The 57,671-nt window shown below is 29.3% G+C and carries 25 protein-coding genes (1 of these 25 running past the window's edge); 13 read left to right on the top strand and 12 right to left on the bottom strand.

All coding sequences use genetic code 4. The features are described from left to right. The 4 genes in view from ACNQ13_RS00125 to ACNQ13_RS00110 are tightly spaced (at most 11 nt apart) and all read left to right on the top strand, a layout consistent with a single transcriptional unit that may run on beyond the window. On the top strand, positions 1-1,968 hold the 3' end of the coding sequence (locus tag ACNQ13_RS00125) for an AAA domain-containing protein (protein WP_418035368.1). It extends 2,247 nt beyond the left edge of the window; the window shows 1,968 of its 4,215 coding nt (coding positions 2,248-4,215); the start codon falls outside the window, past its left edge; its stop codon occupies positions 1,966-1,968. 11 nt (positions 1,969-1,979) lie between these two features. Further along, the gene (locus ACNQ13_RS00120; RefSeq protein WP_418018917.1) at positions 1,980-2,363 is read left to right on the top strand and encodes an ArsR/SmtB family transcription factor; all 384 of its coding nucleotides are present in this window, start codon (positions 1,980-1,982) and stop codon (positions 2,361-2,363) included. After that, the gene (locus ACNQ13_RS00115; RefSeq protein WP_416741459.1) at positions 2,350-4,131 is read left to right on the top strand and encodes an ABC transporter ATP-binding protein; all 1,782 of its coding nucleotides are present in this window, start codon (positions 2,350-2,352) and stop codon (positions 4,129-4,131) included. Before ACNQ13_RS00120 ends, ACNQ13_RS00115 begins: the two co-directional genes overlap by 14 nt. Next, entirely contained in the window at positions 4,115-6,070 is a 1,956-nt protein-coding gene (locus ACNQ13_RS00110; protein ID WP_418018916.1) for an ABC transporter ATP-binding protein, read from the top strand. The genes ACNQ13_RS00115 and ACNQ13_RS00110 overlap by 17 nt, the downstream gene beginning before the upstream one ends. 235 nt (positions 6,071-6,305) lie before the next feature. On the opposite strand, the gene ACNQ13_RS00105 is transcribed toward ACNQ13_RS00110, so the two are convergent. Both ACNQ13_RS00105 and dcm read right to left on the bottom strand, forming a co-directional pair. Continuing rightward, complete coding sequence (locus ACNQ13_RS00105) at positions 6,306-7,514, bottom strand: MAG4270 family putative restriction endonuclease (protein ID WP_418018779.1); 1,209 nt, start codon at positions 7,512-7,514, stop codon at positions 6,306-6,308. Beyond that, positions 7,502-8,581 (bottom strand): DNA (cytosine-5-)-methyltransferase, encoded by a 1,080-nt coding sequence (gene dcm, locus ACNQ13_RS00100; RefSeq protein WP_418035436.1) that lies wholly within the window; start codon positions 8,579-8,581, stop codon positions 7,502-7,504. The genes ACNQ13_RS00105 and dcm overlap by 13 nt, the downstream gene beginning before the upstream one ends. Before the next feature lie 355 nt (positions 8,582-8,936). Between dcm and rpsT the strand changes: the two genes are divergently transcribed. Beyond that, the gene (gene rpsT / locus ACNQ13_RS00095) at positions 8,937-9,197 is read left to right on the top strand and encodes a 30S ribosomal protein S20 (protein ID WP_416741452.1); all 261 of its coding nucleotides are present in this window, start codon (positions 8,937-8,939) and stop codon (positions 9,195-9,197) included. Between the two features lie 93 nt (positions 9,198-9,290). On the opposite strand, the gene ACNQ13_RS00090 is transcribed toward rpsT, so the two are convergent. From ACNQ13_RS00090 to dnaE, 9 genes are all read right to left on the bottom strand, one after another. Continuing rightward, on the bottom strand, positions 9,291-11,846 hold the full coding sequence (locus tag ACNQ13_RS00090) for an IdeS/Mac family cysteine endopeptidase (protein ID WP_418018778.1): 2,556 nt from the start codon (positions 11,844-11,846) through the stop codon (positions 9,291-9,293). A 137-nt stretch (positions 11,847-11,983) separates the two neighbouring features. Continuing rightward, positions 11,984-13,342, bottom strand: a complete 1,359-nt coding sequence (gene asnS / locus ACNQ13_RS00085) for an asparagine--tRNA ligase (protein WP_418018777.1) — start codon at positions 13,340-13,342, stop codon at positions 11,984-11,986. Positions 13,343-13,354: 12 nt separating this feature from the next. Next, positions 13,355-13,807 (bottom strand): YhcH/YjgK/YiaL family protein, encoded by a 453-nt coding sequence (locus ACNQ13_RS00080; protein WP_416741448.1) that lies wholly within the window; start codon positions 13,805-13,807, stop codon positions 13,355-13,357. Between the two features lie 120 nt (positions 13,808-13,927). Beyond that, entirely contained in the window at positions 13,928-14,773 is an 846-nt protein-coding gene (gene fmt / locus ACNQ13_RS00075; RefSeq protein ID WP_418018776.1) for a methionyl-tRNA formyltransferase, read from the bottom strand. A gap of 11 nt (positions 14,774-14,784) precedes the next feature. After that, positions 14,785-15,690: a hypothetical protein gene (locus ACNQ13_RS00070; RefSeq protein WP_416741446.1), complete on the bottom strand. Its 906-nt coding sequence runs from the start codon at positions 15,688-15,690 to the stop codon at positions 14,785-14,787. 12 nt (positions 15,691-15,702) lie between these two features. After that, on the bottom strand, positions 15,703-16,686 hold the full coding sequence (locus tag ACNQ13_RS00065) for a replication initiation and membrane attachment family protein (RefSeq protein ID WP_418018775.1): 984 nt from the start codon (positions 16,684-16,686) through the stop codon (positions 15,703-15,705). Positions 16,687-16,730: 44 nt separating this feature from the next. Then, positions 16,731-17,312: a dephospho-CoA kinase gene (locus ACNQ13_RS00060; protein WP_418018774.1), complete on the bottom strand. Its 582-nt coding sequence runs from the start codon at positions 17,310-17,312 to the stop codon at positions 16,731-16,733. Then, positions 17,297-18,187, bottom strand: coding sequence for a 5'-3' exonuclease (locus ACNQ13_RS00055; protein ID WP_418018773.1), 891 nt, complete (start codon positions 18,185-18,187; stop codon positions 17,297-17,299). The genes ACNQ13_RS00060 and ACNQ13_RS00055 overlap by 16 nt, the downstream gene beginning before the upstream one ends. Further along, positions 18,174-21,101 (bottom strand): DNA polymerase III subunit alpha, encoded by a 2,928-nt coding sequence (gene dnaE / locus ACNQ13_RS00050; protein WP_418035367.1) that lies wholly within the window; start codon positions 21,099-21,101, stop codon positions 18,174-18,176. The genes ACNQ13_RS00055 and dnaE overlap by 14 nt, the downstream gene beginning before the upstream one ends. A 270-nt stretch (positions 21,102-21,371) precedes the next feature. Between dnaE and ACNQ13_RS00045 the strand changes: the two genes are divergently transcribed. The 8 genes from ACNQ13_RS00045 (at position 21,372) to gyrA (ending at position 54,263) form a co-directional block, all read left to right on the top strand. Next, the gene (locus ACNQ13_RS00045) at positions 21,372-26,396 is read left to right on the top strand and encodes a coiled-coil domain-containing protein (protein WP_418035366.1); all 5,025 of its coding nucleotides are present in this window, start codon (positions 21,372-21,374) and stop codon (positions 26,394-26,396) included. Positions 26,397-26,480: 84 nt separating this feature from the next. Next, entirely contained in the window at positions 26,481-36,725 is a 10,245-nt protein-coding gene (locus tag ACNQ13_RS00040; protein ID WP_418035365.1) for a hypothetical protein, read from the top strand. A gap of 263 nt (positions 36,726-36,988) precedes the next feature. Continuing rightward, positions 36,989-47,338 (top strand): hypothetical protein, encoded by a 10,350-nt coding sequence (locus ACNQ13_RS00035; protein WP_418035364.1) that lies wholly within the window; start codon positions 36,989-36,991, stop codon positions 47,336-47,338. A 96-nt stretch (positions 47,339-47,434) separates the two neighbouring features. After that, positions 47,435-48,502, top strand: coding sequence for a M42 family metallopeptidase (locus ACNQ13_RS00030; RefSeq protein ID WP_418034619.1), 1,068 nt, complete (start codon positions 47,435-47,437; stop codon positions 48,500-48,502). Positions 48,503-48,520: 18 nt separating this feature from the next. Continuing rightward, positions 48,521-48,763: a YneF family protein gene (locus ACNQ13_RS00025; protein ID WP_416741437.1), complete on the top strand. Its 243-nt coding sequence runs from the start codon at positions 48,521-48,523 to the stop codon at positions 48,761-48,763. Between the two features lie 247 nt (positions 48,764-49,010). Beyond that, positions 49,011-50,798, top strand: a complete 1,788-nt coding sequence (locus ACNQ13_RS00020) for a potassium transporter TrkG (protein WP_416741436.1) — start codon at positions 49,011-49,013, stop codon at positions 50,796-50,798. An 8-nt stretch (positions 50,799-50,806) separates the two neighbouring features. Beyond that, complete coding sequence (locus tag ACNQ13_RS00015; protein WP_418027683.1) at positions 50,807-51,502, top strand: potassium channel family protein; 696 nt, start codon at positions 50,807-50,809, stop codon at positions 51,500-51,502. Between the two features lie 142 nt (positions 51,503-51,644). Continuing rightward, positions 51,645-54,263: a DNA gyrase subunit A gene (gyrA, locus tag ACNQ13_RS00010; protein WP_474623447.1), complete on the top strand. Its 2,619-nt coding sequence runs from the start codon at positions 51,645-51,647 to the stop codon at positions 54,261-54,263. A gap of 83 nt (positions 54,264-54,346) precedes the next feature. Here the strand turns inward: gyrA and ACNQ13_RS00005 are convergent. Then, a partial coding sequence (locus ACNQ13_RS00005) for a leucine-rich repeat domain-containing protein (protein WP_418035363.1) occupies positions 54,347-57,671 on the bottom strand: 3,325 nt, incomplete at its 5' end.

Here is a 57,671-nt window from a genome sequence, read left to right as displayed (position 1 = left end):
GCAGCTAGTGTTTGAAACAATGATCCAATCGAAGTATATCAAGTTAAGGGAGAATGAGATAATAACCGTAATATACTAGAAGCTCATTTAGCTATCCAAAAGGTTAAAGAAAACCTTGACAAATACAATAAGATTATTTTGCTAGCCTTTAATGCTAAGCAAAGTGAATACTTAACTAATGAAATTTATAAGCAACACCATGAACTTGAAGATGCAATTGCAGCTAAACGTTTACTTATAAGAAATATTGAAAATATTCAAGGTGATGAAGCTGATTTAGTTGTAGCCACTGTAGCTTACGATAAAAATACTAAGTTAAATTCAACTTATGTATGTAGACCTGGTGGTAAAAATGCACTTAATGTTGCTATTTCACGTGCTAAAGATAAAATGATTGTGATTAAAACAATTAAATCAAGTGATATTGTTTCTCAATATGAAATGAGTGATGATATGCGTATCTTTAAAAAATGACTAGAATTTCTTGAACGTAGTCCTGAAGAACGCTTAAAGATGCTTAAGAATTCATTTGATTCAAAACATGATGCCATTTCAAATACATTTAATAAAGATCAATGATTCAAAGATATAGTCTTTGATAAAATTGCTCAAACAATTGCAAATAACCCGAGATTTGAAATCTTTAAAGACTATACAGTAGGCTCAATTGATATTGATATTGTGGTTACATATAATAAGATACCATTCAAATGTATATGTTTTGATACATTTAATTACTCAAATTCAATTGAAAAATATGTTAAATTATATGATGCAATCAAATTCTTAAAATCTAAGAAATATGATGTTACTGTTATAAATCCAATTTCATGAATTTACAAGCAAAATAATGTAGCACAATGATTTAATGCTAAAGAAATTAATAGTTTTGAAAAAACTTCAGTTGCTAACAAGACTAATACTTATGCAATTAACAAGATTGAACAAGATGACATTGAAAACAAAGAAGATGTTTTGGGCCTAAATGTTAAGCCTGAACAATTAGCTACAGCTACTTATAGACTAAGTCAAGAGGTCGAGTTAGATCAAGTAAGTGATAATATGACTGAAAATTCAGTTGAAAGTATCATTGAACATGAAACTGATTTAGAGACAAGTACTCAAGACTTAATATTAGATGAAAGCAACCTAGAAGTAAAACCTGATCAAGAGGTTCTGGCATATAAAGCTGAAGATCAAAATGATTTTGATACCTATGAAGCTGTATATGAATCAGGAACTATTCAAGAAGATGCAACTAAGCAAGATATTCTGTTAGAAGAAAATAATAGTGAAGAAATGCCTCAAGTCCAAATTGAAGATGATGCACAAAACCAATCTAATAGTTTAGATTTGGAAAGTGGTCTCGAAGAGGAATTTGCAAATATTGAGCAAACTGATGAAGCATCATCAACTGAAGAAGAATATGAAACTGATTTTTCTGAATTAGGTATCAATCTTTCTAAATTAGAAGAAAAAATTTCAATTTATGCTAATGATCAAATTTATAATGAACCAACTAAACTAGTTGAAAGCGATGAAGAAGACAGTGCTCAAATTTCGCTCGCAATAGAAACTTCTTCTGAACAATTAACTAAAGAAGTAACACAATTTATTAAAAAAGTTGAAAACGCTGAAAGCAATGTTGCTGAAAACATCGTTGAGACTGATATAAATGTTCAAGAAATTGAACCAATGCAACAAAAAATAAGTACTGAAACTAACTGAGTTGAAGATGATGAAGATTTAGCTGATGATGATTTTGTAATTAATTTCAATTTTGATGATGTAGATGATGATACTAATAAAACACAAGTTATCTCACATGAAGAAATTGAGCAAAGCGCCTTAAAGAAAGTGCAACAAGTTGAAAATGCAGTAAAAAGAAACACAAAAACAATAGATCAACCAAGCATGCAAGATGCAACTGCGGAATGAATAATTGAATCTATTGATGAAGAAGAGTAAGGAGATGCTATATGGATACATTACAAATTTTAAATTTCTTATCAAAGGATGTTAAATTAAAGTTGATTATTCACCTATATACATGCCATGAACGTGAGTGCGACGTTAATGACTTGCTTAATGCCTTAAATGAAAAACAAGCTAATGTTTCAAAACACTTAGGAAATTTAAAGAGAGCCGGAGTAGTAAAAATTAGAAAAGAAGGTGTAGCTAGTTATTACTATTTAGCACCAGCATTTATTAAAAAATATGGGGTGCTAATTGAAGAAATTATGCGTCTTGTTAAAGAAGATGTTTATCAAAAATACACATGTAAATGTTTTAATGATGGGCACGAACAAATACATGAACACAATGAAAAAGAATGTTTATTAAATAGTCATGACAAAAAGTAAAGAACAAAAAATAGTAAAGAGGGTAAAAACTAAAATGCCTTCTTTATTCCGGCTTACCAAAGGTGCCCGTTGGTATTCGGTAATTTGTATTATTTTAGTAATTGCAGAAGTACTTATGCAAGTATTTATGCCTAAAATAGTAGGAAATGTAATTGATAGTGGTATTGAACAAGGAAATAAAACTGTTGTTATTCAAAAAGGTCTTATTTTAATTGGATTAGCTCTTGCTTCTTTAACCTCTGGTATAATAGTTTCCTTTGTATCAGCTAAGGCAGCAACTATCTTTTCACGAAATATTCGCCATGCGATATTTGCTCAAGTCCAAGAATTTTCATTTAATGATATTGATAAATATAGTAATGGGGTAATTCTTAATCGCTTAAATAATGATGTTAATAATATTCAAATGGCATTTATGATGATCATAAGAGCCTTTATTAGATTACCTTTTATGTTTATTGCGGCAATTGTATTCGCTATTAAAGTTTCACTTAAACTTTCAACCATTTTTACAGTATCTTTACCTTTAATTGCGATTTTATTCCTAGTTATTTGATATGCCTCATATCCTAAATATAAATTACTATACAAGGAATATGATGCATATAATCAAAAGATTCAAGAAAATCTTAATGGAATGAGAACAATCAAAGCTTATGTTACTGAAAAATTAGAAGCCGATAAGGTTGAATTACTAGCTAATAAGCTAAAAAACACTAATACAAAAGTAGATAAGATAGTATCATGAAATACTCCAATTATTTTTGGAACTATCTTTATGTCCGTAGTTGCTCTTGGAGGAATCGGAACACGCTTGGCTCTTGGAGGAAGCATTAAAGTTGGGGATATAGTTGCTTTTGGTTCTTACATTTGAATGATTTCAGGTTCTTTAATGGGAATTATGAATGTCCTTGGAATGGTTTTAATGGCTATACCAAGTTCAAAACGTGTTAAAGAAATTATTAACCATCAACCAAGTATCGTAAATAAGACTGATGCGTTAAAAGTAAACCTACAAGGTGGAATTACTTTTGAAAATGTAACATTTAATTATTTAGATACTAATCATCCAAGTATTAAAAATGTTTCAATTAAAATCCAACCAGGTGAATCAATAGGTATTATTGGAGAAACAGGTTCAGGAAAAACAACTTTTACTTCTTTAATTGCTAGATTTTATGATCCACAAGAAGGAAGAATTTTACTTGATGATCACGATATCAAAGATTTGGATTTACACCATACTAAAGGACAAATTGCTCAAGTGTTCCAAGAGTCCATTCTATTTAAAGGAACCATTCGAGACAATATGCTTTGAGGTAAGCAAGACGCAAGTGATGAAGAAATTTATCATGCACTAGCTCAAGCTAACATAGCAGACTTTGTTGCTGGATTGAAAGAAAAATTAGATTCACCAGTTGAACAAAAAGGACAAAATTTCTCAGGTGGGCAAAAACAACGTTTATGTATAGCACGTGCTTTAATAAAGCAGCCAAGAATTTTAATTTTAGACGATGCAACTTCTGCTGTTGACTTTAAAACAGAAGCACAAATCAAACAAGCAATTAATCAAATTGATAATTGTACTAAAATCATTATTGCACAAAAAATTAATTCAATCAAAGACTGCGATCGAATTTTAGTCTTCGATAATGGTGAAATTAAGCATATTGGTTCACACCAACAATTGCTTAAAGAATCAAAATTTTATGCTGAGTTATATAAAGCTCAACAAGCTATGGGAGGTATTGATGAAATCCTTCAATAAAACAGGAGCTAGACCTGTTTATACTAAATTAACTAAGCAGCAAAAGAAAGCTACTTTCTCTCGCTTAATTAAAATCTTGTGAGGTGATAATAAGTGATGATTGATTCTAGCTGCAGGCTTAATTTTACTTTCAACAGTAGGAATGCTATATCAACAAGTCTTTATAGGTAAAATTGTTGTGCAATTATTCTTACAACCTGCACTAGATAATGGCCTAACAGTTGAGACCTTTAACTGAGATCAATTCTACTTAATGCTATTTGGTTCAGTAGCTTTATTCTTAGTAAGTATTTTTTCAGGTTTTGCAGCCAACAGAATCATGATTAATATTACTTACAAAACAATGACCAGTATGCGGGTAAAACTTTATCGTCATATGCAATCATTGCCAATTAAGTTTTTTGATTCTAATGCTAAGGGGAATTTAGTTTCTCGGCTTACAGCAGATATTGATACTTTAAGACAATTCTTATCAAAAACTTTCCCTTCAATTACGCAATCATTAATTATCATAACTGCTTCAATTATTATTATGTTAGTGCTAGATTGAGCTTTAAGCTTAATTATGATTGGGGTTATTATTCTAATTTTTGCAGCCAGCTTCATAATTGGGAAATTTTCTTCTAAAGCTTTTGTTAAAAGACAAAAGCAAATCGGAGAATTAACTGGGTATGCAGAAGAAATGATTAGTGGACTTAAAACTGTTAAAATTTTTGGCCAAGAAAAAAATGCAATCAATCAATATGATCAAATTAATGCAAAACTTGCTAAAGTAAGTTTTAAATCAGAATTTTGAGCTAGTGTAATTTTCCCAACTAGTCAAAACTTAGGAAACATCGCTTATGCAATAGTTACTATTTTTGGTGGTATTATGGTAATTAATAATTACACTAGTGGCAATATAGCCACAGCTGGTTCACTAGCTGGATTGGAACTTGGTACTTTTATTGCTTTTACACAATTTGCCAAATCATTTTCAGGACCTGTTTCTTCTATGACACAAAATGCTAACTCTGTTGTCCTAGCGCTAGCTGGTGCTAACCGGGTATTTGATATCATGGATCAAAAGCCTGAAACCAATGAAGGTAAAATTACTTTAGTACGTGTTGAAGAAGCTATGGGTAAATACATTGAAGTTCCACTAGCTGAAAGCTATGGAAAATTTGCTTGAAAAATACCTGTTGGTTCAAGCTATGAATATAAACTATTACAAGGTCATATTGAGTTTAAAAATGTCTCATTCAAATATCAAAATGAATATACTTTAAAGGATATTTCATTTGAAGCACTACCAGGTCAAAAAATAGCTCTAGTTGGAGCTACTGGTGCTGGTAAAACAACTATCACAAGCTTAATTTCACGCTTTTATGAAATAGTGGAAGGTGAAATATTGTATGATGGCATTTTAATTCAAGCAATTGAAAAAGATTCATTACGTAAATCTCTGGGATATGTATTGCAAGAAACTGTACTCTTTAGTGATAGTGTGAAAAATAATATTGCTTATGGTGCTGAAGGTATCAATGAATATGTACTTAATGATGTAACTGAAGCTGCTCACTTAAATGGACACATTGATAAGCTTAATGACAAGTACGAGACTATACTAGTAAATTCAGGATCTAACCTATCTCAAGGGCAAAGACAATTAGTTTCTATAGCTCGTGCAAGCTATAAAAATCCTCCAGTATTAATTCTGGATGAAGCTACTTCAAATATTGATACACATACTGAAATTATTGTTGAGAAAGCAATGAATAAACTGGTTGAAAATAGAACTTCATTTATCATTGCACACAGACTTTCAACTATAGTTAATGCTGATAAAATTATTGTTCTTAATAATGGACAAATATTAGAGCAAGGTACTCATAAAGAATTACTTAAAGCCAAAGGTGCTTATTGATCTTTATGACAAAATGCAGCTGGTAAAAATTAATTCCAAGTTAGGTTTTAATCTTAATTATATATACAGTGTTTCACTTTTAAATATAAAAAAGTGGAGCACTGTTTTTGTACTCCACTGAAAACCCCTCTGAAAGGATTTCGAATATATTATATTAAAATTTGTCACTAAATTGTAAAAATACTAATCAAATTATAGATTACCAGGTAAAGATATAATTCTAAATATATTGTAATTATAAATAAAGTAGCAATTTAAACTTTTAGCTCTAATTCTTAGGATAGTTATCTAACAAATTATTATTTTCTATATAGTTGTTTCTTTTCTTAATATAATCTTTAATTTGCTTGTTTAACTTATCTTTAGGTATTTGATAGTAGCTATGTAAGGTATTTTCTCTTACATTCTCTTTTAATGCTTGCTTTGTTTGAATTAGTCTACCATTTTCATTATAACTAAATTCATATCTATCAAAACTTTTATGAATATTAGGCTCTAAATTTAAATAATTATTTTCATCAGAAATTTGCTTAATTATCTTGTGATATCTTTGATCATCTATCCTATTTGGATCATTTGCACAATAGTCAAATGCTTCTTTTTGTATTCATTCAACATTGTAAATATGAGCTTTTTCTGTTGAATATTCAATGTCAAATATTTTCTTCCCCTCAACACGCTTTGCATAAGTTGATCTATATTTCTTAATAGTATCTTTGATGGATTTACAAAGTTTATTGCTATTCGAAAGATTTTTAATATATGTGTTCATATTTTTAATTCAAGTATCATTTTGTTCTTTAAGATTGATACCGGTTATCTCTAGCATACAAATTCCAGATCATAGATATATTGAATCATTGTTCTTAATTATTTCGATCATAGCATCAAAGTTTTTAATTTCATGCTCACTAATTTGATAATGCGCAAGCATATGATGTAAACTATCACCACTAAAATTTATTCCAATTGTGATAGCATCAATAATTAATGGCAAGTTATAAAATATACGCCCATTCGAGTTTCTTTTTTCATCTAATATTAGTTCTGAATTTTCTTTTTTAGTAACTGATCCACCTGGGTTATTGCCTTTTAATAAATATATTAGTTCTTTTATATTTTTTTGATTTTCTTGAAAATAATAGGTATTAACTAGTGAGCTAAATTTAATAAGTTGCTCTGGATTTAATTTAAGTAGTTTATTTTCTTTAACACTTTGTCTTGGTATGAGTTCTAAACCAAGCTGGCTAAAGATATGTTTTCTAATTTTAAAATTAGATAGATTACTGTTAAAATGAGATTTTGTATTGCATAAATCTATTTCTAGATTTAAAAAATTAACAAAAATATCATAAATGATTAATCTACTTGTATCAAACGCAACATAAATGTCAAATTGTCCTTTTGCTGATTGAGATGTTTTTGAATAGTAAGATTTAGTACACATGGGTATTTTAAATATTTCTATTTTAGACATTTTAAAATAGTTCTAAAGATTTGTTCTAAAACTTCGACTGAAATTGAATTACCACATGTGTAAATCATTTTGGAATTTGAAACTAGGTTGCTTTTGGCTACTTTATTATAGTCTTCTGCATCAAATCCCATATATAGATAGGATTCTAAAGGACTTATAGCCTTTAGAGTTCTTTGCTCCGGGAAGTAAAACTTAAGTCTACTATTTGCACCACTAGCAGTGAGGGTAGGTCCCTTTCCTTTTGGTAAGTAAATATAAGCCTCTGAATTAAAGTTGGTATAGTCTAACAGTCTAGACTTAGTAATATTATTAGATGTAGTATAAAAATCATTATGCTTGTATTTCTTTAATAAATCATTTAATAGTTTATCACTGTGTTCTAGGTGGATGATATCTTCTAACTGTTTTCCTTTTTCCTTAAGAGGTAAAGGAAAAACAAATGGTTTCTTTAAATGAGTCTTAAGAATTGAAACAGCATATACTCTTTCACGATTTTGAGCTGAACCATAATCAACTGAGTTAATTACTTTATAAACAGTTTCATATCCTAATTGGTCTAGGGTATTGATTCATTCATTAAAAGGCGCTTTAAATTTGGAACTAGCTAGAGCCTTTACATTTTCTAAAAGCAATACTTTTGGCAGACGATCTGTATTGTTTTTTAGTATTCTTTCAACTTCATAAAGAAGACCACTTCTAGTACCACCTTCAAGTCCTCTTTGCTTTCCTTGTTGAGATAAATCTTGACAAGGGAATGAATATGTAAAAATATCAATATGCTTTGGAAGTGCTTCGAATTGAGTAATATCTGTGCAGCCTACATATTTTAAATCTCTTTGATGTTTAGGATAAACTGAAGCAAAATATTCATTATTTACATAAGAATATAAATATGGGAAAATCTTGCTAAGTTTTTCATTATTCATCTTTTGGAAGTATGAACTTGAAACTGGCTTTTTTGAGTCTGAGCTAAAGGTGTATTGAGACAATAAGCAAGCCATTTGTTCATGTGAATAATTAGTTTCTGGTTTCAATAACCCATAATGGATGATTTGATAAGATATAATTGCATCTATGTATCAATCAATTGTACCTAATGGTACAATTTGGAGCTCGTCTCTCTCTCTCTCTCTCTCTTATACTATTACTATATATATTTTTTAATGCTTTATATTGAGAACCTATTCCGGCAAATGATTCAAGTATTTTTAGTTTTCTTTTCATAATGTTTTTATTATATCGGATTGCGCTATTTGCAAGGGCTATTTATTGAACAAAAAGCAATTGTAAGTTTAGCTTAGATAAATGTAAATAATTTACTTAATAGCTATAATTAAGGAGTATTTGTATTTTATCAATATCTAAAATTAATATATAATATACTTGATTTTTCAATAAACATATTAGAAAAAGGGGGACATAATGGCAAACATTAAGTCAAAAATCAAAAGTATAGCTAAAATGGAAGAAGCACACAAAAAGAATTCAGCAATGAAATCTCGTGTTAAAACAGCTGTACGTAAAGCTAGAGAAGCTGTATTAGCTAAAGACGAAAAAGCTGCTGAATTAGTAGCATTCGCTCACAAAACAATTGCTAAAGCAGTTTCAAAAGGTGTTTTCCACGCTAACAAAGGTGCTAGAAAACACGCTAGATTAGATGATTTTGTAAACAAAAACAAATAATCTATTAAATTAGTTAACTAATCTAATTAGTTCCAGGCTTGTCCTGGATTTTTTTTATAAAAAACACTAGCAGCCTATGTGCTAGTGCTAAAACTATTTTACAGTAATGTTTGCTACTTGTGTTTGAGTGTTACCAAACTTATCTGTCCCTTGATATTTAATTTGATAGATTCCTGGTTTTGAAACATCAAATTGGTCAGCATTAATAATGCTAATTACAACTTTATCATCTGTTGGATTCACATGTTCTTTATATCATTTTTCTCAAATATCATGTCCAAGGTTAAATTTTTCAACAGAAGTAATAAGGTATCCGCGTCTGTTTTGTTCTTCATAGTTAGTTTGGTCTGGGGCTAGTCAAATTCTAATATTTCTTTTATCTGGTGAATAAACAACTTTAGCTCTTTCAAGTCTAGATCTAGTGCGCATTTCTTTATTATTGTGATCAGAGTTAGCATAATAAATTTCATCAATTATACCTTCTGAATTATAGTGAGCTCCTCATAAGGTAACTGCATGATTATAAGAGGCTGAAGGGTTTATAACAAATGAAACAGCATAGTGATTTTCAAAAGCCTCTTTGACATAGTTGGAAAAGACTTTATCTGCTTCTGTAACACCACCACCTAGTTTTTTATAATCTCCTAATTTAGAAGCATTATCTCAGTTAAATAAATGAGGAAATAATCCTTTAAATTTAGCAGCTTGTTTCATTTTATCAACTTCAATAGAAGCATTAAAGTTAGGATTCTTTTCCCCTGATAGTAATCATTCATTACCAAATAAAGCATATCCTGAGGTATCGGTAAAGTATTCAACTAAAAAGTTAAAGATAAAAGCATAATCTTTTTCATTATAGCTTTGTAGAATATCTTTTCCATTTAGCATCATAATTTTATCTTCGGGGTGCATTCTGTAGTATGCTTCAATATATTTGCGATTTTGTTGAATTCATCACATCATAACATTGCTTGAGGCAGCAGCTCAACAACTTCGATCGTCAGTTCCTCCATTACCAAAGTATCTCATTGGATAATAGTTATCTTCATCTGATTTACTGATATTTGGTGTGTATCTAAATCATTTATTGGCATCAAATCAGTTAGCAGCTTCATCTCACATTAAATAGTAATGATAATCATCTGGATCAAATTGTGATTCTGTTCTAAATCATCTACCTACTGGTGGGTGGGAAAGTGCTTTTCCTATTTTAAGTGTCTCGATATTAGAAGTATTAATTGCTGGAATCGTAACGCCATCTGGTGTTAAAATTCCATGGCTATTAATAGTGTTTTTGACTTCTTTAGCTTGATAATTAGAATTAATTGTCACTAGAGAATTTAAATTAAAGCTTTTATCATTCTTGGTAACAGTGTAGTTATCATTTAGCTTAAACATTAAGTTAGCATTATCAAGATCTTGAGATGCATTTGAATTATTATTTTGGTTCGAACTAGGAGTTGAATTAGAAGTTTCATTGTCACTGTGACTTGAATTAGTTTGATCATTATTCTTATTTTCCTCACTAGTAGAATTAGAATTTTGTTTCTTTAATTTTTCAACTTCATCAATTAGTTTTTTAATTTGATTTTGTAAGTCTTGATTTTGTCTTAGAGCGCTAGCTAGTTGATCTTTAGCACTATTTAGTTGATCGGTTAGTTGATTAATATTGAGTTGAAGTTGATTTTTTTGTTCAGTAAGCAAGTTAATTTGATTTTTATTATCTGATATTATAATTTGTAATGCTGCTATAGTATTACTTTTAGTTTGTATCTTGGCTTCATTATCACTAATGGCTGCTTCAAGTTTAGCTATTTGTTGTTTTAGTGAACCAGCTTGTTGATTAAGAATATTGTAATCTCTAAGAGTTTGCTCTAGTTGACTTGTCTTTTTATCTAATTGTGCTTGAAGGTTTTTGCTAGTTATAGTAGCTGCTTGCAATTGTGCACTGAAACTTTCAACTTGTTCAATTAGATCTTGCTTTTGTTTGTTAGCTTGCTTTAGTTCACTATTTAATTGAGTTATTTGGCTATTTAGTTTTTTTATGTTGGCAGCATATTGCATTTGGTTGCTACTTATTTCTTGTTGTAGCTGCTCTTTTTGTTTTGTTACTAAAGCAAGTTGTTTTTGTAATGAACTAATTTGGGCCTCTAATTGAGTTTTATTATCATTTACACGATTAATTTGTTGCTTCAATTCTGTTATTTCTTGCTCTTTATCAGCTAGCTGATGTTTTAATTTGGCAAATTCCATTTTATCAGGTTGACTAGCTAAAGTCTCATTTAGCTCCTCGATTTGAGCTTGTTTTTGAGCTAGTAGTGCATTTTTACTATCTAAATCAACCTTTAAAGACTTATTGTTTGCGCTCAATTCTTCAACTTGATTATTCAATTGTGCTATTTGACTTTTGCTTGTAACTAAAGAATGTTGAACTTGACCTAGTTGTTCCAAAGTGCTATTCAATAGTGTGTTAGTTTGATTTAATGCATTTTGCTTTTGAACTAAAGAATCTTGTAATAAACTAATTTGTTTGTCTTGAGCTTTAATATGATCTTGTATTTGTTTATTGTCATCATTACATGAAATAGCAATAATAGGCAAAAGAACTGGAGTAGCTAATGCTCCTAAAACTAATTTAAATTTTTTCATAATTTCATCCCTTAATATCTTAATAATATATTAGTATTGTAACACCTAATGTAATATTTTTTATTACTAAAAAATTCTTTTTTACTGCTTTTTAATAGTAAAGTTAAACTTTTAATAAAAAAACCACAAATGTGGCTTTACATTTTAATGCTTCCATTTGTTCTTGGATATGGAATAGCTTCTCTAATGTTTTCAGTTCCTGTTACATACATAACAAGTCTTTCGAATCCGAGTCCAAAACCTGAAGTTAACATATGTCCAAATCTACGTAAGTTTAAGTATCATTCTAGGTCTTTTTCATCAATTCCTAGTTCTCTAACTCTAGTTAATAATTTATTGTAATCAGATTCACGTTGAGACCCACCTACAAGTTCACCTACACCAGGTACAAGTAAGTCGAAAGCTGCAACAGTTTTACCATCTTCATTTTGTTTCATGTAGAATGCTTTGAAATCTTTAGGGAAGTTAATAACTGCAATTGGAGCATTATAAACTTTTTCAGTTAAGTATTTTTCGTGTTCTGAGCCTAAATCTAGGCCAAATTCGATATCTTTGTTTTCAAAAATATCTCTAACTTTTTGAAGTTCTTTAATAGCATCTTTGTAATCAACTACTAAAAGTGGTGTTTCAACAAAGTGATTTAATCTATCTAAAAGACCATTGTTTGTTACTTGATCTAAGTATTCCAATTCAAGCTTATTTTTAGCCATAGTGTTTCTAATAACAACCTTTAGCATATCATCAGCTAAAGCGATTGTGTCAAATAAATCATAGAAGGCAACTTCTGGTTCAATCATTCAGAATTCTGCTAAATGTCTCTTTGTGTTAGATTTTTCTGCTCTAAATGTAGGAGCGAAAGTATAAATCTTTTTCATTCCAACAGCGTATGATTCACCATGTAATTGCCCAGTAACTCCTAGTGTAGCTTTCTTGTTTTTACCAAAAAATGGGTCAGCTCAACTTGGATCTGAAACAATGAAAGTTTCTCCAGCTCCTTCTCCATCATTACTTGTAATAATTGGACTCGCCATAAGGAAAAAATCTTTGTTAATAAAGAATTTGTGAATTTCTTGTGCTAAAGTTGAACGCACTAACATAATAGCTCTAAGTAAGTTGGTTCTGTGTCTTAAGTGTGGAATTTCACGTAAAGTCTCTAAGTTTATTTCTTGGTTTTGGATTGGATAGTCCTCATCAACTTTTTTGTATTCAACTAAAGAATCTGCAACTAATTCAATAGGTTGAGGCGCATTTGGTGTGGCATGTAAAGTACCTTTAATCACAATAGCTGAACCAGGTTTTAAGCTATCTAAAGCTTCAAAATCAAATTGTTCGCCTTTAAATACTACTTGTAAGTTTTTAACAGTTGATCCGTCATTGACTTCAATAAAACGAATTTTTTTGTTTCCACGGTTAGATGAAACTCATCCTTTAACTGTAACATCAGTTCAAGTGTCATAGAACCCAGGTTTTAATATAAATTTTTTAATAGAATGCATAGCATTATCTCCTTAATATTTGACTTTAATAATAATTTTGTCTTTATTAGTTAATTGCTCATTAGCAAAAGTGATTTTGTGTAATTCACCAGGGAAGAATAAAGCAAATGTCCCTTCATTTAGTTTGACTTGATTATGATATTGTGGTGCTTTGATGTAAAAGACATCATTAGGTTTAGAAGCACTTAAAATATCATCTTGAGTATAACGTGGTTGCGGATCAAAGTAAATTACTTCATCCCCAGCATAATAAACATGAATGTCTATGTGTTGATCATGCAATTCACCATAATTTTCTTCAAATAAGGGGCTAAAATTCCGTTTGACAAGCTTAATGTCATCATTAAACTCATGAATCCCATATTCATATGCATCAAAATCAGCATTTGCAGCTAATTCTAGCGCTGCTTTAATTGCTGGATTAACTTGATATTTCTTAATATTTGAAAGTTTGTCAAAAATCATTTTTTCCTCCTTAAAATAGCTTGTTAAATTATAAACATTTTTAGCTAGTTTGATATAAATATTTTATTTATATCAGAAAAAAATCAAGCTAGTATATTAAATTTCTAGCTTGACTATTTTTTAAACAATTTTAACACGCTTTTTGGTTTCAAATTGATAATCAGTTGCTCATAAGGGACCATTAGCAAAATCTAATCTAATAGCATTTGGAACTTTTTGCATACTTGCATAATAAATTTTGACTCTTTTATCATTAACTAAGTAATAGCAACCTGGATTTGAACTAAAAGCTCTAATCCGATTAAAAGCTTCTTCCAAACTTAAATTTGGGTCTAAATAAGCATCCTCTTTGTTAAGCTTAGGGCTAAGGGAAACTTGTAAAGGATCTTGGGCTTCTGGCTTATATTTTCCTTGAGCAAAATTTGTTAGTCAAGTTACAATATTGCTAGCAGCTAGAGCAGAAAGTTTATCAAATAAAGTATCACTAGTATCGGTTGGTAAAATATTTAAACTAGCTTTAACAATCATATCACCTGCATCCATGGCTTTAACCATGTACATTAAAGTAATTCCAGTGACATCATCACCATTTCACAAAGCATATTGAATTGGAGCAGCGCCTCGATATTTAGGTAATAAACTACCATGCACATTTAAAGCAGCTAAATTAGGTAAAGCGAGTACTTTTTCAGGAATAATTTGGCCAAAAGCACAAGTAAGAAAAATATCAAAGTCCATTTCAGCTAATTGCTCATAGATTTCTGAAATCTTATTTGGTTGAAAAACAGGTATGTTGTACTTTTGAGCTAGTAATTTAGTTGGAGTAGCCTCAAGCTTATATCCACGATTAGCTGGACGATCAGGTTGAGAAATTAAGGCAACTACTTCAAAGTTTTTAATAACTTCTTCAAAAACTGGAACAGCAAATTGCGGAGTTCCAGCTAAAACAATTTTAATTTTATCCATAAGGTTCCTTTCTAAACTCCTATAAAGGTTTCAACTTTAGTAAGTTCAATAATTAAGTGGATGATTTTATCAATTAAAGGTTTAGAAATAGTAGTTACGACATTTCCTTTTTTAGTTGTAATTAAGGTTTTAGCTAGTGCACTAAGTGGATAATATGAGCCAAAATAAGTTAATAAATGATTTTGTGCACGATTTTGCAATACTTTAACTAAAACTGTGTCCAGGAATCATTCAGTATAGTTTTTGAGTCCAATTTCATCAATAATTAGAACTGGAACCCGTGAAAGTTCGTTAACTAAATATTTGATATCATCATTATTTCCAATTAGTTGTTTAACTCATTCATCAAGTTGATTTAGATCAATATAAGCAACTGGAACATCGCTTAAAGCAAAAGTATTAGCTACAGAAGAAAGATATTTAGTACGGTAACTGTTAGCTGGACCATGGAAATAAACTCCGTATAGTAAACCAAAGTTTTGATGGTTAGGCTCTAAAGCAAGTAAAATTTCAGCTCTAATTCCAGCTAGATCGTAATATAAGTTATCATTAATGTCTAAATCTTGCAAGGTGGTGTCATAAAAAGGCGATGAAATGTGTTGTAATAATAAATTATTTAATAAACGAAACTGATCACCTTTTTCATTATGTGCTAGTTTCTTTTCAATAATAAGCTTATTGTCACTATCACGTTTAAAATCAAGTAAATAAGGTGACTGATTTGGATTTATAATTTGGTTTTTATAATCTATAAAATAATTAAAGTAATCTCAGATTTCAGAATCTGAGACTTTTAATTTTTTAAATAGTCTATTAAGTAAAGGCTCTTTTTTAACCTGTGCAATTAAGTTTTCTTTATTTATTGGAGCTTCTTTTAAGAAATCAAATGCCAGCATAGGTTTATTGATTGAACTCATAATTAACTCCTTTTACTTTATCATTGATTTGAGAATTTCCTTCTTTTGAAAAATTTTAATATCATAAGTATTTTTAATTTTACCATCAAAGTAGTTTTCAACTACAGCAAAATCAAGTAAGTTCATTTGTAGTACTTCATTAACCATGCTTCCTGCATGTTTAAATCATTCTTTTAATGGTCTACCAGTACTTTTTGATGAATGGTAGAATGATAAAAATAAGATCAAGTTAATAATTTTATCATCTTGCACTTTATCTTGTCATTGTTGCAATGTTGCAACATAACTAGCTTCTAACTCGTCATTGATTAATTGTTGAGCAAATTCTATTGAATTAAGCTTTAATATTGCTTCATATTCATTAGAATATTTAATTTTACCAATTTCAAGTCTAGTAGCTGTTGAAAATGATAATTTATCACTTTCAACATGACTTTTTCTCATTTTTCCAATTCGAAGCATATCTTGAACAAAATTATGTTGTGTCATGATAGCATTTTTGCTTGTTTGATTATTAGCGAATTCAGCAAAGAAATCAGTAGTAACATCTTCTACATCAAAAGCATCACGATAAGTAGCTGGGCGAGTTTTAGCTAGTATCATATGTTTGTAATTTTCATCACCTACTTTACTGCGCAATAAATCAGTAATTAATTGATTTTGTTTAATGCCAAAAGCATTTAATGGTTTTTGCAATGAAAATATCATAATTTTTTTACTGTGATCAGCATAGGTATTAATTAACCCTGTGGCTTCTAATTGTCTTCTAGCCTTGGAAAGAGCAGTTTCATCCATGTTTAAAAAGACAGTTAAAGATAAATAGTCATAAGCAAAACGCTTAAATTGACTATCTCTAACATAATCTAATAAATATTGGTATAAGAAGATAGGATTTGAACCTAAAAATGGTCCATAAAACTCTCTGAAATTAATTAAATCATCGTTTGTGATTTCTGAATTTTTTTCAACTGCGAAATATGAATATTGTAGGTCCATTTCTGCTCCTTTTCACGTAAAAAATATTTGATAGTAATCATATTTTACCTAACTCTCACATGCATGAGAAGTACTTTTGAAATTTTTTCTATATTATCACGTTTATCCAAGGGGATATGCACAACCTTTTTTTCATGAAAAATTTCTTTTAAGTCTCAATCATAGTCATTTTGGTTATCTAAAAATTCTAAAGTAAAGTTATCCACACCCTTTTGATGCAGAAATTTTTGTCTTATATCCTCTTGAATTTGCATATGAAAAATGCGACTAAATAATGGGGCAAAATCTTCGATTTCAGTGTATAAAATGGGAATTTCGACAAAATCATATTTATGTAAGGTTAAATGTTGTTTTAACCTGTAAAAAACTTCTTTTTCCAGCTTTTTTAAATTACTTGGATCTTGCATTATTCAGTTCTTAACAAGTTTTTTATTTATTTTACCTTCTGAAAGCAAAAAACTGCCAAATTTTTGTTCAATTAGTGTAATAAAAGCTTTATCATCGCCATATAATGAAGCCACATACTCATCACAATTAAAAGTGCTAAACCCTAATGAGGCGCAAGCATCTAAAAAGGTACTTTTTCCAGAAGCCATTCGCCCAACAATTGCTATCATTTGTTTCATTTATCTATAATTGATTTAAGTTCTAATTGCTCTAATAAGGGCAAAGCATTTTGAATATTTAAGTTTAAAACATAAGCATCTTTATTAGAGTTAAAGTTATCAATATTTGGATTTAAAGTAGCCATTTGTAAACAGAATAAAGCATCATTTTTGCCAGCAATTAATTTATTAATTACTCCCTTAGTTAGCATACTATCCCATTGATCTTGATTAGCATATAAATTCGGAATAGTATGGAATTTTTCAAGGATTGAAATAGCTGTTTTTTCCCCAATACCTTTGACTCCGGGCAAATTATCACTGCTATCACCAGCTAGGGCCTTGTAATCGATTACTTGTGAAGGTAAAAAGCCATAATTTTTAAAGTAGTTTTCATCAGTTAATAAAGAATACCCATAGTTTTCTTTTTGAATAATACTAATATTAGGGCTTATTAGCTGGTGTAAATCTTTGTCACGCGAAAAGATAATTTTAGGCTCATCTAGCGCCACTTTATGGCAATAAGCTGCTACTAAATCATCAGCCTCAAAGCCAGCTAATTCTTGTTGTATAACTCCTAAGTTATCTAGAATTTGTTTGATTAAGTCAAATTGAATGTAAAGCTCGTTTGGTGCCTTGGCTCTTCCGGCTTTATAATCATTATAAAGATCGTGTCTAAAGCTTTTATCTTTTGAATCAAAAGCAATATATAAATATTGAGGCTGATAAAACTCAATTAGTTTATTTAATTGGTGTAAAAATAAGTTGATCCCATTAGTTGGTGTTCCATTTGAAGCACGCATTATGTTATCTGGATTTCCATAATAGGTAGCATAAAATGACTGAAACATTAAGTAGTTTCCATCAATTATCAAGTGAATATTAGTTTTGCTCATCTTCAATCTCTTTTCAGTCTATAAATGTGTAGTAATTTGCTTTTGATAATTTTAATAAAGCAATAACCATACGCGGTTGTGTGTGGTTTAAAATTTCGCTTGCACGAGGAGAAAATCCAAAAGCCATAATGCTTTTGCTATTGTCAGTTAATGAAACTCTTGGTCTGCCTTTGGCATCCTTTTGCACTTTAGACATAAAGCATTTTACTCAAATTGGACTAAGCTCAACATCAATTAATTGTTTATAACCGGTTGATTCTCGTAGTGAACTTAAAGCATTATAAACAGCACCAAGTAGCGCAGCTTCAGATTTCATTTCTTCAGCTAAATTAGTTGGAATTAGCTCCATAACTATATCATTGATACCTTGAGCCTTAACAAAGTTAAGTAATAAAGCACTTTTATCACCAACAACTTTTTTATAAGAATCTTCAAATAACTTATTAAATGGTAAAGCGAATTTTTCTTTAGCATTTAATAAAGTGTCAATTCCACCAAATTCTCTAAAAGTATTAGACTTAATTAAATTATCCAAAATACTTTCTGAAACATTAGCTAGATTTCTAAGCCTTAAATAAGCTTCTAAAAAACTCTTATATGGGCCATTTATTTTACGTTCTTCTACAATTTTACTTGCAGCAACTGCTCCAAGTCCTTTAATCATCAATAAAGGCAGATATAATTCATTATTATCAATTTCAACTACTTCTGATGAATGGTTAATTTCAGGTGAATATACCTTAATTCCTTGGCTAGTTGCATCAGATACATATTTTTTAATATTTTGTTGGTCGGCAGAAGAATTTGAAATTAACACTTTGTAAAAAATAAGTGGATATTTAACTTTGTAATAAGCGAGCTTGTAAGCAATAAGGGCATAAGCAACTGCATGAGATTTATTAAATCCATAAGCAGCAAAACGTTCAATGTTAGAGTATATTTTTTCTAGAATTTCAGCTGAAATGCCATTTTTAAGCCCTCCAGCAAAGAAATCACTTTTATAGCTGTGCAATTTAGTTTCATCTTTTTTAGAAATAGCTCTACGTAATAAATCAGCTTGTGCAAATGACATGCCAGCTACTTTTTGAGCTATTTGCATAATTTGCTCTTGATATAAAATAATACCAAAGGTGTTTTTGACTATTTCATCATATGCTGGATGAAGTTTTTCAATGTTATCTGGTTTTAGCTTGTTACGACTATAAGTTGAAATATATTGCATCGGTCCAGGTCTAAAAAGCGAAATAATTGCATAAATGTCGTCAAAAGAATCGATATGAACTTCTTTGATAGCATTTTGCATTCCAGGTGATTCTAATTGGAAAATCCCATTGGTTAATAAATTATTAAGCAATTTAGCAACATCGGGATCAATAAATTTGCCATAACTTTTTCCAACTATGTTATCAAAATGATATTGTGATGGAATCAAGTCTTCTATTTCTTGTAAAATAGTTAAATTTTTAAGTCCTAAGAAATCAATTTTAATTAATCCAAATCTTTCAAGATAATTAAGTGTAAATTGCACTTGAGGCAAGGTGTTTTGGTTGTTAGAAACCGGAATAACATGTTTGATATCACGATCGCATATAATTACTCCAGCAGCATGAATACCAACTTGACGAGGCAATCCTTCAATTTGACTAGCATATTGGTGTAATTTTGGGTACATGTCAACTAGCATCTTGTATTTTTCGTTGCTTTGATAAGCTTGTATCAAACTTTCATCAGTATTTTTTAATGCATTACAAATTTTATCAACTTCAGGAACAGGAATCGATAAATAACGAGCAATATCCCTAAGTGAGTTTTTGAGTGCAAGGGTTTGAAAAACACTAATTAAGGCCACATTGTTTTGTCCATATTTATCTTTGATATATTGTAATAATTCATCTCTACGAGTATCTTGAATATCAATATCAATATCTGGTAATGAAACTCTATCTACATTTAAAAATCTTTCAAAAAGTAAATCGAATTCTAATGGATTAATATCAGTAATTCCTAGTAAATAAGAAATTAAGGAACCAGAAGCTGACCCACGTCCTGGACCAATTGCTATTCCATGACTTTTAGCATAATTAATAATATCTTGGATAATTAAGAAATAGTCTAAAAAACCTAATTTTTTAATTACATTATATTCATAATAAACTCTACTTGTTACTACATCTTCGCCATATGTATAAATTAAGTCTAATGCCTTTTTATTTGACATTAAGCGTGCTAATTCTTCTTTCACATTACCCGGAAACTTTGCTAGCTTAATACTTTTATCAGGCATGGTTACATTGCAATTTTCTGCTATAAATAAAATATTTTGTTCTACTTCAGAATCTAAGCCACTAAAGTCATCTTCATCTAAATATTCAGTATAAAATACATAGTTAGATTCTCTACCAGCAATACTGTTTAATATAGGAAGTAGTTCATTTTGCTCATTATATAAAATCTTTTTGCAAGGAGCATAGACAGTTTGGATTTCTTGGGTTGTTTTTGCGTTTAAATAGAAATTATTTAAATATTCTTTCACAACAATGTTTCTTGCTTTTAAACCTTGCAGCTGGTGATCAATGACAAATACATGCTCATTTTCTAATTCATAATAAGAAATTTCTCTTCCACTTGTTCTAGCGTAAATTAAATCATTTAAAAAATGATATCCTTCATTATCTTTTGCAAGTAAAAAAACGCAAAATCCCTCAACAAGATTAAGCTCTAATCCAATTAATGGTTTAATTCCATATGCTGCTTGAGCTTCTCAATAATACTGCAAAGCATATAAATTATCAATATCAGTCAATGGTAGATATTTTAAATTATTTTCACGAGCTAAATTTATTAATTCTTTAACCCTAATTGCTGAATTTAAAAACGAATATTCGGTATTGGTGTGTAGATATATTTTATTCATGTTTTTATTATATTTTATTTAGTTAAAAAAGCTAAAAAATAAATCTTTATTAATATCATTAGCTTGGTATGATAAATAAAAAAATGAAGAATAATATAAACCAAAAGATAAATCAAGATAGTAAAAAATGCAATTTATTTTACTTATAAATAATTTTACAAAAAACATGATAAAAATTTTTTTGTAAAAATTTTAAAAAGTGATAAAATAAATGTAAATTTTAATATATATTAACTTTTTGCTTTTTTGAAAGCTGATGAAAGGATAAAAATGAACTTAAAAAATAAAATTAAAAAAACTGTTATAACAGGAATTATTTTAGGAGCTAGCACACCTTTAATTGCTATTTCTGCGAGTAACAATTTAATAGTTTCAAATGAACTTGAAACAAGTAAAATCAACTTAAAGGAATACTTAAATTCATTAAAGTTTCAATATGGTATTGGTGGATTTAGAAATATAGACATTAATCAATTAGAAAACATGATTGATTCTGCTGGAACCACAAATGCATTAGAAGGAATCAAAAATAAGATTGATGAATTTTATGGTTATTTAACTAAGTATTATTTGGCTGCGCAAGGAATGGCATTTGGTGACCCTTACTATTTCTTAATGGAAGGAAGTGGACTATCAGGAACAACATATAATGCAAATTTATGAGGTAGATTAAATCAACCTGATAATAAAGAATTTATTTCTAACAGTTATACAGATATTGTACGAAAATTAATTGGATCATTTTTTTACCCAAATTCAACTTTAAAAATTTGATGAAATGCAGAAAATCCAGAAGAATTGCAATTTAGAGCTAAATTAAAGCAATGAAAGGTTGACTCATTAGCTGTTTTAGTAGCTAATGGAAATTGAAATTCATACAAAGGCTTAATTGAACCAGTAAAAAATATTAATACAAAATTAGATACACCAAGCAAGGAAGTGGACAATGAAGCATTTACTCATGTTGGCCCAATTGCCATTATGTTTTCAATGTATGCTACAATGCAAGGGAATATAGGTGGAGCTGGTCAAAATTCATATGCAGGATGAGGAAATGCAACAAGAATTAGACAAGGTGTTGATAATTATAAAAACTTAATGCAAGAATTATTTGATGAAATCGATTCATTAGACCCAGAAACATATAAAAATACAAATTTTTATAAAAACTTAAACAGTGACCAAAAAGATGTATTAGTGAACAATGTTATTAATTACTTTAATACAGTGATTAAAGAAACTAAAGATATGAAGGCTATTAATTCAGGAATTCATAATATTAGAGCTGGTAGAGATGGTTCAGGAAAAATGCAAAATTTATTAAACCAAATTTTTGGACCAAATAATAACAATACTAATCCAGCAATTGAAGCTGAAAGAAATAGATTGAGAGCTTTAAAGCAACAAGCTGCTTCTAATTTAGCTTTAGCAAAAGAAAGCAATTCTAATGCTTTAAAAGCACTTAAAGAAAAGCTTGCTCCAGCAGTGTATGAAGCATTAGCAACTAATGCAGCTGAATTATCTAATGTTGAGGACTTAAGTGCAAATACTCAATCTCTTAATAATTTAATGCAACAATATGAAAAGATTGTAGAAACAGCAAATCAATATTCAGATAAAAGAAATCAAGTTAAATACTTAGTTGCTGATCCTGAAAAGCAAGAAGCTTTTAACAATGCTTTAAATGCTTATAAAAATGCGTTTTTAAATGATTCTGATAAAGGAATTAATAAGGAAATCAATTCAGAAACATTAGAACAATTAAAATCTAAATTAGAAGCTGCATATCAAGATTTAAATGGTGAAAGCAATCAAGCAAAAGCAATTCAAGCTGCAAGTGAAAAAATGAGCAATTTTTCTCCTGAGGCTATTGAAAGAGTAAAACAATCAATAAAAGATTCACTCTCATTTAATGAAGTTAATAATTTAGTTAATGGAATTGATACATATAATAAGCATGCTGCTGAAATTCTAAAAACATTAGAACAAATTAAAAAGGATCCAGAAGCAAGTAATTTAGACAAATTAATTACAAATCAAGTAGATAGAGAAAAGGTGCTTAATGCATTAGATAATGCTGATAACCTTATTGTTGATGGTAAATTAAATCCTACATCAACAACAGAAGTAATAAATATTGCTAATGCAGTTGCAACAGCAAGTGAAATTATTGACAATAATAAATGAAAAATGACTCCTGAAGAAGAAAGATTATATGAGCAATTAAAAGCAAAAAAAGCTTTAGCCGAAAAATTATTAAACAATTCTTCAGTTTCAGAAAAACTTCAAGCAAGTAAAACTGCATTAAAAAATTTAAATAATAATTTTGATGCAGCAACTTACAAAGCAAATGAGCAAAAGATGCAAGAATTATTAGCTGAATATGAATCTGCATTACAGCAAGCTAAAGAAGAATATTTAAATGCACAACGTGAAAAATTAAAAAATCTCGCTCTTCCAGAAACATTAAAAGACTTATTTATGCAATCTTTAAATGAGACTCCTATTGATGATTTAGAATCTAGTGATAAGGTTATTCAAAATGCTTTAGAGTCAGATAAAGTAAGTCGTAAAGCAAAAGAATTCAAAGCTGCTCTTGAAAAAACTAAAAACTCTTCTAACTATAAATTGGCAACACCAGAGAAACAATTAGAGTTTGATAGAGCACTGAAAAACTTTTCAGACTTTCTAAACAATCTTCCTGCTGATGCTACAATGGAAGATTACACCAATAAAAGCGGAGAAACATTCCCAGCTGTTAGAGGTTTAAATGGTAATGATCGGCTTAACGAATTGTATAGCAAAATAGAAACATTACCAATTTCACAAACAGCAAAAGATGACTTAAAAAACCAAGCTGATGCTTTAAATTCACTAAATGAATCTGAAGAATTTGAAAAGAAATTAGATTATATTTCTGATTTTCTTCCAAATAAAATAAATAATTTACCAAACTTAAGTCAAAAGCAAAAAGAACAATTTGCTGAAAAGTTATTGTCTCTTCCAAATGTAAATAATCTTAATGGATTAATTAATGATGCTAATGAATTAAATAATTTAACAGGTGAATATAAAGCTGAATTAGAAAAGGCAAAAAATATTATTAATAAACCTGCTTATTTAGAAGCCGATGAACAGCTTAAAACAAATGTTGATGATCTGGTTAAAGAATTTGAAGATAACATTGCTCAAGGGTTAGTGACAGTGGACACCATTGATATTTCAAGAGGTATTGAAACATTAAAAGCTGCGTTAGAAGCTTTAAATGGTGATCAAAAATTACAAGAAGCAAAAGAACACGCTATTGCAAAAATTAATGCGCAAGAAAACTTAAGCCCAGAATATAAAAATGAACTTATTAACCAGATTAATACATCAAAATCTACTCAAGATATAAATGATATAGTTTCTCGATCAGAAAATCTCGATGCACTAGCTAATAGTAGTAAGATAGCTAAAGAAAAAATGGAAGCTTTAAAAAATGCTAATTTAGCGATTTTATCAGAAAATGCTAAAGAGAAATACAATCAAGTTATTGCTAAATATGATGAACTATTTAGTGGAAATCTATTAAATGTCAATGTAACAAGTGAACAATTAAATGAATTACAACGACAAATAGCACAAGCATCTCAAGCAATTAATTCAGATGTTGATGCCTTTGAAAAACAAAAACAACAAGCAGTTGAAAGGGTTAAAACTTTATTAGAATTATCAGATGGACAAAAATCTGCTTTAATTGAAAAGATTAATGCTTCAACTAATTTTGAACAATTAGATCAACAAGAAAAAAATGCAAATGATTTAAATGATGCTATTTCAACTTTAAAGGCAACAATTAACCAAGCCAGAGAAGTTAAAAATCAAGTTGCATATAAAGAAGCAAGTGAAACAATTAAAAATGATTTTAATAATAAAACTTCTGATGCTGAATTAGATCAAATTCTGCAACAAGCTAAGGATTCTTTATCTTTAGAGGAGATTACTCAAGCTTCAACAAAATTACAAGATAACATTAAAGCCTTAGATGGAGATAAGCAATTGCAAAACGCTAAAGATAATGCCAATTCAGAAATTGAAAAGTTAAATAGTTTATCAAATCAACAAAAAGAAATCTTAGCGCAATTAATTAATGAATCACAAACAATTGCTAATGTAAATGAAATATTAAATGGTGCAAAAGCATTAGAAACATCATTAAACAATTTTAATGATCAAATTTCTTCTTCTAATGAATTAAAAAATACACCAAATTACTTAGAATCTGATTTAAGTAAACAAGAAGAATTTAATAAAGCAATTAATGATGCAAAAACCTTTTATGGAAATGATAAAAATGATATAGCTCTAACTTCAGTTTTAGATATTAATAATCTTGTTGCAAAAATAAATAATCAAACTCAAGATTTACAAAATGCTGAAAACATACTAAATGGAAATAGCAACTTGCAAAAAGCAAAGTTAAATGCAATAAGCCAAATTAGACAAAACTCTAATATTGCTACAGATGATCAAAATTCATATGAAGCAAAAATTAATAATGCAACAAGCAAACAGGCAATAAAAGAGCTTCTTGATCAAGTTGATGCTAAAGTAGAATCCATAAAAGAGTTAATTAAATTTGCTAATGAAGTAAGTAACTATACAAATTCAAATGCTTATAAGTTTGCAAATGAGGATTTAAAGACTAATTTTGATCAGGCATTAAAAAATATTCAAACTGATTCTAAAAATAATTTTGCAGGTATAACAACTGAACAAATTAAAGAATTGCAAAATAATTTACAAGTTTCAAAAAATTCATTAAATGGCGAAAACAACTTACAAGCTTTTGATAATAATATAAACAAAAATTTAGCTAATTTAACTAACCAAGTTAAAACAAACTTTATTCAGCAAAGCAAAAACTTAAATAGTTTAGCAGAATTAAATGTTTTAGCAGCACATGCTTTAGATATAAATGCAGCTGCTAAAGAATTATTGAAAGCTTATGAAGATTTAAATAGCTTTATTACTGTTTCTGGTGTTGAAAGCAGAATAGATAAAACTATTGCAAATGAAATTCATGATTCATTGGCTCAAGCTGAAATACTTTTAAATGATGCTAGAGACTTGGTTAATACATCAGATAAAAATACAATTGAGACAATGGAACAAAAACTAAAAAATATCTTACAACAAGCAAAAGAACAACTAAAAGACTCTAACCCATTTTGATATGTTTGAGTATTAGTTGCAATATCAGCTATTTCATTTTTAACAGCTGTAGGTATTATTGTTTCTAAAAAGAAATAATCTTTATTTAGTCACAATATAGAAATTCTTTAAAAATAAGAATATAATCAAAGAATAAAAATATAACTTTTAAAAGGAGAGTTTATGAAAAATAAAATGAAAGCAGTTTTACTGCCATTGGCAGCAGCTGGCGTATTAACTTACCCAATATTTGCTGCTGTCTCTGCTAATCCAGACAGTCAGGAAGTAAAACAATTTGGAGGAGATAGTACAGAATTTACTGGAAGCTATCAAACTGATAAATATATTAATTTAAGAAAAAATGGTCAGAATCAAAATGATAGTGCTATTTTTGGTAACTTATTCCCATCAATGGATGCTAACAATTTAGAATGGACATCTAAAATACAAAGTACTGAACTATATCAAAATTGGAATGGTAATTACTCATCAGTTGCAAGTGATGGAGTTACTTTAATTCAAAACCCTTACTATCAAAATGTTGTTCATATTGAAGAAATAACATCAGGTAATGAAGGAACTAGTCCATACTATGATATTTCAAAAGCTAAAACCAGACGTTGAAGAGCAACTTATAACAATTTCTTTGTTCCAAGTTCACCAACTAATACTGAAATTCCATCAGAGAGAAATAATTATAGACCAGATGCATATGGAAACTTATCTTTTGGTTTAATGTTGACTAAAAACTTGCAAATTGTAGATAATTCATTACGTATTATTGTGAAAGCTAAAGACTTTAATTATGGTGATATTAATTTACCTAATACAAACAATAAAGGTTACATTTATAATTTGTTAGATAATAATAATTCTAAACCTGTAATAACAGGTGATGTTGTTTTACCTGATCCAAAATATTATTATGAAAAAAGCAAAAACAAAATATATAACCAAAATGATTTTATAAATAGTGATATTACAATTGGAATTAATTCAGCTGTTTATTCACAAGCATTTAACAATCCATATTTAGCTCCATCAGGATGAGCTAATAATTCCTCATATTACAATACACCTTTTTTATTAAATAATATTATGTATCGTAATTTGGCTAATTCATATCAAAACAATATTTCAGCAGTTAATAATTTATTTGTTGGGGATGCAACTCAAACAGGTAATCCAAGCGCTGAATGACAAACATTGTTAACTACTTATTTAAATACCAATAATAAAAATACTGCATTAGCTAAAAATAAAGATAATATTGGATCTGTATTATTCTTCCAAGTTTCAGCAGGAGCATGATGATATAAAAATTCGCAATATCAACCAACAATTTCAGTTGAATTTGAAACTATTGATAATCAAGCAACATACCCAATAAATGGAGCCAGTTACAATGCTTTCACATCTAATCAAAATGGTGGTATAACAGCTGTATTTACAGGATATAGAGGAAATTCAGGATTTGGAAGTGGAGGTAATTTTGTTGCTGCTCATTCAGTTTCTTATTCACGTTCAAAATATAGAACAATTAATGTAAAAGTCAATGAACAAGCAATTTCTTCACCAGCTGGTATTAAAGCTGGACAAAATAATTATTTTATTCCAAATGGCTATGGATATGAATTATGATATGGTGATACAAAAATTGGTTCAGTACCAGCTGATGTAGTAGATAAAGCTAAAACTGATGGATATATTCCTGGCAGAAAGCAATTTACTCTAAATTTAGCTTTTAATTCTGATACATCATTATGACCAGAAGAAATGAAAAAAAGTTACAATGGTTTAATGAATCCTTCAAAATTATTGTTGAAAAAAGTTTATACAAATGGTGGACAACAAGCCTTCTTTACTTCAAACAATAATCACGACTATACATTTAAACCAGAAGATAATGGAGAATTTTCTTTAGGTGGAACATTCCTTGATTCAAATTCATTAAAATATGATGGTGAAATAGTATTTTACAATTACTCTCAATGAGTAGGATCAAATACTAATAAATGAGGATACGAAAAATTAAATGTTTTAAATTACATAAATTCTGCTACAAGCGAAAGTTCTGCTGCAGCTGCTAAATCCATTTACAATGGAACAAATTATTCATTTAAAAATGAAAAACTTCTTGATGAACAACAAAATGCATTTTACAATTCAGTTTATAGTGATTGAAGAGTAGATCATTTTGTAAATAATGATTGATGAATTGCTGAAAATGATATTAAACAAGGGTTATTTGATGTAAAAAGCACATTAAGTACACTTGAAAATATGGAAGGAATTAAAGCTTATGTTGCTCAGCCAAGTAGTGAGGCTCAAAATGTTCAAGATGTTAAAAATTATCTTAATTTAACAAATTGAACTAACCCAGAAACTAAAAAAATGAGTAATTATGTAGCTTATTTATTTGCTACTCCTGAAAATAGAGCTGCTTTTGACTCAGCTTATGAAGGAATCAAGAATTGACAAAAAGATAATTGAACTCCAAACTTCAATATTGAAGGAAATAACATTTCAGATAGCAATAATGTTGCAATTAGATTAAAAGATTTATCAGCCAATATAGTTGATGCTTCAAATGCATTATTAAATTCTAAAGGAAAAGGATTTGCTGAAGGGCAAGAACTTACAGCTAATGAATTTATACAAAAAGCTTTTGAACTAATTGATAGCACAACAATTTATTCAGCTCAATATAAAGAAGCATTCAAAAATAATATTTTAAAACAAACTAATCGTGATGATGTTATTGCTTATGTTAATGCTATTGTTTCTTTAAACAATAAGCTACAAGAAGCTAAAGAGACTTATGCAAAATATAATCCTGTATTAACAGAAAGTAAATACAAGAATATTCAAAACGCAAATGGAGCAAATAACGATCAAACATTTGTTAAATTTTTAAATAATGTTACACAGCTTGGACAATTAATTCAAAAAGTAGAAACATTTGCTCAGGCACAAGTTAACAATGAACAAATTACTCTTGCAACAATTACTGAAATGGATAAAAACTTAGCTCCTCAAACAACTGTTTCTTTATATCAATCAATAACAACAGATGTTACTAGTTTAATTGCTAAACTTTCAAGTAAATTGACAAAATTAAGCTCACAAGACAAGCAAGCATATGAATCACAACTTTGAAATGTAATTGCATCTAAAAAACCTAATGAACCTAATCCAAATCAATTACTTGAAAATTATGAAGCCAGAGAACTTGCTTTAGCTAAAATATATTCAGTAGCAGCAATGCAAAATTCAATCATTACTGTTGCAACATCTACAGAAGCAAAAAATGCAATTTTTAATAATGTAAATTACAATTTAGACTTTACTGAAAAACAATTTAACACTTCATACTCTCAACCAACTGATTCAAAAGAGGCACCTTATACAATTCGCATCAGTTATGATGGTAGCGTTGAACAATTTACATACAAAGTTTCAAATTCATTCCATGCTAATAGTTCATATATTGCTAGAACAGATGAATCTGGTGCGGTATATTATTTCTATCCAAATACTACATTAGATTCGGGTTCTGCAAACTTCTTATGACAAGCTAAAAACTATGCAAACCCAACAGAGTTACCAAAATCAAGTATATCTGCAGAATATGTTGATACAAGTAAACAATATAAGTTGACTGAAGTAATACTTGATATGTATAAAAAAGCTTTAGAAGCAAACAATGCTTCACTAACATCAGAACAAGCAGTTAATGATTTCCTATCAAAAAAACAAGGTCAGTTATCACGGTTTGCTGATAATCAATATATTTTAATTGATAATACTGATAAAGCAATGCTTTATATACCAAAAAATGCTCAGTGACAAACGAATACATTCCCTAAAGCACTTCTAAATTTAGCTCAATATTATAAATTCACTAGTGAACTATTAAATATCTCATTTAATGAAAATAATGATGCTACTAAGCTGGAAAAATGAAATAAACAAATTTCAGATACAAGAGATGCACTACAAAAATTAACTGATGTATTGGCAAAATACTATGGAAATACACCTAAAATAGATGAAAACAAGGGAACAAATGTATTTGAAAATGGACAATTCTATGGGCTTGAAAATTTAGATACATATTTTAGTACAACTGAACAAAATGGTAAAAAAGTATATGACTTTGCAATGCCACAATTACAAGGTCAAATTCTTGCATTATTAACTACCGCAACTCAACTTGTTGTTTGAGAAAGAAACTTGCAATTTAATCCTTTAACAACAAATCCAAAAGATATTAAGACTCAAGGTGTACCATTAGCTTTATTTACCGGTATTGATCGTGCTAATAGCCCATATAATACATTTGTTTATACACCTGAAATGATTAATACTTTAGCAGAATCATTAGAACAAGGTGCTAATAAATTAAATGGCAGAAAAACTGCTGTTCAAGATCAATATGCTGATTATATCCTTAACTACTTTAATGAAATTAATAAGGTAAATAATAGTGCTATTTCATTATTTGATGAGGCTCAAAAAACTAAATTTAAAGAAGCTATTGCTAAATTAGATTGAGCTAACTATAGCATTGAAAAAGATAATGATTACTACTACCAAATCAATCAATTAGTTGTAGCCAGAGCAACTGAATATATTAATTCATTAAGCAATGTAAGTGCTCAAGACAAAACAAGTGCAATTAATGCTATTAATTTACAAAATGATAGTGTTACATTTGAGGGATTAAAATACTACGTAAATAATCTTCCATGAATTTGAAGATTACAAGCCATCTTATACCAAGTAAGTCAAATTAATGATTTAAATGCTTCTTCAAATATTGATTTAAGTACATACACAGCATTAACACAAGAACAAAAGAATGCATTAGTGGCTAAATATAGTGATCCAAGTTTATTTAATCCAGATACTATAAACATTGCTGAAGCAAGTGATAAATTACCAAATAAATTCTCTGAAGTAAGTAAAGTGCTACATTTACCATTGGGAAATGGAGCACAAGCAGATGCTCAAGTTTTAAATGATCAAATGCAAAAATTAAGAGACTTTATTAATGGTCCTATTTCTTCACTAAATGTAAACAAGCAAAATGAAGCTATAATTTTGGCTCAAGCCTCAAATAAAGAACAATTTATGCTTTCTTATAATGCAATTGGTAATGTGGATCAAATTAGCTCAATTGAAACAGCTAATATTAAAACCTTATATGACAATTTAAAAGCTGAATATGATAAGCTAAATGGTTATAATGTTAAGCTACAAGAAGCAATTAATGCAACTGATGATGTAGTTAAAAACTTTGTAACACAAAGTGAATTTACCAACATTACAAACATAAGTTCTTTACCTATTATTCCTTCAGCAGAAAAATACCAAGAAGAATATAATAAATTACTTGCTGCATTGAAAAATAAAGTAAGTGAAAAAATTAATGGCTTAATTAATTTAACACAAGCTCAAAAAGACGCTTTAAATGCTCAAGTTACACAAGTATCTACACAGTTTGATGATTTAAAACCTATCATTGAAGCAGCAACAAGTTTAGATAGTCAAATGCAAGCATTAAGAAATGCAAATACAGCTGCAAGTACATTTGTAACTGATAATCAATCAGCATTTGATGCTTTACCTAGTTCAGATGCTAAAACTAACTTAACTCAAGCTCTTGAACAAGCAAAAATAGTTTTAGGAACTTACAGTGAAGAAGATAAAGATCAACAAAATATCTCATTAAATGATGCTAAAACACTAACAGAAAAATTAAATGCTAACTTGGCTCAAATTAAGAAAGACTTAACTATTCAAACTATTAAAGATGAATTGAATAAAGTAACTGAGCAATCACCTGCTGCTTTACAAGCTAAAAAAGAAAGCATTTTATCTCAAGCTAAAGATTCATTATCACAAGAAGAATTAGACAAATTAGCTCTACAAGCTAAAAATGCTGTTGCTTTAGAACCTTTATATCAAGCTATCCAAAATGCTAATAATGTTGATAATAAATCAAATGATTTAACTACAGCTATAGCTAATGCCCAAGAAGCCTTAAATAACATGCAAGCTGGAAATACTTTACCTACAACAGAAAATATTCAACAAGAAGTAGATAAATTAAATAATGCTGTTAAATTAGAAGAATTAAATAATTTAATTAAAAAAGCTCAAGAAATTACAGCTCCTTCAGAAAAATTACAAAATGAATTAGCAAAAGACAAACCAATTGCTCAAAATAAAGAAACTAATAAATATGATCAAGCTATAGCTGGATTAAAAGATGCTATCTTGAAAGATCCTTTAAATAAAGCAATTCAACAAGCTACAAGTGAAAATGGTACATTAAATGATTCTGAATTAGCTAACGCCATTAAACATGCTCAAGAGCTTGAAAAAGGAACATTAACTCCTGAACAAGTAGCTCAAGCTGCAAAAGATTTACAAGACGCAATTCAAAATGCTAAAGAAAGAACTCAAGCTAAAAAAGACTTATCAGACGAATTAACTAAAGCTAATAGTATTAATCCTAAATCTGATTACCTACAAAGCATTATTAGCAAAGCGCAAGATGTTGTAAATAATAATCAAGCAAGTAAAACAGAAATTAATAAAGCACTTAGCCAATTGAAATATGCTGAAATCTTAAATGAATTAATTAACGTTAATGATAAAGCACAAGAATTAGTGCCTTCTAATGATCGTCAAGCAAACCTAGCAAATCAAATTAGTAATAATGAAACAATTATTGATGAATGAAAACAAATTATTGAATCAGGAAACTTTAGCCAACAACAATCATTAGATGCTTTAAAAGAAACAGTTAAAGCAAATGTGGCTAAAACATATACAGATACTAATGCTAATGATTTATATAAATACGCTAATGAATTAAACCAAGCAGTAAATAAACCATTAGAAGATTCTAAAGACCTTCCTTACTACAATAATTATGTTGCTAACGCTAAAACATTAGAAGATCAAATTAATTCAACTGTAAGTTCAACTGAGTTCCAAACAAATCAAGATTCAAATCAACCTTACAATAAATTAAAAGATTATTTAAAAGCTAACGAATCATACTACCAAATGAATAGTTTATTAAATAGTTTGGATAACACTCAAACAACATTATCTCCTGAATATCAAACTGCTATTGCTGATGCGAAAGTAATTGCTCAAACAGGAGGAAATAATTTAGCAATTAATTCTAAAGAAGATTCACTAGATACTAAATTTGATAGTATTCTAAATTCATTGGCTCAAGCAAACCTTAAAGACAAATCAGGAAAAGGTACAGAGTTAATTAATCAAGCATATGAAGACTTACTTCAAGCACAAGTTAAGAATCGTTTAGGAAACTCTCTAGCTGAAGCAAAAGAACTTGCAAAATTATTGAATACAGAAGGATTCATTAATCCTACACCTGCTGAAGATTCTATTGCTAAACGTTTAGATGAATTAAATAAAGCAAATAAAGCAGCTGAAAATGTTTATGCTCAAGATAATTTACCAGCATCCCAATATAATACTGCTGCTGAAGAATTAGATAAAACTATTATGGCTGCTAAAAACTTACTTTCAACTTTAAAAGAAAAACTCAATGATTTAATTACACAAGCTAATGCAATTGAACCTAAATCACAAGCATTAACTAGTGCTATAGCAGCTGCTCAAGAGGTGCACAGTAACCCTAATTCAAAAGCTGTTGATATTGTTAATAGTTACTATAAACTTGAAAAAGCTATGTACAAAGATAAATTAACTAATGCAATTAATAATTTACCTGAAGCTTTAAAAGCATCAGATTCATTTAAAGAAATTGCATTAGAGCCAGCTAATAACATATTAAATAGCGCAAGTTCTACAAATCAAGATTATAAAGATGCTCTTAATAAATTAGAAGCAAACATTAAGAAAGAAAAATTATTCCAAGCTTATGACAAAGTTCAAAATGCTTTAAAACCATTAGATCAAACAACTGATGAACTTGCTTCACAAGCTTTAGGAATCTTAAAAGATGCTCATGATCAATATTTAGATAAAGATGCTAACTTCTTTAATCAAGAAGCTGAGAAATTGGAAAAAGCTTTAGCAAACAACAATCTAAACAATGCTATTAAAATGGCTGAAGATTATCAAGGTACAGTAGCTAGTCCTATGAAAGAAGCCTTAGCACAAGCTAAAGAAGTTGCTAAAAATGCAGAAAATAATGACCCAGCCGCAAATCAAGAAGCTGCTGATAAATTAATTGAAGCATATAATCAAAACCCATTGGTGGCTCAAATTGATACAGCAAACGAATTATTAAATAAATTTACACCAGCTGATGGACAAAATGATAATGAAATAGCAAAACAAATGCGTGATGCAATTACTCAAGCTGTAAATAAAGCTAAAGAAGCTTTAGCGCAACCTGGTAAAAATGCTCAATTCTATCAAGAAGCTGCTAATACCTTAAAAGATGCATTAGCTGATGCTCAAAATACATTGAATTCTGCTTCAGAAGCATTAAACAATTTATACAACACCACAAAAGATGCAATTACTAATACAAGTATTCAACCTTCAACTCAATTACAAGCTGAAATGGATAAATTAACTCAAGGTGCAGTAAATAATAAAGTTGGAAGTGAACTAAATTACTTTGGACTTGAAAGCGAAACAAGCAAATTACAAGATCTAGTAAACAAAAATAACTTACAAAATGCTTACAACAATAGCAAACAATTAGATGCTCAATTGCCACAATTCACAAACGCTATTAGACAAGCTTCAAATGAAATGTTACAAAGTCCTAAAGTAACTAAAGAACAAGCTGATAAACAAGCTAAGCTACAAGAATTAGCTAATGAAGCAGCAAATAAGGTTGAAGCTATTAGTAAATTAAATAACTTAAATAATGCTCAAAGAGATGCTATTAATCAGGCTTTAAAACAAATCCTAGATAATTCAGATGTTATAAATGATCTAGCTGCAGCTAAAGCAAGTATTGATCAAATTGCCTCAAATGCAACTACACTTGATAATAATATGGGTGAATTAAAACAATATGTTGATGCAATTTCTCCAAGCTTAAAAGATCAACCATTTAGTTCAATTAATTACACTTATGCAAATGAGGATAAACAAAAAGCTTACAATGAAGCTCTAGCAAATGCTCAAGCTGTACTAAACAAAGAATCAGGAGAAGTAATTAACAATAATAATCCTGCAGATATTGCAAATTACTTAACTAGCCTTAAGAATGCTACAAATGCTTTAAATGGAACACAAAATCTAGATAATATCAAGCAACAAGCTGATAAAGAATTAAAATCTGATGAAGATTTATTAAATTCAAATAACTTCTTCAATGCACCTAAAGCATTGCAAGAAAAATACAAACAATCTTTATCACAAGCTAAAGAAGACTATAAAGTTGTTAGCCAAATGCAAAGTGCTACCGATAAGTCTAATACAGATAAATTGCAAACAGATTTAGATGCTTTAAAAGCTTTAGTTGATGAAATTAAGAAATTCAGTGACCAAGAATTTAATATTTCAAATAATAAAGTTCCTGAAATTGATAAGGAATTAGCTGGACTTGATAATTTATCTCCAGAGGCCAAAGAAAGCATTAAAGAAGCATACAATAATGCACAAACATATCCTGATGCAAATAAAGTGTTACAAGATGCCAAAGAAGCAAATGACACTTTAGGCAACGATTTAAACAACTTAACTCAACAAGTTGCTAAAGATATCGCTGCTGCACCAAAAGTTTCAGCAGATGAAATTCAAGAGTTAAAAGATAAATTGACTCAAATTAATCAAAAAGCTGCAGCTAATAAAGTTGCAGATGTAACAAATATGATTAATGCTTTAGATCAATATATGAACTTAAATAATGCTTTAGACCAATACAAAGCAAGTTCATTAAAAGAACAAAGTTATCAAAAAACTTTAGAACAACTTCAAAACTTTATTGCAGCCAATAACATTAATACGACAGTAAATAACCCAGCAAATAAAGATAGTTTAGAAACTATTGCAAGTAAAATAGCTAATGATAAAGCAATTGGTCAAGCTTTAATTAATGTAGTTAATGCTTTAGAAAACAAAAATACTGAAGAATTTAATTCAAATCTAGATACTTTAAATAATTTAACAAACAATAGCACATATGCATCATTCAAAGATGTGATGGAACAAAATAAATACTTTGATATCTTAAATACTCCTGACAACAAAATTACAAAAGCACAAGTAAATAACTTAAAGAACATAATTCAATCTCAAGCAATGCAAGATATTGATAATGTCATTAGATCAGCTGTAGTGCAAGACATTAAAGCAGCAAGTTCATCATTCCCATGATGAGCATATGTAGCCATTATTGGTTCAATCTTATGATTCCTTGGTATTATTTTGTTAGTAAAAGCTAAAAAATAACTATTATAATTACACACTTAGGCAAGCACGAAAGTGCTTGCTTTTGTTTTATCTTGTTCATTATTTTAAAATACATTATATAAGCAAAAATATTATGAAAAAAAATACAATGAAATAAAAAAATATTTTTTAACCCATAAAATAAGGCCAAAAAAATATTGTATAAAATTCGCAAACCACATTATGGATTTCCTGAAGTGATATAATACAAAAAAGAAAAGAAAGTAAAGAGTAATATATCATCTTACTTTAAAGGAGAAATTATGTCTAAAAGAGTTATAAAGAATTTACTTATAAAATCTACAATTGGTTTAGGTCTGTCTACACCATTAGTTGGTTTTGTAATCAGTAGTAAAGAAGGAAACACAAATGAGAATATAAATCCAGAATTAGCATACATTCAAAAAGGAAATTTACTTGGTAACTACCCTATTTTTGACTTTAGCTTAAATTACGAACAATATAAAGAAGCATTTGATTTTTATTACAATCCATCACAAGAAAATATAGCTAAATTAGAAGCTCAAGTTGAAATTATTAAGCAAAAAATGGAACAATTCAAAGAATATGTAAAGCAGATGTTTGAAGGTGAAGAATTCCCAGAAGCTAAGTTTGAAAAAGCAATTTCTAATAAATTGTTATCAAAACTAGAAAAAGCAATGAGCAGTATCAAGCAAGGAAAAAATGTGGAAAGAAATTATCCAACTGCTGTGCTTGATGCTATTATATGCAACAATTTTTTAGATTTATTTATCGGAGATAGCCAAAAAGTATTGAATAGTTTTAGTGAAGCACTTGATTTTAATGAAAAAAATCCTGATACAACTTTTTCTATAAAAGATTTTAACAACCTTGCAAATAAAAAATCTAACATTGCCATAGTTAATCAACAGGATATTTTAGGATTAATATTTAGGAACTTTATGCCATACGATTTTAATTCTACCAATCTTATATCCAAACCAACTGATCAAAGTTTTAAAAAAATTGAGCAAAATGCAGAAATTACAAATAAAACATTTTGAGATAATTTTTTAAAAAAAGAAATAACTGCTAAATCACCTATAATAATTAATTATTTTTCAGGGTTACTATATTCTGAGATTGCCAATAAAATATCTCATATATTAATTTCATCATTTAAAAAGCCTCAAGTAGTTAACGAAAATATCCAACCAATTATTGATAAAATTCGTGAATTTAAATTAATAAGTGTAGAGAAAGATATTACTGAAGATTCTCCTAAAGCACAAATTATTGTATATTCAGTACCAAGTGTAATGGCAGCATTTATGGTTTATATGATAAATGAGTGATACCAAGATGATTTTAAAAATGAAATTATAGATAGCAACAACTATAAGTATTCAAATAAAAGTATAAAAGTAAATACAATAGATAAAATTAATGCCAAATTCATTTATGTTTTCAATAAAGATAACTGAACTGAAAGCTTTTTATCAGTTGATTCAAAAATAAATGACAGAAAAATAGAAGATACAAAAGACCTAAATGGGCAAGCAGTATATGATAAGGTTATGAACGATTATCCAAATTTAAGTGAAAAGCAAAAAGAGCAAATACTTAAATCAATTGAAAATGCCAGTGATGATGAAGCATATGATAAAATCATTAATAATATAATCAATGTAGATAATAAAACTAAAGAAATAAAAGAAGCTTTAGATAAAATCCCAAATATTAAAAATGATAAGAATTATGAGTTTTCAAGTGATTTAAATAAAACTCAGTTTAATAATGAATTTGGTGCATTAATAAATGGTTCAATGACTCCGGAAGATTATTTAGGTTCTATTGTAGATTTAACTGATTTAGATAATAAATTAACTGAAATTAATAACACCATTAGCAAATTGGATGGTAATAGTAGATATAATGAGCTTTTGGATAAAAATATAAAGAAAATTGATGAATTTAAAAATTTAACTCCAACACAAGGTAGTGAATTTATAAATAATTTAAAAAATGCTAACTCTGAACAAGAAATGGCAGAAATAATAGCTAAAGCTTCTAATCTTTCTGCTTTAATTAATCAACTTACAAATGCTATTTCTAAGGCTACAGAGGTTAAAGAATCAAATAATTATAAAAATTCAGATGAGAATAATAAAGAATCATTGGATTCTAGTTTCAAAAAAGTAAACGATTTACTTGATGAAGTCAAAAAATGAACAATGATTGATGATTCTATAGTAAATAACAAAATCCTACCTGGAATTACAGATCTTGATAATGCAATTAAATCATTGAATGGTGATCAAAAACAAGCAGAAAAGAAAAACAAAATTAGAGAGGCTATTGAAAATGAACCAGCCCTATCTCGTGCTCAAAAAGACTACTATAAAGGTCTAATAACTAATGAAAGTAGTGATGAAGATGATTTAAAAAATAGCTCAGCTGCACATAATCTAAATACATTAATTCAAGAAACTAATAAAAAAATTGATGATGCTAATGCCTTGAAAAATACAAATAATTATAATTGAGCATCAACTGATAATAAAACAGCTTTTGATCAAGCTGTAATTGACATTCAAAATGCATTAAAAGATGAAATTTGAAAATCAATAATGGGCAACCAAAATAATGAAGCAGAATATAATAGAACAATTAATGAAAAAGTTACTAATTTGCAAACTGCTATAAATAATTTAGATGGTGAAGAAAGATTAAACAATTTAGTTAAAAATGCAGTTGAAAAAATTAGTAAGATGCAATATTTATCAGATAATTATAAAGCTTCAGTAGCTAAAGCACTTAAAGATGTAGCAAATGAATCTGATATTGCACAGATCACCAGTAAAGCTGCTAATACAAACACTTATGCTGAAAATATTGCAAAGGCAATAGAAGACAATTCACAAATATTTAATAATACAGATGGTTTTGTGTTTTCAAGTGCTAGCCGAGAAATTCTAGATAAATTAAAAGGTAGAATTTCATCAATAATAACAGATAATAAAGTTAATAGCTATGATACAACTGAACAAGATGTCGAAGATATTAGTCAAGCTGTATCAGCAGCAGTTACTGAATTGAATGCCGAAATCAATCAATATAAGGAATTAAAAAATACATTAATTCAACAAGTACAAAATGATAAAGATATTAATGAATTACAAAAAGCTTCATTAATAAGTTCCTTCAATAATGCTCATAGTCTTGAAAAGATTCAAACACTTAGTGGCCAATATACTGATTTAAAAAACAGTATGGCAGAACTTAGAAATATAATTTCTCAAAACACACAAATCAAAAATACCATTAAATATGAATTATCTGATTCTATATATAAGAATAATTTAGATGGTTTACTCAATAAATATGAAGTTAGCAAAATTGCTACATTATCAGCTGATACTATAATGGCTTATATCAAAGAAATAGAACAAGCAAGTAAGGAACTTAATGGTGATAGAAATTTTGAGGAACGTAAATTACAAGCTAAAAGTAAAATATCAGCATATAAATATATTAGTCCAGCTCGAAAGAAATATATTTATAGCCAAATAGATGATTGCAATAGTATTCCAGATTTAAAAAATTTAGTCAAAAAAATTGATAACTTAGAATCAACTGCAAATGGATTGAACAATGAATTAATAAAAAGCCAGTTATCTAAAATCAAGGATCTTCCAAAATACATTTACTCAAGTGAATTTCTTAAAGAAATGTATTCAGAAACTTATAAAAAAACAGAAAAACTTTTAGCTAATCAATCTACAGACCCAGCAACTGATTTTACGATTCAAGATATTGATTCAATAATCTCTGAACTAGGAGCAGCTAAAAGCGACCTTTCTGTTGCTGTAAATTCATTAGATGGTGATCGTAATTGATTAAATATAAAAGAAGAATACATTCTTAAAATTAATGATTTAAAAGATCTAAATCAAATTACTAAAGATAGTTACATAATTAAAATTAATGATTGAGAGCAAACAAAAACAGAAGATGATTTAGAATCAATATATGAGGATGCTGAAGCTGATTCTAATGCAATATCAGAATTAAAAGATACTATAACTTCAGCAAATGTATTAAAAGAATCTGATAATTATAAATACGTTAATAAGGATGATTCTAACACTTTGGATAATTTATTATCAGAATATGATACCTATATCAAAAAAACATTATATGACATCACTAAAACTCAAAATGATAGTTCTAAGTTATCTGGACTAATAACACATATTGAAACTTATATTGATGAATTTGCTGCTCAAGTAGCAGATAGTATAAAAACAATTAACGATTTAAAAAATGCTACTGATAATTTAAAAACAGAATGAATTAAACAAATTAATGATTCTAGAGTATTACAGCAAATTAATGATATAGTAGCAAATGCTCAAAAAATTGATGTAGCAATTGCTAAAGTTGTTGAAGCAAATAATCAAGCTAAATTAATCACACCTGATGCAATAGCTTATAAATATGCTACACCTGAATCAAAAACTGAATTTGATTCACAATACAGTGTTGTGAAAGATTTAATTAGAAATCAATATGCAAATAAATCAGAAATTGAAATAATAGATGCTGCTCAAAAATTAACTTATGCTATCAGTCAATTAAATGGTCAAAGTCAAGTTGACAGCATTAAAAGTGAAGCTAAAATTACAATTAGTAATTTACAAAATCTAACCCCAGAACAAAAACATAATTTAATTAGCACAATTGAAAATGAATCAAATCCTAATGAAATTGATAATATAAAAAACTTAGCAACTCAACTTGATGCTGCTTTACATCAAGCAAAAGAGCTAAAACAAAAAGTTGACAAAGTAATAAACCCTAATGATCCAGAATTAAACTTTTCTCAAGCAGATGATGACAAGAAAATAGCTTTAGAGCAAGCTAATATTAATCTAGGAAGTCAAATTACATCAGCGTTAGAAATCAAACAATTAACTGCTGAAAATCTACCTGGTTTAATTTCAGACTTAAATGCTAAAACTACTACAGATCAAAATGAACTTGGTAAGTTAAATGGTGATGCTAATTACCAAGCTGCTATTAATAAAGCTAAAGATGCCATCAATAACGCTCAATATTTATCTCAAGGAAAAAAAGAACAATTACTTGCAGAACTTAATAACTATAAGACAGTTGCACAAATTAATGCACTTGCTACAAATGCAAAAACACTTGATGATAAAACAAAAGAAGTTGCTTTATTAGCTAGTCAAGTTAAAGAATTAACTCAAGCAAGCAACTATAGTCAAGTAACAAAAGCAAGTAAAGATAATGTAACTAATGCACTAAATTCATACAACAGTTTAACTCAAGATGATAAGCTAATTGTCGATAAAACACTTGCAAATATCCAATCAGTTCTTGATGAATTAATAAAAGCTAAGAACTCAATTCAAAGTGATATTGCTGCCTTAGAGCAAGCTAAAAAACAAGCAAGTGATTCCTTAGATTTAAAAAGTAAATATCCATATCTATCAAATGCTCAAATTCAACAAATTAAAGCTCAAATAAATGCAGTTAACTCAATTGAAGAAATTGCTCTAATTTTAGACAATGCCACTTCATTGAATAAAGCAATGGAATCATTGGATGAAGCCATTAAACAAGCTAATGCTGTAAAGAATACCATTAACCATATGCAAGCTACTCCAAGTGCAAAAGAAGCTTTTGATGCAGCTGTTGATACACAAAAAATGCAAGAATTAGCATTACAAAACCAAAATTCAATTGTTCCTAGTGAAATTGAAGCAAAAGCTAATGCTTTAAGCTCAGTAACACAACAATTAGATGGTATTGCTCGTGTTCAAACAGCTAGAGAAGAAGTTATTAATAAAATTAATCAAGCAGCTAAAATAAATGATATTAATAAACCAAATTATATATCACATGTAAAACAGCTTAATAGCATAAATGAAATTAATGACTTTGGTGCATTAATTGATAAATATGATCAAGCATTAGTTGATTTATCTAAATATACTGCGAGCTCAATTAATGCAATTAAAAAAACTCCTAGATACTTGAATTCTGATGAAGATAAGCGTAATAGCTTTGATGCTGCTGCAAAAATGCTTCAATATGAATCAATTGTAGAATTTAATCAATACATAGCTGCTAACAATATAAGTTACAAAATAAGTGTTATTAATGAGGCAATAAATTCTTATAAGAAAGCTGATAAGGCATTAAATGGTCTTGAAAAATTGGATAGTGCAAAACAACAAGCCATAAATGATTTAGGAAAATTAAACTACTTAAGTCAAGAATTAATTGACTCATATAAAACTAAAATTAATCAGGCAAATCTAATTGCAGATGTTGAGCCTTTAATTTCAAAAGCTAGAAACGAAAATACAGCTGCTGGTGACTTAATTCAAACAATAGACCAAGTTAAAAAACTACAAAATTCAGCTGAATATAATTTAGCAACTGAAGAACAAAAGAGAACTTTAATATCTGCTTTACAAGCTGCAAATAACTTATTGATTAATGGGACAAAAGTTAAAGATCATGAATTAAACATTGATAACAAAACTGCATTAGAACAAGCAGAAAAACAATTGCAAGATGCTATGAGAAACATCAAAGCATTAGCAGAGGAAATTATTCAAGAACAAGAAAAAGCTAAGGGCGAAATTGAACAACAAAGCAACCTAACTGCTGAACAAAAAACAGCAGCAAAAGAAAAAATTAATTCAGCTACAACTAGTGAAAAAATTAATGAGGTTGTAACTAATGCTAAAGGTTTAAATCAAGCAATGCAAGATTTATCTAATGCTCTTGCAAATGCGAAAAGACTAAAAAACAATAATGATAATAACTATAAATATGCTTCAAATCAACCTAAAACTAATTTAGATCAAGTTATTACTAAAGTTGAAAACGCAATTGCTCAAGGGCTTAAAGATGCTTCAAAAGCAGATATTGATAAACTTATAAAAGAAATTACATCTGCACAAAATTCATTAGATGGTAACAAGAATTATAATGACATAAAAGTTGAAATACAATCTTTAAAATACTTGCCAACTTTTAAAGATTATTTAGCAAGATCATTGGACAATTTAGCTAATGCTAATGATTTACAACAAGCTCAAAAAGTAGCAAATGCTGCCAAATTTATTGATAAAGTAGCATATGTTAATAGTGTTTATAAAACAAATGAGCCAAAAATTGCTTTTGCAAATCAAAACATGAAACAAGAACTACTTGATTTGATTAATAGTCAAAGAGTTGAAGAGCTATTTAATGCTTATTTAACCACCACACAGGCAGATTACGATTCTTATAATGAAAATCTAATTAACAAGTTAAATAATTTAAATGGATTAGAAAACTTAGCTAATGCTAAAAGAATTTTAGACTCACTAGATAACTTATGCTGTGGTAAGAAAGCACTTGTTGAACAAATAATTGATGTTTCAAATCCGAAGTTTGATGCAACATATAATGCTACATTTAATGGTGAAGTAATTAATAATAAAAAAGCATTAGACAAAATGATGGACACTTTAACAAAATACAATACTTTATTTGGAAAATTAAATGGTATTAAACAAATTGCTAATGATATTGATATTAGACTCGCACAATACGAAACATACCAATACCTATTACCATTTGAAGTGGAAAATATTGCTAATATATTACAAGTAACTGAACCAGAAAACTCATTGCAAAAATTAATTACTAAAATCAATGGTCTAATTGACAATAATAATTTAGCAAATTTAAATGCTAATGATTTCAATACTCAAGTTAATAATTTAATTCAAGAAGTTTCTAAGATCAATGTTGGGGCCTTCAATTTAGCTTCAATGTCTATCAATAAACTTGATTCTACAATTTATTTCGCAAAACAATTGCCAAATCTAAGTCCAACTCTTAGTGCATTGGTATCTCAAGCAGAAACTGTCATCTATCAAAATCGTGATAATATTTTAAAAGACAAGATGCCAGATGTGCTTAAAGCCTTGCAACTTTCAAATCAAATCTTTATGTTAGCTAAACAAAGTGTCTTAAGCAATATGATTGATTCATTACCTGAAAGTTTACGTAATAATGAGCAATTTAAGGCTGACTATTTAGTTGATGCTAAAAAATTACTTGACCAAGATATAAATAATTTAACTAGTTTACAATTAGGTGATTTTGTAAAAAATATTCAAACAGAGATAACTAAATTAACTGACATAAATAACAAGAGTGATTTATATCAAGCAATTAAACAGGCATCTGAAGCTCTTAACCCAACAAGTGAACTACAAGCTGCTTTACAAAAAGCAAAAGAAGTAGCAGCTAATAGTAAAAATAACTTCAATGTTAACTTAATTAATACCACAACAAAAGAATTAATTAATGCTACAATGAAAAGCCAATTAAATGATTTAGCAAATGAAGCCGAAAAAATTACAACTAAATCAAATGAATTAGAAACTGCTTTAAATACAGCCAAAACAGTTTTAAATAAAAACGCAAGCAATCAAGAATTAGAAAAAGCAACTAATGATTTATCAGATGCTTTAATTAAAAATCATTTAGCACAATTAATTACTCAAGCTAAAAACTTATTACCTAAATTAGATACTCAAACTTTAATTTTGGACAAAAACCAACTTACATCAGCTATTTCTAATGCAGAAGCAATAAATAATGCTTCAGTAAGTGAAGCTGAACCAGTACATAATGCTTATAATGATTTAAAAGAAAAATTTGATACTGCTTTAAATGCACTTAATGGCCTTATTAAAACTTTAAATGATACTGTAACTAAAGCAAAAGCATTAAGCAAAGCTGATTCAATGCTTGCTAAACAAATTCCAAATGATGCTACAGTTCATGATTTGATTACAAACCAAAGTGCTAGTGCAATCATACAAGCTACTGATAAGTTACAACACTTTATCAATGTAATACCTCTAGAAAACTATCTCGAATCCCCAGAATTAAATCCAAATATTAAACTTGTTGCCCCATTTACCATTTTAAAAGAATCAACAAAAGCAAAATACGAAGATTTAAACTTCAATAATTTAGAATTAATTCAAAAACAAGCTCAATTACAAGCCTTAAATAATGTAATTATTAAGAACCTTAATAATACAAATGATTTAGCTAACTTAAATCAAGCTCAAAAAGAAGCTTTAGAAGCAAAATTACAAGCTTGCACAAATGAAGAACAAGCCAATGTAACTGCACAAGAAGCTATCAGCTTAGATAAAAGCATGTTAGCTCTTAAACAACAATATCAAGCCTTACCTTCTAGCTTAAAAGACTTTAGTGATCCAATTTTTGCTGCTGCTAGCCCAGATAAGCAAGTTGCTTTTAAACAAGCATTAACAGATGCAAGTAATATACTTGCAACACCTGGTGTAATTTATCAAACTAATGCAGCTAGCGAAATTGACAGCTTAGCTGAAAAAATTAAAACTGCACTAGAAGATTTAAAAGCAAGTGCTCAAGCTAATAATAAAGTCAAAAAAGAACTAGAAGAAAATACCAATAATGCAATAGAAAATTATAAAGATCTAATTAATAGTAATAAATTTAATAATGCGCCTACACAATTGCAAAATGAATTTAAACAAGTACTAGAAGATCTTAAACAACAACATCAAAGTATTGTTAATACAGCTGGTCCAATTCCTCAACAACAAGCTGCAAAAATAGAAAAATTACTTGATCAAATTAAGACTAAAGCTAAAGAAATTAATTTATTCCCAGCACAACAATATAGCAATACTTCAGGTACAATTATTCCTGAAATTCAAGATTGAATTGAAAAGAATTTAACTACCTTAAGTGATCAAGATAAAGCTAAAGTAGCAAACGAATTTAATTCAACTAATACTTATCAAGCAGCTCAAGCTGTAAAAGATAAAGCCTTAAAACAATATAATGATAATCAAAAAGCTATTGCACAAGTAGTTGATAAGATATTAGAGGATATTGCTAATAATAAAATAAGTGAAGAAACACAAAAAGAAATTGATAAAGTTGCACCAATTCTTTCAAGTAATCAAGCTAATGACTTTAAACACTTAGCTGAAGCTTTAATAAGCTTACAAGCACTTGCGAAAGCCTTAAAGCAATATCAAGAAACTGATGTTAAAGATACAAACTTACTTGAAAATAACACAGCAGTTTTAAATAAGGCTATTGCAAATTATCATCCATTTAAAGCTTATTCAATTGTTGGTATCAAGCCTGTTAATGCAATTAATGCTCAAGCTGCAAGATTAATTGCAAATGCTAATGCCTTAAAAGCAATGGTATCTGCTTTACAAAATAAAGATGCGCAACAATTTGCTTCAGCCAATGTAAATAATAATGAACTAGAAAATAATATAGTAAACTTTGCTCAATTAATAAAACAAAGCCCATACTTTGAAACAATTAATAATTCATCTCCAAGCCGAAGTGCTATAAAAGATCTTGTAATGCTATTTAGTGATCCAAACTTTACACAGGCACCAAATGTATTACAAAGTGCAGCTAAAGCTAATGTCAAAGCAAACGCACAAGCCTTCCCATGATGAGCTTACTTAGTAATAATTGCTTCAGCATTATTTATCAGTGGAATTGTTATTTATATTAAAGATAAAAAATAAGATTAATCCCAAGTAATACTTGGGGTTTTTCTATCAAATTATTAACTTTTAATTAATAATTTGATAAACTTTAAATACTTAATTTAAGGAGAAATAATGAAACAATTTAAAGATAGATTGATTAAATACATGGAAATTGAAGCTATGTCTCGCTATGAAGAACCCATTGCTGATGAATTAAGAAAAAATATCACTGGATATGAGGTTTCTCGTGATAAAATGGGCTCAATTATTTTTCACAAAAAGAGTAAAAATCCGAATGCTCCAAAAGTCATGGTGGCTGCTCATATGGATGAAGTGGGCTACATAGTAAGAAGAATTGATAACAATGGACAAATTCTACTTAGTCCAATTGGTGGAATTTGAGCAAGTACTGTTATTGGAACTAAAGCTAAATTAATTACTAATAACAAAACATATTTAGGTGTTTTTGGACACACTTCTATTCACATTATGGAAAGAGATAAAATTGCAAAAGCCCTAACAAATGATGATTTATACGCAGATTTTGGATTTAGATCTAAAGAAGAGGCTCTTGCAGCCGGTGTTGAAATTGGAAATCAAGTTAGAATGAGTGGGGAAACTATCTTATTTGACAATGAGGATTTAATTGGTGGTAAAGCAATGGACAACCGCGCTGGTGTCGCTGTTCTTGAAAGAATTGCTCAAACTTTAGCACAAGCTGAATTAGATTGTGATTTATACTTAGTTGGTACAGTGCAAGAAGAAGTAGGAACTAGAGGAGCTAAAACTTCAGTATCAATTATTAACCCAGATATAGCAATAGCTTTAGATACTACTTCATCTCATGATACAATTGGCACAATACCTGGCACTACTGCTTTATTTAAAGGAGCAGCATTAAGAATCAAAGATGGTGGTAACTTAATGGATACAGGATTGATTAATTTAATGGAAGAAGTAGCTTTAAAACACAACATTCCTGCTTATAAATTTGTTTCTATGGGTGGTGGAACTGATGCTCATGAATTGCAATATGCTCGTGGAGGAGCAGCAACTTTAACAATTTCTCTTCCACAAAGATATTTACACTCACCAATTGGTGTATGTGCAATTTCAGATTTATTAGCTGCAAGCGATTTAATTTCAAAATTTATATTAGAATTCAATGATAAAAAATATGATAAAATAAAATATAAATAATTAACATAGGAGGTAAAAATGGTTGAAATGACAACAGGTGCATTTGTTGGTATGATCATCGGTGTTGTTCTCTTAGTCGGTATTGCTGCTGCTTTAGTTACATTTTTTGTAACTAAAAGAATTTTTGAAAAGCAATTAAGAGAAAACCCACCTATTAATGAAAAAATGATTCGTGTTATGTTTAAACAAATGGGTAGAACAGCAAGTGAATCACAAATTAGACAAATTATGAAATCTATGAATGATGCTAAAAACAAATAAATTCCTTTAATAATTTAAATTAATTCACTAATACAGTGAATTTTTATTTATCAGTGGTATTTATTGTTCTTTTATCTAAAAGAATTGATAAATATTAGAAGTTAGAGGCATTTTATTTAGTTTAAAAAACTTTTTTATCTTATTTATAGGTATAAAAAGTTTAAATATTTTGTAACTAATTACTTTATTAAATTTATTTTATTAAATAAATTTAATATAATTTTTTATATAAAACACAAGGAGAAAGATGAGACGAATTAAATATAATTTAAAAAGTAAATTTATCAATTCGAAATTTATTCAAAGTTTAATACGTTTTTGGCGCTGAAAATCCAATATCTCAAAACTAAAATATTTACTATTTATTTATTTTTTAATAGTTTTAATTTCAAGTTTACTATTATTTTCACCATGAGCTCAAAACAGTAATGCTGAAAGAATTTCTTATATTGATTCTGTCTTTACTACAGCCTCAGCTTTTAGTGATACTGGTCTTGTGGTTTCAGATACCTTTAAACAGTGAAATGATTTTGGTCAAGCTATTATAGCAATCTTAATATTATCTGGTGGTATTGGAATTTTTGCCTTGAAGTTTTTTATTATTAACTTTATCTTTCGTAAAAAATCATCTTCTCTTGGAGAAATTAAGTTGATTCAAAGTGAACGTGGAGGTACTAATACTGCCAAAATAACGCAAATCATAATTTCTTCTATTAAGTTTTTATTTATTTGTATTTTTATTTTCAGTATAGCTTTAACAATTTATTTTTATTTTGCAACACCTATCCATACCAAAGGTATTGATTTAGTTTTATCTAATGATATTAAGAGTACTGAAGCAAATCATTTAGAAGCATTACAAAGTAATTTTATTTCTCCGCAAGGAAATATCTTGCTTTCTTTAAAATTCGGTATCTTCCATACAATTTCTGCAATTAATAATGCTGGTTTTGATATCATGTCTTCTTTCAGTTTGATGCCATATTATCAAAATTACTTCTTGCAAATTTGCTTTATTATCTTACTTATTATTGGTGGTTTAGGATATCCTGCTATTTATGATTTAACTTGCTATATAAAACATAAAATTAGACGTGAAAAGTCACCATATTATTTTTCGATATTTACAAAAATATCACTTGTTACATATGCACTTGTTTTTTTAGTTGGTTTTTTAATTTCAATTGGTTTTGAAGCTAGTTCACAAAATCCATATGCTTTATGAAATCAATACTATATTCCAAAAACTTTATATGATATAAATGGACTTCCGTATAGTTCTAAAGAAATGTATTCATTCCATGCTCAATATGCTGAATGATTCAAACAAAGTAATAATTTAGCTGATTTATCTGATCCTAAATACTCACTTTTAAATGAGCAAAAATGAATCTTTGAAAATGGACAATTATATGGAAATTGATTTGACAAAACTTTTGCTACCCTGTTTACCTCTTTATCTACACGGAGTGCTGGGTTTGCTACTGTAAATATCAAACACTTTACACAAGGGTCAACATTTGTCTTTATCTTCATGATGATAATTGGCGCTGCTCCAGCTTCAACTGGTGGTGGTATTAGAACAACTACTTTTGCATTAATCATTATGGGAATTGTAAGGGTATTATTTGGTTTACCTCGTGTCAGAATGTTTAAGCGTGCAATTAATCAAGATACTGTTAATATGTCATCGCAAGTATTAGCAATTGCTTTCATATTAATTGTAATTACATCACTTGTGTTGTTTTCATCATTTAAAGACTATGGTGGAGAGATACAAACTTTAACAAATTCAATTAATGCAAATGAGATATATACCACGCAAAATATAATTTTCGAAGTAGCCAGCGCCTTTGGTACAACTGGATTGACTTCCGGTATTACTAAGAGTTTAAACACTATTTCAAAGCTTGCCTTGATTTTAGTTATGTTTATTGGGCAATTTGGTATTTCATCAACATTATTGGTTTGAAAACGTAAGAAAAACTGAAAACGTACATTTGAATATGTCGACGTTGACGTGGCTATTGGATAGGAGAATATATGAAATTAAATTATAAAAATGATATTGTAGTTATAGGGACTGGACGCTTTGGCCAAGCTGTAATTGAACAATTAATTAAAATGGAAAAAAGCGTATTTGTTTTAGATAAAGATCCTGAATCAGCTAAATTATTTGCTGATGAAGTAGATCGTATTGTGATTGGTGATGCAGCTGATACTAGAACTTTAAAATCATTAGGAATTGATCAAGCTGGTACAGTTGTGGTTGCAGTATCTGATAATATTGAAATTGTTGCTGCCTTATTGGAATTAAAGGTTAAAAATATTATTGCGCGTGCAACTTCAAAGCGTCATGCTAGAGTATTAAAACAAATAGGTGTTGATGTAATCATACGTCCTGAGTACGAATCAGGAATTAGAGCTGCCTTAATTGCAACAAACAATAATTTCATTCGCTATTCACAAAACTTGCAAGAAATTGGTGGTAACTTTGTTATAGGTTCAACAAAAGTTAATAATAGTGAACTTGAAAACAAGCAAATTAAAGATTTACATCTCTCACAAATGGGAATAACAATTGTTTTGATTAAAACAGGAAATACATTTAAACGTGCTACTGGGGATACAATAATTCAAAAAGATGATATTATTACGATTATAGGTGAAGTAGGTAATGTTACAAATGCTCTTGAATGATTAAATGATAAAGCAGATGCAACAGTAGAAACCAACTAAATAAATTTCTAATACTTTAGTATTAGATTTTTTTACTTTTTTTCCTACCGCGTAGGACTAAAAATACAGTTGGTCAATTAGGTAAAAGTATAAAAAACTATATAATTTAATTAATTATATTAATTAAATTATGAGGTAAAACATGAATGATAAAGATAAAATCTTAGTAAGTGACAATGATGAAGAAAAAGTAAAAATTCAAGATGATACAGAGTTTGAATATGAAGAAAACAACACAATGATTTTCCGTAAGAAGAAAGCAGTTGTGGTTGAAGATGAAGAAGAAGAGATCCCTCAAGCAAGTGAAGAATATGTAGTTACATCTCAAATCATTACTGAACCAACTGATGGTCTACATCCAGTGGTAATTGATAATGAAATGAAACAATCATTCCTTGAATACTCAATGAGTGTTATTGTTTCTCGTGCTTTACCAGATGCTAGAGATGGATTGAAACCTGTGCACCGTAGAATTCTGTATGATATGAGCGAACTTGGCATTACTCCAGGTAGCCAGCACCGTAAGTCTGCCCGTATTGTTGGGGATGTACTTGGGAAATATCACCCACATGGTGATTCCTCAGTGTATGAAGCAATGGTTAGAATGGCTCAAGATTTCTCAATGCGTTATCCATTAGTGGATGGACACGGAAACTTTGGATCAATTGATGGTGATGCAGCAGCTGCAATGCGTTATACTGAAGCCAGAATGGCAAAAATTGCAGTTGAAATGCTTGATGGTATTAAGAAAAATACAGTAGATTTTGTTGATAACTATGATGGTAGTGAACAAGAGCCTACAGTACTTCCATGTCGCTTCCCTAACTTACTTGTCTCAGGTTCTTCTGGTATTGCAGTTGGGATGGCAACAGAAATTCCACCACACAACCTCGGAGAAACCATTGATGCCACAATCGCACTAGCTAAAAATCCTGAAATTACAGTCAAAGAATTAATGCAATATATTAAAGGACCAGATTTTCCTACTGGAGCTATTATTTTAGGTACTAAAGGGATTTTAGAGGCTTACGAAACAGGTAGAGGAAGTATTCCGGTACGTTCTAAATGTGAAGTTATTGAGCAAAGTAATGGAAAAAGCAAAATTATTATCCGTGAAATTCCTTATGCAATTAAGAAAACTACAATTATCGAAAAGATTGCTGAATTACACAAAACAAAAGTCATTGAAGGTATTGTTGACTTAAGAGATGAATCGAACCGTGAAGGTATTAGACTTGTTATTGATGTTAAAAAAGGAGTAAATCCTCATATTTTACTTAATAAGTTATACCAAAAGTCAAACATTCAAACTACATTTAACTTTAACTTAGTTGCTATTGTTAATAATGAACCTAAAACATTAAATCTTAAACAAGCTTTAGAAGTCTTTATTAACCACCAAAAAGAAGTTGTAACTCGTAGACTCAAATTTGACTTAAATAAAGCTGAAGAAAGAGCTCATATCCTAGATGGATTAAAAATAGCTGTTTCTAACATTGATGAAGTTGTTGCAATTATTAAGAAATCTAAGACAGATGCAGATGCACAAGAAGCACTGGCACAAAGATTTGGTTTAAGCGAAAAACAAACAAAAGCTATCTTAGAAATGCGTTTAAGTCGTCTTACTGGCTTAAGCATTGAAAAAATGGATGCTGAAATTACAGATTTAGAAATCGAAATAGCTCATTACAAAGATATATTATCTTCAGAAGCTAAATTAATTGATGAAATTGTGCTTGAATTACAAGAAGTTAAAGATAAATACAATGATGAAAGAAGAACTGTAATTGATGCTTCTGCTGTTGGTTCAATTTCAGATGAAGATTTAATCCCTGAAAGAGAAATTGTAATTACTATGTCTTCAAATGGATATGTAAAACGTATGGATTTAGATGAGTATAACACTCAACGTCGTGGTGGAATGGGTTCGGTCTCAATGAAAACTTATGATGACGATGATATCGCTATGATAATTCATGCTTCAACTCATACTGATTTATTACTATTTTCAAACTATGGAAAAGTATATAACTTAAGAGGACATCAAATCCCTGAAGGTTCTAAACAATCAAAAGGATTACCATTTATCAATATTATTCAAGGTCTTGATACTGAAAATGGCGAAAAGATTGTTTCAATTCTAAATATTGATTCATATAATGATAACCAATATCTTGTGACAGTAACTAAACAAGGTATGTTTAAGAAATCTGAACTAAATCTCTTTAGCAATATCCGCAAAAATGGTCTTATTGCTTTCAAACTACGTGAAGGTGACCAATTAGTTAGAGCTTTTGTAATTGGCGAAAATGATGCTGTTTTACTAGCAAATAACGTTAAAAATATTGTAATGTTTAAATCAGATGATGTTAGACCACTCGGGCGTTCTTCTTTAGGTGTTAAAGGTATCTCGCTTGCTCCTGGACAAGAAGTGATTTCAGCTTCAGCAGACAATGAAGGAGATTATGTTCTTACACTTGGGGAAAAAGGCTTTGGAAAATTAACAGCCAAAGATCAATTTAGATTAACTAATCGTGGTGTTAAAGGGGTAACTGGAATTAATGCTGAAAAAGCTGGAAAACTAGTTTTTGCTCGCTTTGTTAATCTAAGTGATGAATTACTAGTTATTACTTCTTCAGGTGTTACAATCCGTACTCAAATCGATCAAATTTCAGAGGCTTCACGTAACACTAAAGGCGTGAAAATCATTAACCTAAAAGATGGTGATAGCATTGTTGATGTAGAAGTTATCAAGCAATAATTTAAATTAATTGTAAGCTTATGCCTATAGCATAGGCTTTTTTTAATTAAAAACCCAGTACCATTGGTACTGAGCTTATAGAATTAATTTTCCTTTACTGTAGGCTTATTAGTTAGTTTAGGTGTGTTTTCAAATGCTCCATATCCTACTTCTTTTAATTTTGGCATTTCTACTGATGTTAGGCTTGTTGCACCTTTAAAAGCATACCTTTCTATACTTGTAACATTAGGGAATGAAACTGATGTTAGGCTTGTTGCACCTTCAAAAGCACTATTTCCTACACTTGTCACATTAGGGAATGATACCGATGTGATGTTTTTGTTATTTTTAAATACTTCATCAGCAATACTTGTGATACTATCATCAGCAATATGATCACTAGGATTATTTCACTTGACTAAGACACCATTTAAAACAATTTTTTCAGGAAGTTTGGGAGTATTATCAAATACAGCTGATCCAGCATGTTCTAATTTTGGCATTTCTACTGATGAGAGATTTGTTGCACCTTTAAAAGCACCCCATCTCATACTTGTAACATTAGGGAATGAAACTGATGTTAAGTTTGTTGTACCTTCAAAAGCACTAGTTCCAATACTTGTTACATTAGGGAATGAAACAGATGTAATATTGATATTACCTCTAAATACGCTATCAGCTATACTTGTGATACTATCATCAATAATATAGCCACTAGCATCAGATCATTTAATCAATATACCGTTGCAAATTAATTTATTTAGTTTAGGGGTGTTTTCAAATGCTTCTCATTCAATTTTCTTTAATTTTGGCATATTAACTGATGTTAGGTTTGCTGCACCTTCAAAAGCGCGAACTCCAATACTTGTGACATTAGGGAATGAAACAGACGTAATATTTGTATTATTTTCAAATACGCCATCTGCAATACTTGTGATACTATCATCAGCAATATCACCACTAGCACCATCTCATCTAAGCAATTTTTCATTAACTACTATTTTGCTTTTTAGTTTTGGTGTGTTTTCAAATGCTCGAGACCCTAATTTTTTTAATTTTGGCATTTCTACTGATGAGAGATTTTTTGCGCCTTCAAAAGCACTAGTTCCAATACTTGTTACATTAGGGAATGATACTGATGTTAGGCTTGTTGCACCTTTAAAAGCTTCTCATCCTATACTTGTTACATTAGGGAATGAAACTGATGTTAGATTTGTTGCACCTTCAAAAGCACTATGTTCAATACTTGTTGCATTAGGGAATGAAACAGATTTTAAGTTTGTTGTACCTTCAAAAGCACTAGTTCCAATACTTGTTACATTAGGGAATGAAACTGATGTTAGGCTTGTTGCACCAGCAAATGCTCTGTATCCAATACTTGTTACATTAGGGAAAGAAACTGATGTTAGGCTTGTTGCACCTTCAAAGGCTTCTCTTCCTATACTTGTTACATTAGGGAATGATACTGATGTTAGATTTGTTGCACCATTAAAAGTATCTTCTTCAATTCTTGTCACATTAGGGAATGAAACAGACGTAATATTGATATTACCTCTAAATACGCTATCAGCTATACTTGTGATACTATCATCCACAATATCACCACTGGCACCATCTCATCTAAGCAATTTTTCATTAACTACTATTTTGCTTTTTAGTTTTGGTGTGTTTTCAAATGCTCGAGACCCTAATTCATTTAATTTTGGCATTTCTACTGATGAGAGATTTGTTGCATCTTTAAAAGCTCAATCTCCTATACTTGTTACATTAGGGAATGATACTGATGTTAGGCTTGTTGCATCTTTAAAAGCTCAATCTCCTATACTTGTTACATTAGGGAATCATACTGATGTTAGGCTTGTTGTACCTTTAAAAGCATACCTTTCTATACTTGTTACATTAGGGAATGAAACTGATGTTAGGCTTGTTGCACCTTCAAAAGCACCCCATCTTATACTTGTTACATTAGGGAATGAAACTGATGTTAGGCTTGTTGCACCTTTAAAAGCACTATCTCCAATACTTGTTACATTAGGGAATGATACCGATGTGATGTTTTTGTTATTTTTAAATACTTCATCAGCTATACTTGTGATACTATCATCAGCAATATCACCACTTGGATTATTTCACTTGACTAAGACACCATTTAAAACAATTTTTTCAGGAAGTTTGGGAGTATTATCAAATACAGCTGATCCAGCATGTTCTAATTTTGGCATTTCTACTGATGAGAGATTTGTTGCATCTTTAAAAGCTCAATCTCCTATACTTGTTACATTAGGGAATGATACTGATGTTAGGCTTGTTGCACCTTCAAAAGCTTCTCTTCCTATACTTGTTACATTAGGGAATGAAACTGATGTTAGATTTGTTGCACCTTCAAAAGCACTATCTCCAATACTTGTTACATTAGGGAATGATACTGATGTTAGATTTGTTGCACCTTCAAAAGCACTAGCTCCAATACTTGTTACATTAGGGATTGAAACTGATGTTAAGTTTGTTGCACCTTCAAAAGCTCTATTGCTAATACTTGTTACATTAGGGATTGAAACTGATGTTAGGCTTGTTGCACCTTTAAAAGCTTCTCATCCTATACTTGTTACATTAGGGAATCATACTGATGTTAGGCTTGTTGCACCTTTAAAAGCACTATCTCCAATACTTGTTACATTAGGGATTGAAACTGATGTTAGATTTGTTGCACCTTTAAAAGCACTATCTCCAATACTTGTTAGATTAGGGATTGAAACTGATGTTAAGTTTGTTGCACCTTCAAAAGCTCTATTGCTAATACTTGTTACATTAGGGAATGAAACTGATGTTAGGCTTGTTGCACCTTCAAAAGCACTATCTCCAATACTTGTTACATTAGGGAATGATACTGATGTTAGATTTGTTGCATCTTTAAAAGCACCATCTCCAATACTTGTTACATTAGGGAATGAAACAGACGTAATATTGGTATTACCTTCAAATACGCTACCAGCTATACTTGTGATACTATCATCAGCAATATGATCACTAGGATTATTTCACTTGACTAAGACGCCATTTAAAACAATTTTTTCAGGAAGTTTGGGAGTATTATTAAATACAGCTGATCCAGCATGTTCTAATTTTGGCATTTCTACTGATGTTAGATTTGTTGCATCTTCAAAAGCACCATCTCCAATACTTGTTACATTAGGGAATGAAACTGATGTTAGGTTTGTTGCGCCTTTAAAAGCACCATCTCCAATACTTGTTACATTAGGGAATGAAACTGATGTTAGGCTTGTTGCACCTTCAAAAGCACTATATTCAATACTTGTTACATTAGGGAATGAAACTGATGTTAGGTTTGTTGCACCTTCAAAAGCACTTTGTCCAATACTTGTTGCATTAGGGAATGAAACTGATGTTAGGTTTGTTGCACCTTCAAAA

Origin of the sequence: Mycoplasma milvi, assembly GCF_048284715.1 — a bacterium.
In the GTDB taxonomy this organism is placed as follows: Bacteria; Bacillota_I; Bacilli_A; order Mycoplasmatales; family Metamycoplasmataceae; genus Mycoplasmopsis.
Note: the sequence above shows the minus strand (reverse complement) of the source record. Positions and strands in the feature narration are given on the sequence as shown.